Raw genomic sequence first — 54,423 nt, 5'->3', positions numbered from 1 at the left:
CAGCGCAGCGTCTCGCGCTGGCCGTCCAGCGAGGCCTTGTCCGTCGTCCAGAACAGCTCCGGCAGCAGCTGTGCCTCGACGCCCCCCGGCGGATCCTGTTGCACCATCGGTCGAGTCCCCTCCCCCTTCTCCGTCCAGGCAGTATTCCCTCCGCCAACTCGCCTACACGAGTGCCTTTTTGACAACTTCTGACGGCCGGTCGTTGCCCGCCCTCCCGGTAACCGGTAGAAACGGTTACATGCCGCTGCACTGGAAGCTCGTCATCGACTGCGCCGATCCGCACCGCCAGGCCGCCTTCTGGGCCGCCGCCCTGGAGTACAGGCAGGAGGACCACGGCGCGCTGATCACCCGGCTGCTCGCCGCCGGCGCGGTCGGCCCGGATGACCTCACCGAGCTGGACGGCCGCCCGGCCTGGCGCTCCCTGGCCGCCGTCCGCCACCCCGAGGACCCGTTCGATCCGGCCTCGGACACCGGCCTCGGCCGCCGTGTCCTGTTCCAGGCCGTCCCCGAGCCCAAGCGGGGCAAGAACCGCCTGCACCTCGACGTCCACCCCGGCCCGGGCGAGCGCGAGGCCACCGTCGCCCGCCTCGGATCCCTCGGCGCCACCGTCCTGCGGCACGTCGAGGAGCCCGGCGGCGCCTGGACCGTCATGCGGGACCCGGAGGGCAACGAGTTCTGCGTCCACTGACCGGACGGCCGCCCCGGGAACGCCGGAGCCCCGCCCTCCCGGAACCGGGGGGACGGGGCTCGGTCGGCGTACGGCGTCAGAGCAGGCCGAAGGCCGGCATCAGGTAGTAGAAGGCGAACACCGCCGCCACCGCGTACATCGGGACGGGGACCTCCCGGCCGCGGCCGGCGGCCAGGCGCATCACGCAGAAGACGATGAAGCCCATGCCGATGCCGTTGGTGATGCTGTAGGTGAACGGCATCATCACGATGGTCACGAAGGCCGGGATCGCGATCGTGTAGTCGGCCCAGTCGATCGACTTGATCGAGTTGGCCAGGATCAGGAAGCCGACGGTGACCAGGGCCGGGGTGGCGGCCTGGGCCGGGACCATGGTGGCGAGCGGGGTGAGGAAGAGCGCCACCACGAAGAGCAGGCCGGTGACGATCGAGGCGAAGCCGGTCCGGGCGCCCTCGCCGACGCCGGCGGTGGACTCGACGAAGCAGGTGTTGGCGGAGGCGGAGGTGGCGCCGCCGGCCGCGGTGGCGATGCCGTCGACCATCAGGACCTTGTTGATGCCGGGCAGGTCGCCCTTCTCGTCCAGCAGGTGGGCCTCGTCGGCCACGCCGAGGATGGTGCCCATCGCGTCGAAGAAGCAGGACATCAGCACGGTGAAGACGAAGAGCAGGCCGGTCAGCACGCCGACCTTCTCGAAGCCGCCGAACAGGCTGACCTTGCCGACCAGTCCGAAGTCCGGCGCGGAGACCGGGTTGCCCGGCCAGGTCGGGACGGTGAGGCCCCACTTGGCCGCCGGGACGTCGGCCACCTTGTCGATGACCGCGGCGAGCGCCGTGGAGACCGCGATGCTGATCAGGATGGCGCCGGGCACCTTGCGGATCAGCAGGACCAGGGTGAGCAGCAGGCCGACCACGAAGATCAGCACCGGGAAGCCGAGCAGGTGCCCGTTGCCGCCGAGCTGGAGCGGGACGGTGGTGTGGGCGGCGTCCGGGATGCGGCTGACGAAGCCGGAGTCGACCAGGCCGACCAGGCTGATGAACAGACCGATACCGATCGCGATCGCCTTGCGCAGGCCGAGCGGGACGGCGTTCATGACGCGCTCGCGCAGACCGGTGGCGACCAGCAGCATGATCGCGAAACCGGCCAGCACGACCATGCCCATGGCGTCCGGCCAGGTCATCTTCGGAGCGAGCTGGAGCGCCACGATCGTGTTGACGCCGAGGCCGGCGGCCAGGCCGATCGGGACGTTGCCGATGACGCCCATCAGCAGGGTGGTGAGACCCGCGGTGAGGGCGGTGGCGGTGACCAGCTGGCCGCTGTCCAGGTGGGCCCCGGTGACGTCCGTGCCGCTGGCCAGGATGATCGGGTTCAGCACCAGGATGTACGCCATGGTGAAGAAGGTGGCGACACCACCGCGGATCTCGCGCGGCAGGGTGGAGCCGCGCTCGCTGATCCGGAAGAAGCGGTCGACGGCGCTCGTGGGGGGCTTCGGCGCGGCGTCGGCGGGTTCGGGCGACTCGGTGGTCGGCTGGACCACAGGCATGCGTGCGTCCTCTGTGGGGGAGCTGAGGAGAGGGTGGGGGACGCCCGGGGCGACGGTGGCCGGGCGCAGATCTTTAAGTATGGTTTCCCGATCGCACACGCGCTATCTTCGCGCGTAGAGCCTGCGGGGGGCCTGCGGGGCGTCCCGGCACCCGCGCGGCCGCCCCACCGCACCGTACGCTAGACCCCATGCCCAAGACGCCGCTGCACCCCTCGCCCCCTCCGCTGGAGGCCAACGACGTCGCCATCGTCGGCGGCGGCACGGTGCTGTGGTTCATCGCCTTCCTCGCCCTGCTCCCCTTCCAGGGCAGCCTCTCCGCGCACGGCCACGGCACCTGGCCCTGGATCTGCCTCTCCGGCGGCCTGCTCGGCCTGATCGGCCTCTGGTACTGCCGCGCCCGGCGGGACGCGATCGCCCGCAGCCGCGCCGCCGAGGCGGCCGGACCGGCACCGGGGCACACGGCCGAACGGGCGACCGGGGACGACGGCCAGGGTCCGGCCACCCGGTCGGACTGAATGGTCCTTTAGTAGCACGCACCGGACATAAGGCGCCCGTAGAGTCGGTGCCATGACGCAGCCTGCCCAGCCAGCGGAAGAGCGGCCGACCGACGAAGACCGCCCGGACGGAGCGCACCCCCTCGGCCTGCTGCCCGGCCGACGCGGCGGCCTGACGGCCTCCGAGGTGGCCGAGCGGGTCGCGAAGGGTCAGGTCAACGACGTCCCCGTACGGTCCAGCCGGTCCACCCGGGAGATCGTCCGGGCCAACGTCTTCACCCGCTTCAACGCGATCATCGGCGTGATGTTCGGGATCATCCTGATCGTCGGTCCGATCCAGGACGGCCTGTTCGGCCTGGTCATCGTGGCCAACACGGCGATCGGCATCATCCAGGAGCTGCGCGCCAAGAAGACCCTGGACAGCCTGGCCCTGATCGGCGAGGCCCGACCGCAGGTCCGCCGGGACGGCGCCGTCCAGCAGATCGGCGTCTCCGAGATCGTCCTCGACGACACCGTGCTGCTCGGCATCGGCGACAAGGTGATCGTGGACGGCGAGGTCACCGAGGCGGACGGCCTGGAGGTCGACGAGTCGCTGCTCACCGGCGAACCCGATCCGGTCCTCAAGCAGCCCGGCGCCCAGGTGATGTCCGGCAGCTTCGTGGTGGCCGGTGCCGGCGCGTTCACCGCCACCAAGGTCGGCCGCGAGGCCTACGCGGCCCAGCTCGCCGAGGAGGCCAGCAAGTTCACCCTGGTGAAGTCGGAACTGCGCTCCGGCATCGACAGCATCCTGCGGATCATCACCTACCTGCTGATCCCCACCGCCCTCGGCCTGATCATCAGCCAGCTGGCCGTCGAGGGCCGGGACTGGCGGGAGGCCGTGCGGCGCATGGTGGCCGGCATCGTGCCGATGGTCCCCGAGGGGCTGGTGCTGCTGACCTCGGTCGCCTTCGCGATCGGCGTGGTCCGGCTCGGCCGCAAGCAGTGCCTGGTCCAGGAGCTCCCGGCGATCGAGGGCCTGGCCCGGGTGGACACCGTCTGCCTGGACAAGACCGGCACCCTCACCGAGGGCGGCATGGACGTGATCGACCTGCGGGTGCTCTCCGACGGGGAGCCCGGCGCCGTCGCCCCGGAGACCGTCCAGCACGCCCTGGCCGTGATGGCGGGCGCCGACGCCCGCCCCAACCCGTCCATGCAGGCGGTCATCGACGCGTACGGGCGCGGCGACGACGGCGCCCGCTCCGGCCACGACGGCTGGCGGGTGATCGAGGCGATGCCCTTCTCCTCCGCCCGCAAGTGGAGCGGCGTGCAGCTGCTGGAGCCGCAGGGCGGCGAGGCCAGCTGGCTGCTCGGCGCGCCCGACGTGCTGCTGCCCGCCGGACACCCGGCGCTGGCCGAGGTGGACGAGCTCGGCGCCCGGGGCCTGCGGGTGCTGCTGCTGGGCCGCACGCCCGTCCCGCTGGACTCCCCCGACCCGGCGGCCGACCTCACCCCGCTGGCCCTGGTGGTGCTCCAGCAGCGGCTGCGCTCGGACGCCGCCGAGACCCTGCGCTACTTCGAGAGCCAGCGGGTCCGGGCCAAGGTCATCTCCGGCGACGCGGCGGTCTCGGTCGGCGCGGTGGCCGGCCACCTGGGCCTGCCCGGCGCCGACCACCCGCTGGACGCCCGCTCCCTGCCCTCCGACCCGGAGGAACTCGCCGAGACCGCCGACCGGACCAGCGTCTTCGGCCGGGTCACCCCGCAGCAGAAGCGCCAGCTGGTCGGGGCGCTGCAGTCCCGCGGCCACACCGTGGCGATGACCGGCGACGGCGTCAACGACGTGCTCGCCCTCAAGGACGCCGACATCGGCGTGGCGATGGGCACCGGCTCCGACGCCACCAAGGCGGTCGCCCAGATCGTGCTGCTGAACGACTCCTTCGCCTCGCTGCCGTCGGTGGTGGCCGAGGGCCGCCGGGTGATCGGCAACATCGAGCGGGTCGCTTCACTCTTCCTGGTGAAGACCGTCTACTCGGTCCTGCTGGCGCTCCTGGTGATCTTCACCCATTCGCCGTACCCGTTCCTGCCCCGGCACTCCACCGTGCTGTCCTCGCTGACCATCGGCATCCCGGCCTTCTTCCTCGCGCTCGCCCCCAACGACGAACGGGCCCGCACCGGCTTCGTGAAACGCGTGCTGCGGCTGGCGATCCCCGGCGGGGCCATCGCCGGCACCGGCACCTTCGTCGCCTACTCGCTCGCCCGCGCCGACCACGCGACCGACCTCAAGGCCGACACCAGCGTGGCCACCCTGACGCTCTTCCTGATCGCCCTCTGGGTCCTCGCCATCGTCGCCCGCCCGTACAACTGGTGGCGACTGCTGCTGATCGGCAGCATGGGCGGCGCCTTCGCGCTGGTGCTGCTGGTGCCCCCGCTGAAGTCCTTCTTCGACCTCTCCCTGGTCGGCTACCGCGACCCGCTGATCGGCGTCGCCATCGCGGTGGTCTGCGGCATCGCCCTGGAGATCACCTGGCACTTCATGAAGCGCCGCGGCATGGAGTGAGTGACCCGCCCCGCGGGCCCGCCGGTCGGGGCGGGCCCGCGGGGGGGGCGCTCAGCCCTCGAAGTCGCGGGCGGCCGAGAGCTCGTAGGCGCGGTCCGGCTCGCTGAGGGCGGCCAGCACCTCGAAGCGGCGGTGCCACTGCCCGACCGACCAGGCCAGCCCGGCGGCCAGGCCCTCCGGAGTGGCCGCGTGCAGCAGACCGGGCACCGGCGGGACCTCGAACTCGTCGTCCTCGTCGGCGGCCTCGGCCAGCTCCGGGTCGTACGGCGGCTCCGGGGCGTCCGCCCCGGTGTCCCAGCGCCAGTCCACCGCCGCCTCGCCGCCGTCCGGCCCGACGACCAGCAGCTCCTCGTGCTCCTCGTAGGCGACCGGGCAGCCGGGCAGCAGTTCCCGCACCACCGCCGGGACCCGGTGCAGCACGCCCTCGGAGAGCACCCGGCCGCCCGCCACCTCGCTGGCCAGCGACACGTGCAGCCGCTCGGCGAGGTCGGCGGCCAGCGCCGGGGCGACCGGCAGCAGCGGGTACCGGTGCAGCAGCTGGACCAGGTCGGGAGCGTCGGCGACGACCGCCTCGGTGGCGTCCACCACCACCGTGTGGTCCGGCCGGCGCCCGGTGTCCGGGTCCAGCGGCGGCAGCGCCCGCACCACGTCCAGCGGCTCGATCCGCCCACGGTCCACCCGGGCCAGCGCGGTGTGGATGCCGTGCAGCTGACGGTGGCCGACCTCGGCCTCCGGGTCGGTCATCCGGTCCAGCACCTCGTCCGGCCCGTGCGGCTCGGCGAGCAGCGCGGCCAGCGTGGTGCGCACCCCGAGCGCGTGCAGGAACTGGTCGTCCAGGGTGGTGCGGGCCTCGTCGTACAGGCCGCGCAGCAGCGGGTCGGCCCCGGCGGCACGCAGACCGGCCGGCTCCCGGCCCGCCAGCACCGGGTGGTCGCGCAGCCACCACGCGGTGTACGGCGGCAGGTCGGCGTACGAGCCGTCCGGCAGCAGGGTGCGCACCGGGGCGACCACGGCGTCCCGGTACGGCGGGCGGGCCAGCGCCGCGAGCGCCTCCGGCCAGGCGTCGTCGTCCACCAGGTCGAGGTCGCGCACGGCCAGCAGCTCGGCGGCCACCGGCGGGACGCCGACCGCCTCGTCGGCCTGCAGCGCCTCCAGCGCGTCCTCGGCCCACTCGGCGAGCCCGTCCGGCGCCTCGTCCAGCAGACCGGTGGGGTGGCCGCCGGCCGCGCGGTCGGCCGGGACGGTGGGGTCGAGCCGCTCCAGGTCGTCCGGGTCGAGCACCACGTCCTCGGCGCGCACCAGCACGAAGTCGGCCAGCACGCCGACGGCGGTCAGCACCTCCGGCCCCCAGCGCTCCAGCAGCTCGTCGTCCACCCAGCCGGCGTCCTCCTCGCGGGCGAGCGCGGCGAACGGGCTCCCGGGCAGCACGAGTTCGCCGGCCCGGGCGGGCTCGCCCTCGTCGTCGAGCAGCGCGAGCCGGGCCAGCCAGGGGTGGGCGCCCGGCTCCGGGGCGGCGGCCTTCACCAGGGCCAGGACGGCGTCGGCGAGTTCGAGCGCCGCGTCCAGGTCGTCCTCGGCCAGGTCGTAGGAGCGGGCGACGGCGGCCCGCACCTCGGGGGTGTCCAGCACCCCGGCCGGGGTGGCGGTGCCGGCACCGAGCTTGGCCAGCAGCGGGTGGGCGGCCTCGGGGTGGGCCAGGCGCAGGTCGAGCGCGGCGAGCGCGCCCGCCAGCGACTCGGGGTAGCCGGGGAAGGCCGCCCAGTCGGCGTCCTCGGAGGGCAGCAGGACGCGCCGCGGCCCGGTGACCGTCCGCCCGTCGGCGAGCGGGACGGGCAGCGCGCCGAGCGCCTCCGGATCGGCCGCGCCCAGCGCCGCGTACAGGTTGCGCCACCAGGCGGGCCCGCGGTCCAGCCCGCCGAGCTGGTCCACCACCTCGGCCAGCGGCACCCGGCGCACGTTCAGCACCCGCAGCTCGGTGCGCCGCTCCAGGCCGGCCGGCAGCAGCCCCGGGAAGATCGGCGAGAGCGCCTCGACCACCGAGCCGTCCGCGCCCTCCAGCAGCGTCGCGTCCCGCGGCCGCAGCGCGGGCGTGCCCTCCTCGACCGGCGCCGGGTGCGGCAGGAACGGCGTCCCGGGCAGCCGGGAGAGCACCTCGGCGCGCAGCGCGTTGTCCAGCGCGCCCTGGCCGAGCGGGGCCGGTACGAGGCCGAGCGAGCCGAGGTCGGCGCCGCGGGCGCGCAGCAGCTCGGCGTAGCTGTCGGCGGCGCGCTCGGTGAGGAAGTCGGCCAGCGGGCCGGGGGCGACGTGCCGGCGGGTGGAGTCCAGCGGGTACGAGGCGATCAGCAGCGCGGGCAGACCGACCGGCTCGTCGCTGGGGGTGGGCGCGTGCAGCACGGAGGCGATCCCGGGCCGCTGCGGGACGCCGTCCGGGCCGACCGGGACGGCCCAGGTCACCGTCCAGTACGGGCGGGCGCGCTCCTCGGTGGGCCGGTCGCCCAGCAGCTCGGCCGAGAGCGTGCCGGAGGCCCCGACGGTCTGCCAGACCGTCTGCCGCAGCCGGCCGCCCGCGTCGTCGGTGACGGTGACCTCGGTGACCCCGTCCGGGCGGGTCTCCGCGGCGTCCCGGGTGAGCGTCCGGGTGCCGTCCGGGGTCTCCACCACGACCTCGCGCAGGCCGGGCAGGGTGAGCAGCAGCGCGTCGTCGATCCCGGCCAGCAGACGGCGGGTCAGGTCCTCGGCGGCGGCGTCCCGCAGCGGCAGCACCACCACCGTGTCGTAGCCCTCCGGGGCCGGGCCCTCGGCCGCGAACGGCAGCCGCAGCAGCGGCACGTGGCCGTCCCGGCGGCGCAGCTCGTCGGCCAGCTCGGGCTGGGCCGCGGCCAGCGCCCGCGCCTCGCCGAGCGACCAGCGCACCCCGCCGGTCGCGCTCAGCACGGCGGGCTCGTCGGTGACCGCGAGGACGGCGGCGAAGCCGACCCCGAACCGGCCGACGGCGGGCGTCTCACCGCGCTTGGAGGAGGCGCGCAGGGTGGACAGCGACTCGACGGCGGCCTCGTCCAGCGGGGCGCCGGTGTTGGCGGCGGCGAGCACGCCGTCGGCGAGGGTCAGCCGCAGCCGGCCGGGGCCGTGCCCGGCCCGGACCGCCGCGTCGGCCGCGTTCTGCGCCAACTCGACCACCAGGCGGTCCCGGTAGCCGCCGAGCGCCAGCTCCTCCTCCGCGTTGGCGTCCTCCCGGAACCGGGCCGGCGAGGCGGCCCAGGCGGCCAGCACCCGTCGGCGCAGCGCGGCGCTGCCGAAGGGGTCCGCGAGGTGCTCGTCCGTGCCGCTGCCGATGATCCGAGGTTCCACTGGACCTGCCGCCTTCCGCTGCCCTGTTCGTCGTAGGGCATTCTTCCCTGCCCCACTGACTGCTCCCGACCACGGGCCCCGCCACCGGCGGGCCGGGGACGGTGCCGGCGGCGGACCTGACGGCCTTTCCGCCGCCCGCCCGCAGCCCGGAAAGCAGCGCGGCCCGCGCCGGTCGTTGACCGGGCGGGCCGCTGGAGCCTGGGCGCGTGCCCGGCTCAGGAGTGGCCGAGCTCCTCGGCCGGGGCGTCGGGTTCGACCGAGCCGGAGGCACGGTCGGGGTGCAGCGGGAGCGGCTCGACCACCAGCTCGTCCAGGATCAGCTCGGACGGCGCCGGCGGGGCCGGGATGACGGCCGCCTCGGAGTGCCCGCCGCAGCCGTACGCGAAGGAGACGATCTGGCCGTCGGCCGGGCCGAACTCGTTGCCGCACACGCCGAAGGCCTGTCCGAGCGAGCCGCCGATCGGCACCAGGAAGCCGCAGCTCGCGCACGAGGCCGGGGCGGCCTGCGCCATCGGGGTCTGCGAGCCGTGGGACTTCTCCCAGCGCTCGGCGGCCAGGTGCAGGCCGAGCCGGGAGAGCACCCGGCTGCGGCCGAGGCCCAGCTCCTCGGCGACGGCGTCGATCCGGGCGCGGGCCGGGGCCGGCTGGACGTGCGGGTCGGTGACGACCAGGTCCTCGTCCTGCGCCAGGGCGACCGCGGAGTTCGGCGCGGGCTCGTCCTCGCCGGTCCAGCCGGGCTCCAGCCGCAGGTCGTCGGCGCCGGTGGGCAGCAGGTCGCCCGGGCCCATGTCGCCGGGGCGCAGCCGGTCGCTCCACGGCACCCACTGGGGCGCGAGCACCGCGTCGGGGCCGGGCAGCAGCACGACCTCGTCCAGGGTCACGTTCTTGGCACGCGGCGCACGGGCGACGGTGACCGCCCAGTGCCAGCCGCGGTAGGCCGCGTCGAGGCACTCGAAGGTGTGGGTGACGACGCGGTCGGCGTCCGCCTGGACACCCAGGTGCAGCCCGACGGCCTCCGCACCGACGGCCTCCTCGGCGGCCTGACGGGCGAGTTCGACGGCCTCGGCACAGAGCCGGTCGGGGGTACGGCTTCGCATCGCAGCACTCACGGCGTCGATTCTCTCCCAGTTCTTCTGTCGCCCACGGCGTGTTGCCTGTTCCGTCGCGGCTCGGTGTCCCTCGTCCATTCTGCGTGACCGGGAGCCCCCTCGGGTACCGGCCGCGCCGCTCGACCGGCCTGCCGGCGCCCCGGCGGGTCGGCGGGTCGACCTTGGGCAGGCTACCCGTCGGTCGGCGCCCCGGCACAGTCCGGGGCGGACCCGGCCCTTCCGGGACCGCGCCGAGCCGGGCCCGCTCCCGCGTCGGCTCGGCGATTCTGGGGCAGGATGGGCTTGTGGCGGACCACGACCCGTCGCAGCACGCACTGCGCGACCCACGGGCCGGCAGCCCCGACCCCACGGACGCCGTGCCGCGACAGCAGCCCCCGGTCCCCGGCGCGGACGAACCGCAGCCGGCGGGCGGCCCCGGGCCGCCCGCAGACACCGTGGACCCCTCCGGGGCCGAAGCCCCGGAGGGCCCCGACCGGGCCCCGCGGGAGCCGGACGGGGACGAGAACGAGGCCCCCGAGCCCCGCCGGCACTTCCTGATCCGCACCGCCTCCGCCGCCGGCTCCCGCACCGGCAAGGTGGTGCACGGCACCGGCCGCCGGATCCGCCGGGCCACCGCCGCCGAGGGCGCGGGCGAGTCCGGCCTCGCGAAGCTGATCGAGCTGCACGCGCTCAACTCCTTCGGCGACATGCTGATCACCGTCGCGCTGGCGTCCACCATCTTCTTCTCGGTGCCCACCGGCGAGGCCCGCGGCCGGGTCGCGCTCTACCTGCTGATCACGATGGCCCCGTTCGCCCTGCTGGCCCCGGTGATCGGCCCGCTGCTGGACCGGCTGCCGCACGGCCGCCGGGCGGCCATGGCGATGGCGATGCTGGCCCGGGCGGTGCTGGCCTGGACGATGGCCGGGGTGATCGTCGGCGGCGGCATCGCGCTCTACCCGGAGGCGCTCGGCGTGCTGGTCGCGTCCAAGGCTTACGGCGTGGTGCGCAGCGTGGTGGTGCCGCGACTGCTGCCGAGCCGGCTGTCCCTGGTGAAGGCGAACTCCCGGGTCACCCTGGCCGGACTGCTGGCCACCGGCGTGGCGGCCGGGGTGGGCGGGCTGCTGCACCTGGTCGGGCCCGGCTGGCCGCTGCGCGGCGCCTTCCTGGTGTTCGTGGTCGGCACCCTGATGGCCTTCCACCTGCCGCCCGCGGTGGACTCCGCCAAGGGCGAGCAGCGCGCCGTCCTGCACGCCGAGGTGCACGGCGAGGGCTCGCACCTGATCCATCACAGACCGCCGCCGGTCAAGGCCTCGCTGCGCACGGTCGGCCCCTCGGTGATCCTGGCGCTGCGGGCGATGTCGGCGATGAAGTGGCTGGTCGGCTTCCTGGTGATGTTCCTGGCCTTCCTGCTGCGGGAGGAGCCGATCGGCGGGCTGCGGCCGACGGTGGCGCTGGGCCTGGTGGCGCTGGCCGCCGGGACGGGCAACGCGCTGGGCTCGGTGCTCGGCTCCTGGCTGCGCACCCGGGGCCCCGAGAAGACCATCAGCGCGATGCTGCTGCTGGCGACCTGCGCGACGGCCGCGGCCGCGCTCTGGTACGGCGTGGTGACGGTGGTCGTGGTCGCCGCGGTGGCCGGGATGGCTGCCTCGCTGGGCAAGCTGGCCCTGGACGCGCTGATCCAGCGGGACGTCCCGGAGGCGGTGCGGACCTCGGCGTTCGCCCGTTCGGAGACCCTGATGCAGCTGTCCTGGGTGGCGGGCGGCGCGGTCGGCATCCTGCTGCCGCTGAACGGGAAGCTGGGCCTGTCGATCGCCGCCGGGGTGGTCGGCCTGGCGCTGCTGTGGACGCTGCGCTCACTCCTGCGGGTGGGGCCGCGGCGGCACCCGGCGACGCCCCGGGTCGCCTGACCGCGCCGACGCGGCAACACGCGGTGCCGACCCCCGCGTCGCGTGATCGGCCGGGCCCGGTAGATTCTGACGCATGAGCCTCAATTCCCGTGCCATCGCCGCCCTCGGCGCCGTCGTCGTGGTCGGCGCCGCCACGGTGGGCACCTCCGTCGCCATTGCCGCCGGCCAGACCGAGCACATCTCGCACCGTGCCACCCTCACGGTCGGCAACTCCTCGATCGTCGCGGACCCGCTGTGCTGGAACGCCGGCAGCCCGCTCACCGACGACCAGCAGCAGAAGTGCCAGGAGGACGCGACCAAGGCCCTGCACGACGGCACGCTGCCCACCTCCGACGTCGTGGGGAGCGACCGGGTCGGCGTCGGGGTCTCCCCCAACGTGGCCGACACGGGCTGGTGGGCCTTCACCAACGGCGGCTCGTCCAACCAGGGCGGTCGCTACACCCTGTTCTCGGCCGCCAAGGGCCCGACCTGGTCCGGCGCCCAGTCGGCGAACAAGGTGCTCAACTCCAGCGGCAAGACCGTGGTGACCGTGGTCGAGGGCGACCCGAACCAGGAGGCCCCGATCGCCGTCTGGTACTTCCAGCTGAAGACCGAGGGCAACAGCTCCGACAACGGCTGACCGGTCCTGCGATGACCGCGCCCGCCGTCACCGACGGCCGCACCGAGCAGTCGGGCCCCGCACGGGCCCGGCTGCTCGTCGTCGTCGCGGTGGCCGCCGAGGCCGAGGCCGTGCTGCGCGGCCTGCCCGGTGCGACCGCCGCGCTGCCGCTGCCCGGCGGCACGCTGCACCGGGCCCAGGAGGTGCCGGTGGACGTGCTGGCCGCCGGGGTCGGCCCGGCCGCAGCCGCCGCAGGCGCCTGCGCCGCGCTGGCGGCCCACCCGTACGCGCTGGCCGTCTCGGCCGGGATCGCCGGCGGCTTCGCCCCGCTCGCCCCGGTCGGCTCCACGGTGCTGGCCGACGCGATCGTGGCCGCGGACCTCGGCGCCGAGACCCCCGAAGGCTTCGCCGACGTCACCGAGCTGGGCTTCGGCACCGTCCGGCACGCCCCGCCCCCGGCCGCCGTCGCGCTGGTCGCGCGGGCGCTGGGCGGCCCGGGCCTCGCCGTCGGCCCGGTACTGACCGTCTCCACCGTCACCGGCAGCGCCGCGCGGGCCGCCGAACTGGCCGCCCGCCACCCCGGTGCCGTCGCCGAGGCGATGGAGGGCTTCGGGGTGGCCGAGGCCGCCGCCCGGTACGGCGTGCCGGCCCTCGAACTGCGCACGGTGTCCAATCCGGTGGGCCCGCGCGACCGGGCCGCCTGGCGGATCGGCGAGGCGCTGGCCGCCCTGGAGCGGGCCTTCGCCGCGCTGCCCGTGCACGACCTGGCCGCGCGCCACGAACCGGACCCGGCCGCGCGGCACGAACCGATTGAGGAGGCCGGCCGTGGCTGAACGGCTGAGCATCGCGTACTCGCCCTGCCCGAACGACACCTTCGTCTTCCACGCCTGGGCGCACGGCCTGGTGCCCGGGGCGGACGCCCCCGAGGTGACCTTCGCCGACATCGACGTCACCAACGGCCGGGCCGAGCGCGGCGAGCTGGACGTGCTGAAGATCAGCTACGGCGCGCTGCCCTGGGTCCTGGAGGAGTACGCCCTGCTGCCCTGCGGCGGCGCGCTGGGCCGCGGCTGCGGCCCGCTGGTGCTCACCCTGCCGGGCGTGGCCTCCCCCGCCGACCTGGCCGGGAAGACCGTCGCGGTGCCCTCCGAGCGCTCCACCGCCTACCTGCTGTTCCGGCTCTGGGCGGCGAAGGCGGTGCCCGGCGGCTTCGGCGAGATCGTCGTCCTGCCGTTCCACGAGATCATGCCCGCCGTCCGGGACGGCCGGGTGGACGCCGGCCTGGTGATCCACGAGGCCCGCTTCACGTACCAGCAGTACGGCCTGCACAGCCTGGCCGACATGGGCGAGGCCTGGGAGCAGGAGACCGGCCTGCCGATCCCGCTGGGCGCGATCGTCGCCCGGCGCTCGCTCGGCGCCGAGCGGCTGCGGGCGATCGCCGACGCGATCCGCGCCTCCGTGCGGCAGGCCTGGGCGGACCCGGCGGCGAGCCGCGAGTACGTGCTGGCGCACGCCCAGGAGATGGACCTGGACGTCGCCGAGCAGCACATCGGGCTGTACGTCACCGAGTTCAGCGAGGACCTCGGCGAGGAGGGCTACGCCGCCGTCCGCGCGCTGCTCACCCGGGCCGCCGCGGAGGGACTGGTGCCCCCGCTCGACCCGGGTGCGCTCGCGTTCTAGCCGTCGGCCGGCCGACGGTCAGACGTCGAACTGGTCGGCCACCGCGCGCAGCAGGCCGGCCAGCTTCTGGCCGGTCGGCTTGGCGGGGTAGCGCCCGCGCTGGAGACCGGGCAGCACCGCGTCCAGCGTGGTGATCAGGTCCTGGACGATCGGTGCCATGTCGTCGGCGCTCCGGCGCTGGGCGGCGGCCACCGAGGGCAGCGCCTCCAGCAGCTGTACCGCCATCGCCTGGTCCCCGCGGTGCCCGGCGACCACGCCGAACTCGACCCGCTGGCCCGGCTTCAGCGACGTGACACCGGAGGGCAGCGCCTTGGTGTGGACGAAGACGTCGCCGCCGTCGTCGCGCGACAGGAAGCCGAAGCCCTTCGTCTCGTTGAACCACTTGACCTGGCCGGTGGGCATCTCGAACAGTCCTCGAATGGGTGTGGGGGATCCCGGCCCGGGCCGGGGATCACTGGGTGGTGGGAAAAGACGACCGGCCTCGACTCGGCGCCCGTGGGCGCTCATGGCCGGCACGCGGTCAGGAGCAGACTAACCGTCCGTCACTGCCTCATCCGCGTTCCGCGAGGGATCCGCGTTCCGAGGCCCGGTCGGGGCGGCGGGACCGGGATCTCGGGGTCACGGGCAACCCGGCGCCGGCACGGCCGGGGCGCGGCTCCGCGCGGTCCATCGGCTCACACCCCCCGGGTCTGAGGACGCGGGGCGCACCTGTAGCGCCCCTCGGCACCCCGTGCATACCCCCGCTCAACAGGGATCAAAACGTTCAGCTGCCGGGAAACTGCGCAACGTGACCGACCCGCTCCGGTGGCGGCCCCCGGCCGCCGCTCTGCCAGACTGGGGACAGTGCCGACCGGCCCGGAGGAGTGAGCAGACGTGAGCAGCCAGAGCACCGACCCCGGCGACGTGTACGTCAAGGCCGGGGCGATCGTCTTCGGTCTCGGCGCACTCGCCACCCTGGTCACCTTCGTCCCGCTGTTCCTGCACCTGACGCCGCTGCCGACGGCGGCCTACTGGCTGAGCATGCTGATGCCGGCCGGTTTCCTGGCCGCGCTGACCGGGCTGCTGCTGAACGCGCGGTCCCAGCGCCGCCGGAGCACGCCCGTCGAGTCCTGAGGACGGCCGGGACGGCCGCCGGGGACCGGCTGCGGGCCGCGCGGACGGCTACGGGCCCGCCCGGCCGCTACGGGCCGCAGCGGGCCGCAACGGGCCGGCGCTAGCGTTCGGCCAGGTGCGCGGCGAGCCAGTCCGGGAAGTCGGTGAGGTCCGCCAGCACCACGTCCGCACCCGCCTCGCGCAGCTCCTGCGCGCTGTACGGGCCGGTGGGCACGCAGACCGCGAGGGCGTCCGCGTGCCGGGCGCCCCGGATGTCGCCCAGGTGGTCGCCGACGTAGACGCTCGCGCCGTGCTCGCGCAGCGCCTCGCCCTTGGTCTCCGCCCACAGGTCGCCGATCACGGTGTCCGCGGCCAGCCCGGCGTGCTCCAGGTGGAGGCGGGCGTTCGGCTCGTACTTGCCAGTGATCACCGCGACCCGGCCGCCGTGGGCGCGGACCGCCTCGACGGCGGCGTGCGCGCCGGGCAGGGCCACGGTCGGGGCGAAGGCGTGGTCGCGGTAGAGCTCGCGGTAGCGGTCGGCGACCCGCTCCACGTCGGCCTCCGGGAACCAGTTGCGGATCTCGTCCAGCAGCGGCGGGCCCAGCCGGGTGACCACCAGGTCGGCGTCGACGTAGGTGCCGGTCTCGGCGGAGAGCGCCAGGTAGGTGGCGCGGATACCCGGCCGGGTGTCCAGCAGCGTCATGTCGAGGTCGAAGCCGACGGTGAGCGGAGCGGGTGGGGTCGCGGACATGCCGTCAGGCTACCCAACCGGCGCCGCGGACCACGAGGCGATTTGCCCGGGCTTCTCAGCTGAACTTAGGTTTACCTGAGTTGTCTGCGGAGAGGGCCCATGACCGACACCAGCGCACCGCCCGGCGCACCGCCCGGCTCGCCGTACCGCGCGCCTCGGCGCCGAGCACTGTGGCTCGCCGCCGCCCTCGCCGTCCTGGCCGCCGCGGTGCTGCTGAGCCTGGCGGTCGGCAGCCGGACCATCCCGTTCGGCGACACGCTCGACGCCCTGCTGCACGGCGGCGACACCGCCAACGCCGTGGTGATCCGCGAGCTGCGGGTGCCGCGCACCGTCGTCGGCCTGGCCGTCGGCGCGGCGCTCGGCCTGGCCGGGGCCGTCATGCAGGGCCTGACCCGCAACCCGATCGCCGACCCCGGCATCCTCGGCGTCTCCCAGGGCGCGGCGGCCGGCGTGGTGGTCGCCATCTCCGGCTTCGGCGTCTCCACCCTCACCGGGTACGTCTGGTTCGGCTTCGTCGGCGCCGTGATCGCCACCGCGCTGGTGTACGGGCTCGCCGGGCGCGGCCGGGGCGGGGCCACGCCGATCAAGCTGGCGCTGGCCGGCTCGGCGACGTCCGCCTTCATCGCCTCGCTCAACACCCTGGTGCTGACCACCGACGCCGCCACCATGGACCAGTTCCGCTTCTGGCACGTCGGCTCACTCTCCGGGCGGACCTCGGACGTGGCCTGGCAGCTGCTGCCGTTCCTGGCCGTCGGCACGGTGCTGGTGGTCGCGGTCGCGCGCGGACTGGACGCGCTGGCGCTCGGCGACGACACCGCGAAGGGGCTGGGCGCCAGGACCGGCCTGGTCCGGGCGGTCGGCGCGCTCGGCGCGACCGTCCTGACCGGTTCCGCGGTCGCGGCGGCCGGTCCGATCGCCTTCGTCGGCCTCGCCGTCCCGCACGCGGCCCGCGCGGTGGCCGGCGCCGACCACCGCTGGATCCTCGCCTTCTCCGCCGTCCTCGGCCCGGCGCTGCTGCTGCTCGCCGACACCCTCGGCCGGGTCCTGTTCCCGCCGTCCGAGGTCCCGGCGGGCGTGATGACGGCCCTGGTCGGGGTCCCGGTGCTGGTGGCCCTGGTCCGCCGCCGGAAGGTGGTGGCGGCATGAGTTCCGTCCCCGGCACGGGTTCCGTCCCCGGCACGGCTCCCGGCCGCCGCAACGGTTCCGTCCCCCTGCGCGGGTACTCCGTCGTCCGGGCCGGACGGGCGTCGTTCCTGCTGCACCGGCGCTCGGTGGCCGTCGCCGTCGGGCTGCTGGTGGCGCTGGCCGCGACCGTGGTGGCCGCGCTCTGCCTGGGCGAGTCCACCGTCCCGCCGGGCGAGGTGGTCAAGGTGGTGCTCGGACGGCCCAGCCCGCACGAGCTGGTGGTCGGCGAGTTCCGGCTGCCCCGGGTGGTGGTCGGGCTGCTGGTCGGGCTGGCGCTCGGGCTGGCCGGGGCGCTGATCCAGACCGTCGCCCGCAATCCGCTGGCCAGCCCCGACGTGGTGGGCGTGACCTGGGGCGCGACCGCGACCGTGGTCGGCCTGATGGCGTACGGCGTGGTCGGCTCGACCGGCCAGGCCCCGTACGCGGCGGTGGCCGGCGGGCTGGTGGCCGGGCTGCTGGTGTACGCGCTGGCCTGGCGGCGCGGCCTGCACGCGCAGCGCTTCGTGCTGATCGGCATCGGCATCAGCGTCGCGCTGTCCTCCCTCACCTCCGTCTTCCTGACCAAGGGCGACGGCTTCCAGGCCCAGGCCGCCAAGGTCTGGATGACCGGCAGCCTGAACGGCGCCGGCTACGACCAGGCCGGATGGCTCGCCCGGGTGCTGCTCGCCGCCCTGCCGGTCGCGCTGTGGGCCGCCCGCGCCCAGCGGTCGATCTCCTTCGACGACGCCACCGCCGTCGGCCTCGGCCTGCGCCTGGACCGGATCCGCCTCGGCATGGCGCTGCTGGGCATCGTGCTGGCCTCGTGCGCGGCCGGGGCCGCCGGGCCGGTGGACTTCGTCGCGCTGATGGCCCCGCAGATCGCGCTGCGGCTGGCCCGCTCGGCGCAGATCCCGCTGTTCTGCTCGGCGCTGACCGGCGCGCTGGTGGTGGTCCTCGCCGACCTGATCGCCCGGCGGCTGCTCGCTCCGACGGAGCTGCCGGTGGGCGTGGTGACCGGCATGGTCGGCGCCCCGTACCTGATGTGGCTGCTGATCCGATCCCGCCGTGGAGGTTCCTGATGTCCGCTCACCGCCTGGAGGCCCGGGGCCTCACCCTGGCCTACGAGGCGCGCACGGTCGTCGAGGGCCTGGACGTGGCCGTTCCGGACGGGCGGGTGACGGTGATCGTCGGCCCGAACGCGTGCGGCAAGTCGACCCTGCTGCGGGCCCTCGGCCGGCTGCTGAAGCCGGTCCGGGGCGCGGTGCTGCTGGACGGCGAGGAGCTGGCGCGGATCCCGACCAAGCGGATCGCCCAGCGGCTCGGCCTGCTGCCGCAGTCGCCGACCGCCCCCGAGGGCATCTCGGTGGCGGACCTGGTCGCGCGCGGCCGCCAGCCGCACCAGAGCTGGTGGCAGCAGTGGTCGCCGGAGGACGAGGCGGCGGTCGCCGAGGCGCTGGAGCGCACCTCCACCGCCGAACTGGCCGAGCGGAGCATGGACGAGCTGTCCGGCGGCCAGCGCCAGCGCGCCTGGATCGCGATGGCGCTCGCCCAGGGCACCGACATCCTGCTGCTGGACGAGCCGACCACCTACCTGGACATCGCGCACCAGGTGGAGGTGCTGGACCTGGTCCGCCGGCTGAACGTCGAGCGCGGCCGGACGGTCGTCGCGGTGCTGCACGACCTCAACCAGGCCGCCCGGTACGCCGACCACCTGGTGGCGATGCGGGACGGCCGGGTGGTGGCGCAGGGCCCGCCCGCGGACGTGGTGACGGCCGAGCTGGTGCGGGAGGTGTTCGGACTGGACTCGGTGGTGGTGCCGGACCCGGTGACCGGCACCCCGCTGGTCGTGCCGGGCGCCCCGTGGGTGGCGCTCACCCCGGACGGCGCCCCCGCTTAACGGCACTTTATCTGCCATTTCGGACATAATCGACGGCGCCCCGCCCCGCCCGCGCCGCCAGAGGACCGCCGATGCCCCGGATCTCCCGCCGCACCCTCCTGACCGGCCTCGGCGCGGGCGCGCTCGCGGCGGCCGCCGGCTGCACCACCCGGCACCCGGCCCCGGGGGCCGCGGACGGCCCCGCCACCGGCGCCTGGCCGTCCCCGGCCCCGGTGCCGCCGGTGACGGTGAACGCCGCCACCGGCCCGGTCGTGGTGCCGGGCGCGCCGATGCGGGTGGTCGTGCTGGACACCGACGTGCTCGACTCCGCGCTGACCCTCGGCATCACCCCGGTCGGCGCCGCGCTGCCGGGCCGCGACACCAGCTACCCCGAGTACTGGCCGGCCTCCCGGACGGCCGGGATCCGGCTGGTCGGCCCGGTCGGCGCACCCGACCTGCCGACCGTACGGGCCCTGCGGCCGGACCTGATCCTCTCCAACCAGACCCGCGACGGCGACCGCTACGAGCAGCTGCGGGAGATCGCCCCCACCGTGCTCACCCAGACCTCCGGGGCGCCGTGGAAGGCCGACTTCCAGCTGCACGCCCAGGCGCTGAGCCGGGAAGCGGCCGGGGCGGCCTTCGCCGGCGCGTACCAGAAGCACGCCGGACAGGTCGCGCAGGCGCTGGCGGCGGCGAAGCTGTCGGGGCGCAAGGTGAGCCTGGTGCGGTTCGTGGAGGGCGGCGGCATCCGGCTGTTCGGACGGCAGAGCTTCCCCGGGACGGTGCTCTCCGACGCCCAGATCGGCCGGCCCGACGCGCAGAACGTCGACCAGTCGGACTTCGAGATCCCGCCGGACCAGCTCGCCCGGGCCGACGGCGACCTGCTGCTGTACGCCACGTACGGCGATCCGGAACTGTCGGGCGCCACCGCGGCACTCGCGAGCCCGGGGTGGCAGGCGCTGGGAGCCGTCAAGGGGCACCGGGCGTTCCCGGTGGACGACCAGCTGTGGTTCCAGGGGATCGGGTACACCGGGGCCAACTACGTGCTGGACGAGCTGCAGCGCTTCCTGGGGGCGTAGCCGGGGTCCGGCGCGACCCCGCGTAACGGGCCGGGGAGACGCCGACGGCCGCGGTGAAGTCCCGGGTGAGGTGCGCCTGGTCGGCGTAGCCCAGCTCGGCGGCGAGCGCGGCCAGGTCCAACCCGCCGTCCGTACCGGCGCGTTCGGCGGCCTCGTGGAGACGGGCACGGCGCAGCACCCACTTCGGGGAGGCGCCGACGTACTCGGCGAACAGCCGCTGGAGACGGCGGACGGTCAGGCCCAGCTCGGCGGCCAGCTCGTCCACCCGGCGAAGGTCCGGCGTGCGGGTGATCCGGTCCACCACGGCGGCGACCTCGGCGGCGACCGGGTCGGGCGCGGGCAGCCGGGGGCGGAGGAAGGCGTCGGCGAGCGCGGCCGGATCGCCGGGCGCCCCGAGGACCTCCGCGTTGAACCGGTCGGCCCCGGGCCCGAAGTACTCGGCGGCGGGCACGGAACGGTCGGCGAGCCCGCTCACCGGGTGCCCGGCGAGGGCGCGGAAGGCGCCGGGACGGAACCGCGCGCCCAGCACGTGCCCGGCGCCCTCCAGCCGGCGGACGAAGAGCGAGCGGTCCACCCCGTACACCCGCGCCACCGGCGCCTCGAAGACCAGGTGGACGTTGGGGTGGGCGAGCACCTTCTGCTCGTACGGCGGCAGGCCGTGCAGGTCCCAGCGGACCAGCCAGTAGTACTCGACGAACACCGCCACAACCGGGTCGGGCGCGAGCCGGTCCACGGTGATCAGCTCGGCCGCCCGGGCGGGGTGGAGCACGCCCCGGCCGAGGTCGGGGGCGTCCGGGGAGGCCCGGGGGTCCGGTGCGGCCGGGGAGGCCCGGGGGTCCGGTGCGGCCAGGGAGGCCCGGGGGTCCGGTGCGGCCGGGGAGGCCGGAGTGTCCGGGGAGGCCGGGGAGTCCATGCCCATGCCGCCAGGCTAGTCGTCGCGTTTCTTCAAGACCCGCCGGTACGGCCCGGCCCAGAATCGGGGCCATGAACGCCCACCCGATGCACCCGTTCCTCACCCGCGCCGCCTCCGCCGCGGCCGGTGTCGCCGCCGCCGTCCCGGCCGACCAGCCGCTGGACGCGCCGACGCCCTGCCCGGAGTTCGACACCCGCGCGCTGATCAACCACTGGGTGCTCTACACCTCGCACGGCCTGGAGCACCGGGCCCGGCGGATCGAGCTGCCCGAGGAGCTGAACGCGCGGGACTTCGCCGCCGACGCCGACTGGCGCTCCGCCTACGCCGCCCAGTTGGAGCGCGCGGTCGCGGCCTGGGCGGACCCGGCCGCCTGGGAGGGGGACGTCGACCTCGGCGGCACCCCGATGCCGGCCGTCGGCATCGCCCGGATGCTGATCCTGGAGCTGCTGCTGCACGGCTGGGACGTGGCCCGGGCGACCGGCGGGCGGATCGAGGTCGACGAGGAACTCGCCCTGCTGACCGGGGAGATCGTGGCGGAGAACGCCGAGCTGTACCGGCAGTACGCGGGCTTCGCCGAGGCGGTGGCCCTGCCGGAGGACGCCCCCGCGTGGGACCGCGCGCTGGCCGCCTCGGGCCGCGACCCGCACGGGAAGGCCTGAGCCGAGGACACCGGGCCCGGCCGGGTCGCACGGGCGGTACGGGATCAGCCCTGACGCAGCGCCGCCCTCAGCCGGGCCATCAACAGCCGTACGGCCGGGGAGGGTTGGTCGCGGCGGGCGACCAGCCCGAGCCGGGCCCGGATGGCGGCGTCGGCCAGCGGAACAGCCCGCAGTCCGTCGCCCGCGGCGGAGGAGGGGCTGAGGACGGCCACGCCCGCGCCGCGCTCGGCGAGCCGGAGCAGGGCGACCGGGGAGCTGGCCTCGATGTCCACCCGCGGGTCGAGGCCGAGCCGGCGGCAGGAGCCCCGGTAGGCGGCACGGATGCCGGTGCCCGGGGAGAGGCAGAGGATCTTCTCGCCCCGCAGGTCCGCGAGCCGCAGCCGCGCCCGGTCCAGGGCGTGCCCGACCGGGACGACGGCGGCGATCGGCTCGTCGATGGCGACGGTGGCCTCCAGGCCCGGGAAGACCTCGCCCGCGTAGCCGATCAGGGCCAGGTCGAGCGAGCCGGCCAGGACCTGTGCCTGGAGGTCCTCGGAGTGCCCCTCGTGCAGGCTGAGTTCGATGCCGGGGTGACTGCGGCCGAGGTCGGCGACGGCGTCCAGGAAGGGCGGGATCGAACAGCCCGTGATCATGCCCAACCGGACCCGGCCGCGGACGGCGTCCGCGAACTCGGCGGCGGTGTGCTGGATGGCGTCGAGGGTGGCCAGGGCGTTCTTCGCCAGCGGGAGGACCGCTTCGCCGGCCGGGGTGAGGCGCACCTGCCGGCCCGCCCGGTCGAGCAGCAGCTGGCCCAGTTCGCGCTCCAGCTTGGCCACTTGGGTGCTGATGCCGGACTGACTCACGTGCAGCCGGGCCGCGGCGGCGGTGAAGGTCCCCTCGTCGACCACGGCGGCGAAGTAGCGCAGCTGGTGCATCTCCATGACCGGTGACGATATTCGACCGGCGCTCCATCCGCTCGGCCGATCGGTCCGCCGGCCGAGCGACCCGGCGGGACGACCCGCGGGGACGGAGCGCGGCCGCGCGGGGCGGTCACGGCCCGGCCGACGTCACCGGCGGCGGTCCTTGCTCTGGATCTCCTTGCCCTGGACCGCCCTGCTCTGGATCTCCTTGCCCTGCGTCCGTGCCGTCCCGCCGTCGGGCAGGTCGGCCTCGATGCGCTCCTTGCGCACCCGGCCGGTGACGGTCTGCTCCTCGACGCGTTCCTCGGTCACCAGCCGCACGCGCTCGACCGGGACGGCCTCGGTGCGCACGACCGGCCGCTCCGCGTGCAGGGTGACCTCGTACTCGGCCTCCGAGATGAGCTCGCCGGACATCGCGGCACCCCGGTCGGCCTCGGCGATGGGTTCGTGCTCGACGTGGACCTCCTCGTGCCGCACCGGCACGGTCTGCCGCTCCTCCTCGGTGACGACGTACTTGCGCAGCTTCGCGTGGCCGGCTTCGTACCGCTCGACGCCGACGCGCATCCGCTCCTCGGAACGGGTCATCGCGCCGTCCTCGCCCGGGTGGACACCGGTCCCCCCGGCGGCGGAGGCGGCGCCCGGAGCCGCGGCGGCACGCGTGGTGGCGGTCGGGGTCGCGGCGGCGGTCGGGGTCGCGCCGGCCCGGCCGGTCGCGGCGGCGGCGCCGGTCATGCCCGCGGGACCGGCCGTGCCGACCGCACCGGTGTGTCCGGTCGTGCCGGTGTGCCCGCTCGCGGCGGCGGTTCCGGCAGCGGCGGCCGCGGCGGTGGTGCCGATGCCCGCGGCGGGCCGGTCGGCCGCCTTCCGGGCCCCGTCCCCGATGCCGTAGTACTGGTGGAGCCGATGTTCCTCGCGCTCGGAGAGGTGTCCGCCACGGTCCACGTCCACCAGCGGCGCGTTGTTGACCTTCTCCTTGGGGTACGGCACCTCCAGGTGTTCGCCGACGACCCGGGCGTCGCGGATCGGCACGAACAACTCGCCCGCCCCGAACCATCCGGTCTTGACGCTGACCCACTCCGGCTTGCCGGTGACGTCGTCGAGGAACACGTGGTCCGCCTTGCCGATCCGGCTGCCCCGTACGTCGTGGACGGGCCGGTGCAGCATGGAGCGGGCCTGCTGTTCGGTGATCACGATTCACGCCTCCTTCGCATTCCAGCGATGAGCGCCTTACCGACCCGAACGGTCCGAAACCACTTCAGCTGGCCCTCACTCAGCGTGACGGTCGTGGCCCGCCGATCACGCAGCACACCCTTCTTCCATCATCAGCAGAGATAGGTGCCATCTGATTCATCTGTTGGACCGATGGTCGTGGTGGCCGGGAGGATGGAGGCATGACGACGACGAAGACCGCGCGTGAGCTTGCCGAGACCTACTTCACCGCCTGGGAGGCGGGCGACTTCGAGACCGTCCGGGGGCTGCTGGCCGAGGACGTCGACTTCGTCGGCGCGCTGGGGACGGCCTCCGGGGTGGAGGAGGCGCTGGCCGGGCTGAAGGGGCTCGGGCAGGTGCTGGAGAAGATCGACGTGAAGGTCCGGGTGGCCGAGGGCGACGAGGTGATCACCTGGTTCGAGCTGTGCACGAGCGTCGCCCCGCCGGCGCCCACGGCGAACTGGATGCACGTCGAGGACGGGAGGATCACCCGGATCCGGGTCACCTTCGACCCGCGCGGCCTGCTGGCCGGCTTCGAGCGGAAGGCCTGAGGCCGACGGGCCTGAGGGCGACGAGCCCTACCCGGCCTCGTGCTGCGCGTACCTGGTCGTGAAGCCCAGGACCGCCACGTACCGGCCCTCGGCCGCCTTCGTGACCTCGCTCGGCCGCACGGGCTGCCAGGTCAGGTACGCGGACCGCTGCCCCTCGTCGTTCCGGTAGCGCCGGCTCCCGTACTTCTCGTACCAGTAGTCCTCACCGGAGGTCAGGAGTTCGGGGCCGGGCGGCCGGGTGACGTTCACGGCCAGTTCCGTCCGCACCGCCTCGCCCGTCGCCAGCGCGAACTCCACGGACGGGGCGATCGGCCTGGCCGCCGCCTCCGCCGCCTCCTCCGGGGTCGGGTCGGCGGGCGGCTGGTGGTCGTACTCGTCGGCCGCGACCAGGCTGTTCCACCTCTGTGAGCTGCGCCAGCCCTGGCCGTCCAGGTACCGGTCCAGATCGGCCAGCCGGGAGCGGACGTCACCCCCGTCGAAGGCCAGGTAGACGTTGACGGTCCGCTCGCAGGACACCGGCAGCCACGTACCCCGGCTGAACAGATCACCGCGGTAGTCGGTGCGGCACACGTCGACCGTCGACCTCCCCAACCCCTGCGCCCACGGCAGCAGTTCGGGCAGGTGGTCGATCCGGTCGGCCATCCGCTCCTCGGCCGCCCGGCGGGCCTCCCCGGTCACCGGGGCCTGTGCGATCCCCGGGACGTCCGGAGGGGCCGGGATGGCCGTGGCGCGGTAGAGCCGCCACCCCGCCCAGCCGCCGAACACGACCGCCGTCCCCAGGACCGCGATCATCACCCACCGCAGCCAGAACCGAACCACATCCACCTCCGGCCTCCGCCCACCCCGCTCGGGCATCGTACGGGCGCGAACGCGCGACCGTACGGTCGGTGCCGCAGGACGGCCGGTCCGCACGGGACGCCGGCCGGTCCGATCTCCCCTGCGGGGCAGCGGCGTTCACGCCCTCCCGCGCCTCCCGCCGCGGCGGAGGTGACCGCCGGCCGCCGCGGCGGAGGGGACGGTCACCCGTCGGAGCGGAGCGGCTCGCCGGCCCGGTGCAGGTGGGCGAAGATCTCCCGGTAGGAACGGAACAGGCCGGTCTCGCAGTACGGGACGCCCTTCTCGGCGCAGAACTCCCGGGTGATCCGGGCGGCCCGCCCCAGCGCCGGGGTCGGCATGCTGGGGAACAGGTGGTGCTCCACCTGGTAGTTGAGGCCGCCCATCAGCGAGTCGATGAGCACCCCGCCGCGGACGTTGCGCGAGGTGAGCACCTGGCGGCGCAGGAAGTCGAGCTTCATCCCGGGCGTCACCATCAGCATGCCCTTGTGGTTCGGGGCGAAGACGCACCCCAGGTAGACCCCGAGCAGCGCCTGGTGGACGGCCAGGAAGGCGACCGCCTTGCCGGCCGGGAGCGCGGCGAACACCAGGCCGAGGTAGCCGGCGAAGTGGACCACCAGCAGCACGCCCTCCAGCACCGGGCGCTTCATGACGGGGCTGCGCAGCGCGCGGAAGCTGTTGAAGCTGAGGTTGAGGCCCTCCAGCAGGAGCAGCGGGACGAACAGGTACGCCTGCCGGCGGCCGATGAACCGGGCGAGGCCGCTCGCCTGCCGGGCCTGCCGCTTGGACCACACCAGGAGTTCGGGTGCGACGTCCGGATCCCGCTCCTCGTGGTTCGGGTTGGCGTGGTGGCGGGTGTGCTTGTTCATCCACCAGCCGTAGCTCATGCCCATCAGCAGGTTGGCGGCGATCCGGCCGCCGATCTCGCTCGGCAGCCGCCGGTCGAAGACCTGGCGGTGCGCCAGGTCGTGGGAGAGCAGGCCGATCTGGGCGAAGACGACGGACATCGCCGCCGCCAGGCCGAGCTGCCACCAGGTGTCGCCCAGCGCGAACAGGGCGTACCAGCCGCCGAGGAAGGCGGCGAGCACCAGGCCCACGCGGACGGCGTAGTAGCCGGGGCGCCGGTCGAGCAGGCCCTCGGCGGCTATCCGGCGGGTCAACTGGGCGAAGTCGCTGCCGCCGCTCCCCGGCCGGGGGGAGGGGGCTTCGGGCGCTTCGGTCGTCATCACGGGCTGCGCGGGCATGCCCCGAGTCTGGCGGTGGCCGGCCCGCCCGCAGAACGGGGAAAGCACCCGTCCCGTACGGGTGTTAACCCCCGTGCCGCGAGGGGTGCCGGCCCGCCGCCGGGATCGGCGGGGAGGCGATTCGGCGGGGAGCCGATTCGGCGGGGCGGGGATCGGCGGGCGGGCCCCCTCAGCCGGCTGCCGGCCGCCCGAACAGCTCGTCCAGGTGGTACGCGAGGACCGCGAGCGCCTGCTCACCGGTGCGCTGGCCGCCCAGGACGCTGGAGCCGAGTCCGTTGACCATCGCCAGCAGCCCGGCCGCGACCGTGTCGACGTCCCGCTCCGGCCCGATCTCCCCGGCCCGCTGCGCGGCGCGCAGCTGCTTGGCGAGGAAGCCCTCCAGCACGGCCGGCGGCTGCGCGGCCTGCTTCTCCAGCACCTCGGGGTCGCCGAGCACCAGCGTGTAGTACGCCGCGTACGTCCTGGTGATCCGGCGGCTCTCGGCGTCCGTCGGCAGGATGCAGGACAGGACCGCCGTCACCACCTCCCGGGGGGCGCGCGCCGGGCCGATCCACTGCTCCATCCGGGCCTGGAGCTGGGTGCCGAGCCTGGCCAGGGCGTCCAGGAGCAGGCCCTCCTTGGTCGTGAAGTAGTACTGCACGAGTCGCAGGGAGACGCCGGCCTCGGTCGCGACCGCCCGCATGCTGGCGGCCTGCAGGCCCTGGGTGTCGGCGATGCGCAGCAGGGCCTCGGCGATCTGCCGGCGGCGTTCCTCGTGGTCGACCTTCGCGGTCATGTTCCGGCCTCCGTACGTCCGACCCGTTCTCCTGGTACACCCGTATCATGCATGTGATACACATGTACCATGCGAATCAGCGAGTTCAGGAACGGCAAGGCCGAAGCCCGCTTCCGCACCGCCTACGAGCGCGCGCTGACCGAACTGCGGCCCCGGCCGTGGACGCCGCTCGACGTCCCCACCGGCTACGGCACCACCCGCGTCTACCGCACGGGCCCCGCCGAAGGACGGCCGATCGTGCTGCTGCCCGGCTCCGGCGGCAACGCGCTGATGTGGCACGGCTACCTCGACACCCTCGCCGCACAGCACCCCGTGATCGCCGTGGACACCGTCGGCGAACCGGGCGCCAGCGTGCAGAGCACCCCCATCGCGGACGGCCGCGACGCCGCCGCCTGGCTGGAGGACCTGCTCACCGCCCTCGACGTGCCCACCGCCCACCTGGTCGGCTGCTCCTACGGCGGCTGGATCGCCCTCAACCACCAGATCCACCACCCCGGCCGGACCGCCGGCCTCACCCTGGTCGACACGGCGGGCCTGGCCGACCTGGACCGCCGCTTCTACACCTGGATGATCCTCGGCGGCCTCGCCGCCATGGCGCCGCGACCGCTGCGCCCCAGGCTGGCCCGAATGGTCGGCAACAGCGCCGTCCTGGAGACCGAACTGATGGCCCTGGTCCGCGCCTCGATGGGCTTCCGCCGCCGGCTGCCCCCGGCCGCCACCCTCACCGACGAGGAACTCGGCCGACTCACCGCCCCCGCCCTCTTCCTCCTCGGCGAACGCAGCGCCCTGCACGACTCCCGGGCCGTCGCCGACCGCCTGCACCGGCTGGTGCCCGCCGCCCGGGTCGAGATCGTCCCCGGCGCGGGACACTCGCTGCCCACCGACGACCCGGCGACGGTCACCGCCGGGATCCTCGGCATGGCCGCGCGGCAGGCCGGCTGACCGGGGCGGCCGCCGGCCCCGGAGCCGCTACGGCCGCTCCACCGGCCCACCGAGCGCGGCGCGGACCAGACGGATGACGGCCGGGGTGGCCGCGGTCGGACCACCACCACGACCGCCGCCGTCCGGCGTGCCCGCCGCCTCCGTCTCCATCTCCGTCCCCGTCGCCGTCGCCGTCGCCGCCTCCGCCTCCGCCTCCGCCTCCGCCTCCAACGCGTCGTAGGTCTCGAAGGCGGTGAGGACGAAGAGCAGGCTCGCCGCGTCCGGCGGGGCCGCGGGCAGCCGGCCGGCCAGGACGGCGGCACCCTCGCGGCGGCGGGCGTCGCGGTCGGCGATGACCCGGCCCACCTCCTCGTCGAGCGCGGCGAGGGCCCGCAGCCGCCGGGTGCAGACCCGGTCGACCGCCCAGAAGCCGCCCATCACCTCGACGAAGCGGTCCACCGCCGCCCAGGGGTCGGCCAGGGTGAAGGCCTCGGCGAGCCCGGCCATGCCGCCCTGCGCGGCGAGGGCGTCGCAGACCGCCTCCAGCAGGCCCGCCTTGGAGCCGAACTGGTAGTAGACGGTCGCCCGGGCGACGTCCGCGCGGCGGGCGACGGCGTCCAGCGAGACCCCGCCGGTCTCGGCCAGGTGCGCGCGGGCGGCCGCGACGATCCGGGCGCGGGTCTCGTCGACCTCCGCCTGCCGCTGTCCCATCCGGTAGGACCGGGGGCTCATCCCGCTCGCCTCCACTCGTTCCGCTCGTCCGCGTGAACTGGCAGTATCGCCGATCGGTTCACCCGGGCGGGGCCGCCCCGGCGCCCGCCGGGACGGCCCGGCCGCTCAGAGCATGACCCGCCCGCCGCTGACGTCCAGGGTCTGCCCGGTGATCCAGGAGGACGCGTCCGAGCCCAGGAAGAGCACGGCCGAGGCGATGTCCACCGGCTCGCCGAGGCGGCCCAGCGGGTGCGCGGCGGCGACCGCGGCCTGCACCTCGGGCGGCATCTGCGCCGCCGTCCGCTCGGTACGGACGGCACCCGGCGCGACGGCGTTGACCCGCACGCCCTCACCGGCGACCTCCAGGGCGAGGTGCCGGGTGAACATCAGCACGCCCGCCTTGGCCGTGGCGTAGGCGGCGGAGGCGCCGCTGGGCAGCCGGCCCGCCGTGGAGGCCATGGTGACGATCGAACCGCTGCCGCGGGCCAGCAGGCCGGGCAGGAAGGCCTGGACGGTGAGGAAGGTGGCGGTGAGGTTGCCGTCCAGCACGGCCCGCCAGTGCTCCTCGGTCTCGCGGACGGTCGGCACCGGGTAGCCGTCGCCGCCGGCGAAGGCGGCCAGGACGTCGACCGGGCCGAGGTCCTGCTCGATCCGGGCGGCGGCGGAGCCGAGCGCCGTCGCGTCCGTGCAGTCGGCGACCAGCCCGAGCGCCCGGGCGCCCTCCGCCCGCAGCTCCCCGGCCACCTCCTTCAGCGCTGCCTCGTCGCGGCCGAGGACGGCGACGGCCGCACCCTGCCGGGCGAAGGCGCGGGCGGTCTCCGCACCGATGCCGCGGCTGCCGCCGGCGATCACGACCACCCGGTCGGCCAGATCGGGGTACCGCACCTGCAGAACTCCCATGTCCCATCGCTCCTTTGGACTTGCACTCGCGGTGTGCTGTGGTTCACTTGGTTTCATTCATACAGTCCGTCTGAATGAATGACAAGCACCGACCCCGGACCGTCCGAGTCCCGGAATCCTGAGGAGGAACCGATGAGGATCGCAGTCGTGGGCGCCACCGGACGCACCGGCCGCCTGGTGGTCGACCTCGCACTGGCGGCCGGACACACCGTCACCGCCGTCGCCCGCGACCCCGCCCGGCTACCGGCGCACACGCACGGCAGCGCGCTCACCGCGCGGGCCGACGTCGGCGAACCCGGCTCCCTGCACGGCCCGTTGAACGGCCAGGACGCCGTCGTCGCCACCCTCGGCAGCACCGGCCGCGGGGCCACCACCGTCTTCTCCGACGGCGCCCGGGAGCTGACCGCGGCGGTCCGGGACGGCGGCGTCCGGCACCTGGTGACGATGAGCTCGGCGGGCCTGGACACCAGCCGGCTCCCGTTCGCCCAGCGGGTCGTGAGCAGGCTGGTGGTCGACCGGCTGTACCGGGAGATCCATCACGACCTCGCCCGGATGGAGGCGGTGCTCGCCGGCTCCGACACCGCCTGGACGGTCGTCCGGGTGCCGATGCTCAAGGACGGACCGCCGTCCGTGGGCCCGCAGATCTCCTACGACCGGCCGCTTCCCCGCGCCGGCACCGCCACCCGCGCCACCGTCGCGCACTGGATCGTCGGCCACCTCGGCGACCCGGCGACCTTCCACCGCCTCGTCCACCTCGCCGACGACTGACGCCCGGCCCGCCGCGGCGGCCGCGTCACCCGGGCCGTGAGCGCACGGGCCATGAGCGCACGAGCCGTGAGCGCACGAACCACGGAGCCGCCGAGCCGCGAACGGCCGTCACCCGGCGGCCGCCCCCGCCCGCCCCCGGCTCAGCCCTGCTGCTGCGGCGGGCGGCGGCGCACGGCGAGCAGCAGCAGGACCACCGCCGACAGCACCGCGGCCAGCCGCAGCACGTTCGGGGCCGACGACCAGCTGATCTGGCCCAGCGGCGAGCCCGACTGGAGGCCGCCGCCCTGCCCCCCGGCCTGTTTGGCCTGCCGCATGGAGTAGAGGGTGGTCGCGCTCATCGTGACCAGCGGAATGCCGAGGATCACGAACTTGCGCATCAGGTCGGAGATCTGGCGGGACAGGTAGCCGAGGCCCCAGCCGGCCAGCATGGCCGGGAAGAAGCCGGAGACCGCGCCGCCGACCAGCAGGCCGCAGGAGAGCAGGATCAGCGGGGAGGGCTTGCGGGCGGGCGCGTCCTTCTGCGCCTCCTGGCCCTGTCCCTGACCCTTGCCCTTCGCCTTCGCCTTCCCCTTCGCTTTGCCCGCGGTCTTCCCGGCAGGGGCGGCGGCCGCCGCCGGGGCCTGCTCGATCCGGCCCCTGCGCCGCTTCTTCTTCAGGTCCGCGGCGGGCACCGCCGGTTCCGGCGCGGGCTCGGCCTCCTCCCCGGTGCGCTGCTCGGGGATGGGCTTCGGCGCTGGCCGCGGCCCGTCCGAGAAGTCGAAGAGGGTCATCGTCCACGGGCCGGTGCTCGACACCGTGGGCGGCGGGATCGCGTGCGCCCGCGCCTCGGCGGTGGCCAGGTCCGGCGGGTCCAGCGGTACGGACGGGATGCCGGCCGCGCTCGGCGCCGGCGGGTCGTACACGCTGTCGGGGTCGAAGTCCGGCACGGGCCCCGGGGCGGGGACGGGAGCGGAGGAGGAGGCGGACGGAGCCTCCGCGGCGCCGCCGGAACCGGAGCCCGCGTCGGCCTCCGGGCCGCCGCCCGAACGCTCGCTCCACGGCCCGCTCTTGCGCCACCACTCGCCGTCCGTCATCACCGACCACCCCGCCTCGCCCGTACCGGCCGCCCACCGAACCGCCCTCGGCGTGACGCTACCCACCCCGCCCCCGCCCGCGCGAGTCCGTCCGCGGGTCCTGCGGTGCGCCGCGGGTGCGGCGGGCCGAGGGACACCCCGTCGTCCCCGCGCCCGACTAACCTAGGTCGAATGACCACACAGCAGGGCCCTCAACGCCGGAGCAGGTCCGCCACCGGCCCGCGCACCCTCGCCGAGGAACTGCGCGCCCGTCCGGACGACGCGCTCGCCGCCCTGCTCCGCTCCCGCCCCGACCTGCTGAACCCCGTCCCCGGCGACCTCACCCAGCTGTCCGCCCGGCTCTCCTCGCGCGCCTCCGCGCTGCGCGCCCTGGAGCGGCTCGACCGCTTCACCCTCCAGGTCGCCGAGGCGCTGGCCACCGCCCCGGACGGCACCTCGCTGAGCACCGTCCGCACGCTGCTGACCGGCCCGGCGAAGGTCAAGCCGCACCCCGGCGCGACCCCGCTCACCCCCGCCGACCGGTCCGCCGTCGCCACCGCCCTGCCGCGCGCGATCGCCGCCCTGCGCGACCGGGCGCTGCTCTGGGGCCCGGACAACGGGCTGCGGCTGGTCCTCGCCGTCCGCGAGGCGCTCGCCCCGACCACCGGCAACCCGGGCCGCACCGGCCTCGGCCCCACCCTCGCCGACGCCACCATCGGCATGTCCCCGGCCCGGCTGCAACAGCTGCTCGCCTCCGCCGGGCAGCCCGCCACCCCGGACCCGGTCAGCGCCGTCGCCGCGCTCACCGCACTGCTCACCGACCGCACCCGCTGCGCGGCACTGCTCGACACCGCGCCCGAGGCCGCGCGACGGCTGCTGGAACGGCTGGTCTGGGGCCCGCCCACCGGCACCGTCCCGGACGCCGCCCGCCCGGTCACCGCCGAGGACGCCCAGAGCCCGGTCGAGTGGCTGCTCGCCCGCGGTCTGCTGCTGCCCAACAGTCCCGGCAGCGTCGTGCTGCCCCGCGAACTCGCCCTGCACCTGCGCGGCGGCCGCACCCACCGCACCGTCGAGCCGGTCCAGCCCGAGCCCGCGCCCGCCGCCGCCCCGCGCGACCCCCGGGCCGTGGACGGCGCCGCGGCCGGCCAGGCGCACACCGCGGTCAAGACCGTCGAGGAACTGCTGGACGGCTGGGGCCTCACCCCGCCGCTGACCCTGCGCGCCGGCGGCCTCGGCGTGCGCGACCTCAAGCGCACCGCCCAGGCCCTGGAGAGCACCGAGCGGCAGACCGCCTTCTGGCTCGAACTCGCCTACACCGCGGGGCTGCTGGCCCCCGACGGCGAGGTGGACGAACGCTGGGCCCCCACCCCGGGGTACGACACCTGGCTGCACCTGGACACCGCCGAGCGCTGGTCCGTGCTGGCCTCCGCCTGGCTCGCCGCCACCCGCGTCCCCGCCCTCACCGGCACCGCGGACGGCCGGGGCAAGCCGCGCGCCGCCCTCGGCCCCGAACTCGACCGCACCCTCGCCCCCTCCGTCCGCCGCGCCGCCCTCGCCCTGCTCGCGGAACTCCCGCCGGGCACCCCGGCCACCGCCGAGGAACTGCTGCCCACCCTGCGCTGGCAGCGCCCGCTGCGCGGCGGCCCCACCGGCCCGGACGGCCGCGAACTGCGCGACGAGCTCACCGCCTGGACCCTCGACGAGGCCGAACTCCTCGGCATCACCGGCCGCGGCGCCCTGGCCGCCCCCGCCCGCGCCCTGCTCACCGCCGAGTCCGACCCGGCCGAGGTGCTCGCCCCGCTGCTCCCCCAGCCGCTGGACCACGTGATCCTCCAGCCGGACCTCACCGCGATCGCCCCCGGCCCGCTGCTCACCCCGCTCGCCCAGGCCCTCGCCCTGTGCGCCGACATCGAGTCCAAGGGCGGCGCCACCGTCTACCGCTTCACCCCGGCCTCGGTGCGCCGCGCCCTCGACGCCGGCCGCACCGCCACCGACCTGCGGTCCTTCCTGGAGCAGCACAGCCGCACGCCCGTCCCGCAGCCGCTCGCCTACCTGATCGACGACGTCGCCCGCCGGCACGGCGTCCTGCGGGTCGGCGCCGCCTCCTCCTACCTGCGCTGCGACGACCCGTCCCTGCTCGGCGAGGTGCTCGCCGACCGCCGCTCCGCCGACCTGCGGCTGCGGCTGCTCGCCCCCACCGTCCTCGCCTCCCAGGCCGCCCCGGACGTGCTGCTCGCGGCCCTGCGCACCATGGGCTACGCACCGGCCGCCGAATCCGCCGAGGGCGACGTGCTGATCACCCGCCCGGACAGCCACCGCACCCCGCCCCGGACGGCCCCCGTGCCCGTCCCCGACGGCCCGCCCGCGCCCGACGACACCCTGCTCGCGGCCGCCATCAAGGCCATCCGGGCCGGCGACCGCGCGGCCACCGCCACCCGCCGCGATCCCGCCTCCGACCCGCGCCGGCTCCCCCGCACCGCCGCCGCCGAGACGCTGGCCGCCCTGCAGACGGCCGTCCTGCTCGGCGAGCGCATGTGGATCGGCTACCTCAACGCCGAGGGCATCGCCAGCCAGCGCATCATCGACCCGGTCAAGGTCGAAGGCGGCTTCGTCACCGCCTTCGACCACCACGCCGACGAACTCCGCACCTTCGCCCTGCACCGCATCACCGGCGTCGCGGAACTCGACGAGTGAGTCCGGGGCCTCAGTGCCCCTGCTGCGCCTCCTTCATCTTGTCCTGGACGGCCTTGTCCGCCAGGCTGCCGATCTGCCCCTGCCCGACCGGCATCGAGCCCCCGGTGACGGTGTCCGCCAGCAGGAACCCGGGCGCCGCGAGCAGGCCGCCGGGCCCCTCGCCGATGCCCGCGAGGGCGTGGGCCGAACCGGCCGAGGAGGCGGTGGCCGCGAAGGCCGAGCCCATCAGGGCGAGGGCGGTGAGAACACGCTTCGACTTCTTCATGGCCAGCTCAACGAGCGAGTACGCACCGTGGTCACTCGAAGTAATTGACGGGCCGGTCCCATCGGCGTAGTCCGGAAGCAGGGGATTCCGACAAGGAGGCACCCACCATGCTCGGCGAATTGATCGGTGAGATCCAGGCCGAGGAGACCGGCCGACGCGTCCTCTCCGCCGGAGACGGGCACCCGGTCGTCGAGGTGTCCATCAAGGGCACCGGCAGCTACTACGGCACCGCCGTCAGCACCATCGCCACCTACGAATCCGAACTGCGCTCCGACGGCTCCCTGTTCGGCGAGGGCCAGGGCGTCGACATGACCGCCGACGGCCAGGGCGTCGGCTGGCACGGCAGCGGCATCGGCCACTTCACCGACGGCGGAGGCACCAGCTTCCGCGGCGCGATCTTCTTCTCCACCGCCTCGCCCGCCCTGGAGCGCCTCAACGGCGTCGTCGGCGTCTTCGAGTTCGAGACGGACGCCGGAGGCAAGATCACCGGCAAGTTCTACGAGTGGAAGTAGCCGCCCGGAACCGGGCCCGCCCACGCTCCCGGCGGAATGCGCGACACTGGAGGGTCTGCGTCAATCCACCCTGTCAGCCAGTGGAGGGCTTCCCCGCGTGAACGACGGACCGCTCATCGTCCAGAGCGACAAAACTCTTCTCCTGGAGATCGATCACCCCAAGGCCGGCGACTGCCGTCGCGCCATCGCGCCGTTCGCCGAGCTGGAGCGGGCGCCCGAGCACGTGCACACGTACCGGGTGACGCCGCTCGGCCTGTGGAACGCGCGGGCGGCCGGGCACGACGCCGAGCAGGTGGTGGACGCCCTGGTGACGTACTCGCGCTACCCGGTGCCGCACGCGCTGCTGGTGGACGTGGCGGACACCATGGGCCGGTACGGCCGCCTCCAGCTGCTCAAGCACCCGACCCACGGGCTGGTGCTCACCACCACCGACCGGCCGGTGCTGGAGGAGGTGCTGCGCTCGAAGAAGATCGTCCCGCTGGTCGGCGCCCGGGTCGACCCCGACACCGTGGTGGTGCACCCCTCCGAGCGCGGGCAGATCAAGCAGGTGCTGCTCAAACTCGGCTGGCCCGCCGAGGACTTCGCCGGCTACGTGGACGGCGAGGCGCACCCGATCGACCTGGACGAGGACGGCTGGCAGCTGCGCCCGTACCAGGCGCAGGCCGTCGAGGGCTTCTGGCACGGCGGCTCGGGCGTGGTCGTGCTGCCCTGCGGCGCCGGCAAGACGCTGGTCGGCGCGGCCGCGATGGCGCACGCCAAGTCGACCACGCTGATCCTGGTCACCAACACCGTCTCGGCCCGCCAGTGGAAGCACGAGCTGGTCAAGCGCACCTCGCTCACCGAGGACGAGATCGGCGAGTACAGCGGGACGAAGAAGGAGATCCGCCCGGTCACCATCGCCACCTACCAGGTGATGACGACCAAGCGGAAGGGCGTCTACGCCCACCTGGAGCTGTTCGACGCCCGCAACTGGGGCCTGGTCGTCTACGACGAGGTGCACCTGCTGCCCGCGCCGGTGTTCAAGTTCACCGCCGACCTCCAGGCCCGCCGCCGGCTCGGCCTGACCGCCACGCTGGTGCGCGAGGACGGCCGCGAGGGCGACGTGTTCAGCCTGATCGGCCCCAAGCGCTTCGACGCGCCGTGGAAGGAGATCGAGGCCCAGGGCTACATCGCGCCCGCCAACTGCTGCGAGGTGCGGGTCACCCTGACCGACTCCGAGCGGCTCGCCTACGCGACCGCCGAGCCGGAGGAGCGCTACCGCTTCTGCGCCACCACGGCGACCAAGCGGCGGGTGGTGGAGGCGCTGGTCAGGAAGCACGAGAAGGACCAGACGCTGATCATCGGCCAGTACATCGACCAGCTGGACGAGCTCGGCGAGGCCCTGGACGCCCCGGTGATCAAGGGCGAGACCAGCAACGCCCAGCGCGAGAAGCTCTTCGACGCCTTCCGGAACAAGGAGATCGGCGTCCTGGTGGTCTCCAAGGTCGCGAACTTCTCGATCGACCTGCCCGAGGCCACCGTGGCCATCCAGGTCTCCGGGACCTTCGGCTCCCGCCAGGAGGAGGCCCAGCGCCTCGGCCGGGTGCTGCGCCCGAAGGCGGACGGCCACGCGGCGCACTTCTACTCGGTGGTCGCCCGCGACACCGTGGACCAGGACTTCGCCGCCCACCGGCAGCGCTTCCTGGCCGAGCAGGGCTACGCGTACCGGATCATCGACGCGGACGACGTGCTGTAGGACGGCTGTCCGGCACCGGTTCCGTACCGGTCACCGTCGCGTTCAGTACCGGACACCGTCGCGCCCGAGGAAGATCACGCGCGCGGCGGTGTCCAGGGCGATGCCGACGTTGCGCACGACGGTGCTCAGCGGATTGCGGTGACGCCCGGAGACGGCGGTGGCGCCGGCCGGGCCGGATCGGGGGATGCGGTTCGTGGTGCTCATGTCTTCAACGGTAGGCACCCGGACGGCCGACGGCATCACTCCAAAGGCCGTATCCGCAGGTGCACGGGTCGTCCTGCCGGTGTACGGCGGCCCCCGACGCCCCGCAGGGAGGAACCCCGAGACACCGTGGGGAGGAACCCCCAGACGCCGCAGGGGCCCGCCCCGGGAGCCGCCGGGCTGGAACCGCCGGGCGGACGGGTCTAGGATCGTCCGTCTGCCCCCTCCCGAACCGTGGTACCTGCTGAAGTCCCGCAGGCAGCCGGGGGAGGTGCCGACCGCACGGCAACCGGTCGGCGTGCCCACCGTGAGCTCCTACGATCCGCTGCGCCCGCCACCGGGGCAGCCGGGAAGGTTCGCTGTGCCCGCCACCCCCATCACCGACCCCCTCCAGCGCGAACGCGACCACCTGGCCGCGTCCCGGGCCGCGCTGCGCGCCATGCGCGAGGACGTCGAGTCGCTCGACATCCGCGACGTGACCGGCACCTGGGTCACCGCCCTCGTGCTCCAGAACCAGATCGAGGCCAGGATCGCCGCACTGGCCGACCTCTCGCACACCCCGCTGTTCTTCGGCCGCCTCGACTACCTCCACGCGATCAGCGAGGAACTGAGCGAGGGCGGAGGCGGAGAGAACTTCTACATCGGCCGCCGGCACGTCCACGACGCCGACGGCGACCCGATGGTGATCGACTGGCGCGCGCCGGTCTCCCAGCCGTTCTACCGGGCCAGCCGCACCGCGCCGATGGACGTCGAGCGCCGCCGCCGCTTCGGCTACACCGGCGGCGAGCTCACCGCCTACGAGGACGAGCACCTCAGCGATCCGGCCGAGGACGACACCGCCTCCGCCCTGCTGGCCGCCGAGATCGAGAAGCCCCGCGTCGGCCCGATGCGCGACATCGTCGCCACCATCCAGCCGGAGCAGGACGAGATCGTCCGCTCCGACATCACGGGCACCATCTGCGTCCAGGGGGCGCCCGGCACCGGGAAGACCGCCGTCGGCCTGCACCGCGTCGCCTACCTGCTGTACGCGCACCGCGAGCGCCTCGCCCGCACCGGCACCCTGGTGATCGGGCCGAACAACGCCTTCCTGTCCTACATCGAGCAGGTGCTCCCGGCCCTCGGCGAGCTGGACGTCGCCCAGGCCACCGTGCAGCAGCTGGTCGGGCACGTCGAGGTGAGGGGCGAGGACGACCCGCGGGCGGCCCGGCTGAAGGGCGACGCCCGGATGGCCGAGGTGCTGCGCCGGGCGGTGCGCTCGGGCATCACCCTGCCCACCGAGCCCTGCGTGGTGGTCCGCGGTTCCCGCCGCTGGCGCGTGCCGGTGTACGAACTGGCCGAGATCATCGAGGAGTTGAAGGGCCGTGAGGTCCGTTACGGCGCGGCGCGGGACGCCCTCCCGCAGCGCATCGCGCACGCCGTGCTGCTGAAGATGGAGCAGGGCGGCGAGGCCCCGGACGACCGGGTGCAGGACGCGGTGGCCCGCAACAGCGCCGTCAAGGCGGTGGTCAAGGAGTGCTGGCCGGCCGTGGATCCGGCGAAGGTCGTCCTGCGGCTGCTCTGCGAGCCGGAGTTCCTGGCCGCGTGCGCCGAGGGCGTGCTGACGCCGGAGGAGCAGCAGGCGGTGCTCCGGCCCAAGCCCGACCGCTCGGTGCGGACCGCCCGCTGGACGGCGGCCGACGCCGTCCTGGTGGACGAGGCGACCGACCTGGTGCAGCGCACCCCCTCGCTGGGGCACGTGGTGCTGGACGAGGCCCAGGACCTCTCCCCGATGCAGTACCGCGCGGTGGGCCGGCGCTGCACCACCGGCTCGGCGACCGTCCTCGGCGACCTCGCCCAGGGCACCACCCCGTGGGCGACGGCGAGCTGGCCGGAGGCGCTGCGCCACCTGGGCAAGCCGGAGGCGCACATCGAGGAGCTGACCAAGGGCTTCCGGGTGCCGGAGGAGGTCATCGCGTACGCCTCCCGGCTGCTCCCGGCGATCGCCCCCGGCCTGGCCCCGGCCTCCTCGGTCCGCGAGGCCCCGGGCTCGCTGACGATCCGCCGGGTCGCCGACGAGGACACCACGGAGGCGGTCCTGGCGGCCTGCCGGGAGGCGCTGGGGCACGAGGGCTCGACCGGCCTGATCGCGGCCGACGCCCGCATCCCGCGGCTCGCCGAGGCGCTGACCGCCGCGGGCCTGCCGCACCTCTCCCCCGGCGCCGAGACCAGCGCGGACGCCCGGCTCACCCTCGTCCCGGCCTCGCTGGCCAAGGGCCTGGAGTACGACTACGTGGTGCTGGACGAGCCGGCCGCGGTGATCGCCGGGGAGCCGGACGAGCGGACCGGCCTGCGGCGGCTGTACGTGGCGCTGACCCGCGCCGTCTCCGGGCTGACGGTGCTGCACGGCGAGCCGCTGCCGGAGCAGCTGCGGTAGCGCGCGAGAGGGCCGGTCCGGGGACCGGCCCTCTCGCCCGGTGGCCGCCCGCGGCCGGCCACCGCGGGCGCTCGGCACGGGCTCCCGACGCGGCACTCGGCACGGGCTCTCAGCGCGGCGCTCGGCACGGGCTCCCGACGCGGCACTCGGCACGGGCTCTCAGCGCGGCGCTCGGCACGGGCGCGCGGTACGGCGCCCGCCGCGGGCGCTCAGGCGTCGATCAGCGCCCGCCACTCGGCGACCTTGGCCGCGTCCACCGGTGTCCGCCAGCCGTCGACCCGCACCGCGCCGCCGACGTGGAAGGCGTCGAAGCCCTCCGCCCGCAGCTCCTTCAGGTGTTCGGCCCGCAGGCCGCCGCCGATCAGGATCCGCTGCCGGTAGCCGGGCTCGCCGGCCCGGGCCAGCTCGGCCGACAGCACCTCGCGCCCGGCGTCCACCCCGGCGGCCGCGCCGGAGGTGAGGAAGGTGTCCAGGCCGGGCAGCCCGCCGACGGCGGCCCGCAGGGCGGCCCGGTCGGCGCTGTGGTCGATGGCCCGGTGGAAGGTCCAGCGGCAGTCGGCGATCGCCCCGGCGACGGCCGTGGTGGCGGCCAGGTCGACGGCGCCGTCGGCGTCGAGGAAGCCGAGGACGAACTCCTCGGCCCCCTCGGCCCGCAGCGCGGCGGCCCGGGCGCACAGCCCGTCCACGTCGCCGGGGGCGAAGCCGTCCCGGATCCGCAGCATGACCCGCAGCGGGATGCGGACGGCGGCCCGGATCCGGCCGAAGTCCTCGACGGACGGGGTGAGCCCGTCGGCGGCCATGTCGGTGACCAGTTCGAGCCGGTCGGCGCCGCCCGACTCGGCGGCCTGGGCGTCCTGGGGCGTCAGCGCGATGACTTCGAAAATTGGTCTAGACATATTCGACAGCCTGCCACATCCGTCCGCCCCCGGAAACTCCGAGGAGGCCGTTCCGGTCACCCGGAAACGGCCTCCCCGCTCCTCCCGGTCAGGCCGGCCGCTGGACCGCCCCGACCGCCTCCCGCCGCCCGAACCGGTGCACCGCGACCGCCACCAGCAGCAGCACGGCCACCGTCGGCGCCGCCACCGGGAGCAGGTGCGACACCCCGCGGGACTCGCGCCAGATGTTGAACAGGCAGCCGGGGCCGGTCAGCACCAGCACCGCCGCCCCCGCCGCCGCCGGCGCCATCCGCCCGCGCAGCCCGGCGAGGGTCAGCAGCAGCGGCACGATCAGCATCACCACGACCCACCCCAGGTCCAGCGGGAAGTTGGTGTCGTCCCAGTTCTGGGCCGCCTCCAGCAGTGCGCCCACCGCCACCGAGGCCAGCACCAGGCCGCCCGTGCGCCAGGTCGCCCGGGGCAGCAGGTCGGTCGGCGCCGCGACCAGCAGCAGCGCGGCCCCGACGAACGGCAGCGTGGCCATCCCGATGTAGCCGCTCCACCACAGGTCGAATCCGGGGTACAGCGCGGCGTCCGCCAGGTCGTGCCACACGGCACCCCCCAGCTCGTACAGCGCCGACGCGCCCAGGATCAGCGCGCTGCCCCGCACCGCCGCCCACCGTCCCAGGAGGGCCGCCACCACCAGCAGCGCGGCGGCCACCGGCGGGCAGAACATCGCGAACCGGGTCCCGAACGAGTCGTCCCAGGCGAACCGGTTGGCGACCCGGTCCGCCGTGGTCAGCCAGGCCGCCAGCGCCGCCCCGGCCACCGCCCCGGCGAGCATCGGCGCGAGCAGCGCCAGCAGCCGCCCGGCCGGCGAGGCCCCGGTCAGTCCGAGCCGCACCCGCAGCCCGTACACCGCCAGGCCGAGGACCTCCCGGGCGACCGCCAGCCGGCCGCCGGCCGCGGTCGTGTCGGCGAACACCTCGGCCAGTTCCTCGCCGCGCTCGCGGCGGTACCGCTCCGGGTAGAGCTGGAGCGCGGCCCGCAGCACCGCCGAGGGCGCCGCGCCGATCGCCGGCGTGCTCATGAGAGGCCTCCCCCCGCCGCGGGCCGCCCCTGCGACCCGGCCTTGCCCGGCAGCATCGACCGGATCCTGCTGAGCCGGCGCTCGGCCTCGGTGGCCACCGCCCGCAGCCGCTCCGCCTCGGCGGCCAGCGCGTCCCGGCCGGCCCGGGTCAGCGCGTAGCTGCGCCGGGCGCGGCCGTCCACCACCTCCTCGGCGGCGACCTCGATCAGGCCCTGGCCCAGCAGCCGGTCGAGCGCCCCGTAGAGCGTGCCGGTGCGCATCCTGACCCGGCCGTCGGAGATCGCGGCGATCTCCTGGATGAGCGCGTAGCCGTGCCGCGGGGCATCGGCCAGCGCGGTGAGCAGCAGCAGCGTGGGCTCCTGCATGGAGCGTTCAGTCATACGACTACATATATCGTCAACCTACCTATAGGTCCAGCGCCCGGCCGGGCCGCCACAATGGTCGCCATGCCGACCACCGAGCACGACCCGTCCGCCGCCGCGCACCGGCAGTCCGCCGGGCACCGACCGTCCACCCCCGGGCACCGGCCGCTCGGCGAAGGCCCGCTCACCGAAGGCCTGCTCGCCGCCTGGACCGCGCTGCTGACCCGCTGCGGGGCCGCCGTCGAGCCCGAACCGTACGGCCGGGAGCTGCTGCGCCGCTGGTCGGAGCCGCAGCGCCGCTACCACACCGTCACCCACCTGCACGCCGTGCTGGAACACGTCGACGAGCTGGCCGGGCACGCCGACGACCCGGAGGCCGTCCGGCTCGCGGCCTGGTTCCACGACGCCGTCTACCGCCCCGACCGCACCGAGAACGAGGAGCGCAGCGCCGCCCTGGCCGTCCGCGCGCTGACCGCCGCCGGACTGCCCGCCGAGCGGGTCGCCGAGGTCGAGCGCCTCGTGCTGCTCACCGTCGGCCACGACCCGGCGCCCGGCGACCGCAACGGCGAGGTGCTCTGCGACGCGGACCTCGCCGTCCTCGGCGGCAGCCCCGAGGCGTACGCGGCGTACGCGGCCGCCGTCCGCGAGGAGTACGGCTTCGTCCCCGCGCCGGACTTCTCGGCCGGCCGGGCCGCCGTCCTGCGCCATCTGCTCGCCCTGCCCGCGCTCTACCGCACCCCCGCCGCCCGCGAGCGCTTCACGGCCGCCGCGCGGACCAATCTGACGGCCGAACTCGGCGCCCTCTGACGCCCGTCAGCCCCGCCGCGCGAGCACCCGGTCCGCGGCGGCCATCCCCGCCGGCACCGCGGGCAGGCGACCCACCACGGCCCACCACGCGTCCTGGCCGGCCCCCGACAGCTCCACCGCGGCCCACCGGAGCCCGAGCCCGCAGCACCCGCCCACCGCACCCCACACCCAGCGCCTCATGCCGCCACCGTACGCACGGGTCTACGCGAGCTTCCCCACGGGTGCCACCACCGCGCCCTGCTTGCCGCACACCCAGTGCGGGTCCGGCCCCAGCTCGGGCTCCACGCCGAGGGCGTGCGGGTCCCCGTCGGCCGCGCAGTCGGCGCACAGCGGCCAGCGCCCGTACGCCTCCAGCAGCGCGTCCTGGACGTCCTGGGCGACCAGCCCGAGCACGTACTCGGTGCCGTCCGGCCACTGCTCCAGCCACCAGCGGCGGTGCGTCACGGCCTGTTCCACCAGCGAGACGACGGCGGCGTCCGCCACGTCCCGCGCGGTGAGGTCGGCCAGGATCAGTGCCCGCGCGTTGTGCAGGGCGGTCTCGATGTCGTCAGCAGCCATCCGTCCATTCTCCGTCGACACGTCCGGAACGCCGAAACGCCCGGAACACCCGGAACACCCGGAACACCCGGACCGCCGAAACGCCGTGTGGGCGGCCCCCCGAAGGGAACCGCCCACACGGACGAGGTCCAACCGATCCGATCGAAGCGATCAGGATCAGAAGTCCATGTCACCGCCCGGCATGCCGCCGCCGGCGGCCGCGGCGGCCTTCTCCGGCTTGTCGGCGATGACGGCCTCGGTGGTGAGGAACAGCGCCGCGATGGAGGCGGCGTTCTGCAGCGCGGAGCGGGTGACCTTGGCCGGGTCGATGATGCCCTCGGCGATCAGGTCGACGTAGGTGTTGGTGGCCGCGTTCAGGCCGTGACCGGCGGGGAGGTTGCGCACCTTCTCCACCACGACGCCACCCTCCAGGCCGGCGTTGGTCGCGATCTGCTTGATCGGGGCCTCCAGCGCGACCTTGACGATGTTGGCACCGGTGGCCTCGTCGCCGTCCAGCTCCAGCTTGTCGAAGGCGACACCGGCCTGCAGCAGGGCGACGCCACCACCGGCGACGATGCCCTCCTCGACGGCGGCCTTGGCGTTGCGGACGGCGTCCTCGATGCGGTGCTTGCGCTCCTTGAGCTCCACCTCGGTGGCCGCGCCGGCCTTGATGACGGCCACGCCGCCGGCCAGCTTGGCGAGGCGCTCCTGGAGCTTCTCGCGGTCGTAGTCCGAGTCGCTGTTCTCGATCTCGGCGCGGATCTGGTTGACGCGGCCCGCGACCTGCTCGCTGTCGCCGCCACCGTCGACGATGGTGGTCTCGTCCTTGGTGATGACCACCTTGCGGGCGGTGCCCAGCAGGTCGATGCCGGCGTTCTCCAGCTTGAGGCCGACCTCCTCGGAGATGACGGTGCCACCGGTGAGGATGGCGATGTCGCCGAGCATGGCCTTGCGGCGGTCACCGAAGCCCGGGGCCTTGACGGCGACGGACTTGAAGGTGCCACGGATCTTGTTCACGACCAGGGTCGACAGGGCCTCGCCCTCGACGTCCTCGGCGATGATGACCAGCGGCTTGCCGCTCTGCATGACCTTCTCCAGCAGCGGGAGCAGGTCCTTGACCGAGCCGATCTTGGAGTTGGCGATGAGGATGTACGGGTCCTCGAACGTCGCCTCCATGCGCTCCAGGTCGGTGGCGAAGTAGGCGGAGATGTAGCCCTTGTCGAAGCGCATGCCCTCGGTGAGCTCGAGCTCCAGACCGAAGGTGTTGCTCTCCTCGACGGTGATGACGCCTTCCTTGCCGACCTTGTCCATGGCCTCGGCGATCAGCTCGCCGATCTGGGTGTCGGCGGCCGAGATGGAGGCGGTGGAGGCGATCTGCTCCTTGGTCTCCACGTCCTTGGCCTGGGCCAGCAGCTGGTCCGAGACGGCGGCGACGGCCTTCTCGATGCCGCGCTTCAGGGCCATCGGGTTGGCGCCGGCGGCGACGTTGCGCAGACCCTCGCGAACCAGGGCCTGGGCGAGCACGGTGGCGGTGGTGGTGCCGTCACCCGCGACGTCGTCCGTCTTCTTGGCGACCTCCTTGACGAGCTCCGCACCGATCTTCTCGTACGGGTCCTCGAGCTCGATCTCCTTGGCGATGGAGACACCGTCGTTGGTGATCGTGGGGGCGCCCCACTTCTTCTCCAGCACGACGTTGCGGCCCTTGGGGCCGAGCGTGACCTTCACCGCGTCGGCGAGCTGGTTCATGCCACGCTCAAGGCCGCGGCGAGCTTCCTCATCAAAGGCGATGATCTTGGCCATCAGAAGTGGTCCTCCGGGACACGGTCGACTGCTCGGACCAAGGGGTGCCCGCGACGGACGGCCCTGGTGCGCGGAGGTCCATTCCCTCCGCTCCCGGGGGCCTCACCGACCCGGTCCGCTGTCACTCTCACACTGTGAGTGCTAACGCCAATGATTAGCACTCCGGGTGGGCGAGTGCAAGCCCAATCGGCAATCCGCGAGCCGCCGCCGGGGCCGCCCGGGAACGCCGACGGGCCCGTGCGACACGAGTCGCACGGGCCCGTCGAGAAGCGAGAGGTCACCAGCCGCAGGGCCGCGCCGAGCTCCTGGGGTCGGAAGGGGTCAGACCGCGGCGCGGACCATGTCCGCCTGCGGGCCCTTCTGTCCCTGAGAGATCTCGAACTCGACCCGCTGGCCCTCCTCGAGGGTGCGGTAGCCGTCCATCTGGATCGCGCTGTAGTGGACGAAGACGTCCGCACCACCGTCGACCGCGATGAAGCCGTAGCCCTTCTCCGCGTTGAACCACTTGACGGTGCCCTGAGCCATTCCGAACTCCCCTAGTGCTGTGCTGGCCCTTCACGCGCCCGCAGGTCGCGGGCCCGGGTTGGTTGAAGGCCGGCCCGGGGAACCCCCCCTGGGCGCAGCCGTGCACGCCGCAACCCTCCGTGCAGGACGCCAGGCGGCTTCCGGCGAGCGGGTGATTGCGTCGACCGCCGCTGAATGTATCCGGATCGACGCCCTCTGCAACAGGGCCAGCCACCGGTAATTCCGCCTCGATGTCAAGGGACAGGACGGGCCGAATCGGAATAATCTCGGCATTTCACGCCGGACATAGCGGACGAATTACTCAAATGTCCGCGGGAATTCTGACATCCGCCTGACATGTTTCACGGGCCGGTCCCGCCGGCCGGACGCCCCCGGGCCGAGCACTGCGGGGGCCGAAAGGGAAACCCTGTTCCCAACCGAGCCACACTCTACTCCGACTCGACCGGGAAATATTCCGGCCGGAATGCCAGCGGTCGCCCGCGCATACGGGAAACGGAATTCCGTACGCGCGGGCGACCGCGGGTTGGTCGCGAAGGCTCAGCAGCCGCCGGCCACCGCCGGGATGATCGAGATGCCGGCGCCGTCCTCGATCTCGGTCGCCAGGCCCTCGGCGAAACGCACGTCGTCGTCGTTCACGTAGACGTTCACGAAGCGGCGCAGCTTGCCGGTGTCGTCCAGGATGCGGGCCGAGATGCCCGGGTGGTTCTTCTCCAGGTCGGCGACGACCTCGGCCAGGGTGGCACCCTCGGCGGTCACCACGGCGGCACCGTCGGTGTAGGTGCGGAGGATGGTGGGAATGCGGACGTTGGCGCTCATGACTCTCCTTGCGGGGGCGGGGCCGATCGGGTGGTTCAGGCGGACGCGAGGCCGGCGGCGCGGAACGAGTCCAGCGTCGGGCGGATGACGGCGGTCATCCCGGCGTCGGAGACGGCGTCCAGGGTCTTCAGGCCGTCGCCGGTGTTGATCGCGACGGTCTCCTTGGCCGGATCCAGCTGCCCGGTCTCGACCAGCTTCTTCAGCACGCCGACGGTCACCCCGCCCGCGGTCTCGGCGAAGATGCCCTCGGTCCGCGCCAGCAGCCGGATCGCCGCCACGACCTCGGCGTCCGTGACGTCCTCCACCGCGCCACCGGTGCGGCGGGCGATGTCCAGCACGTACGGGCCGTCGGCCGGGTTGCCGATCGCCAGCGACTTGGCGATGGTGTCCGGCTTGACCGGCTTGATCACGTCCCGGCCGGCCTTGAACGCGGCCGACACCGGCGAGCAGCCCTCGGCCTGGGCACCGAAGATCCGGTACGGCCGGTCCTCGACCAGGCCGAGCCTGATCAGCTCCTGGAGGCCCTTGTCGATCTTCGTCAGCTGCGAGCCCGAGGCGATCGGGATCACGATCTGCTCCGGCAGCCGCCAACCGAGCTGCTCGCAGATCTCGTACGCCAGCGTCTTGGAACCCTCGCCGTAGTACGGCCGCAGGTTCACGTTGACGAAGCCCCAGCCCTCGCCGGCCGAATCGCCGATCAGCTCCGAGCAGAAGCGGTTCACGTCGTCGTAGTTGCCCTCGATGCCGACCAGCTCGCCGCCGTACACCCCGGCCATGACGACCTTGCCCTGCTCCAGGTCGTGCGGGATGAACACGCAGGACCGGAACCCGGCCCGGGCCGCCGCCGCCCCCACCGCGCCGGCCAGGTTGCCGGTGGAGGAGCAGGACAGCGTGGTGTACCCGAACGCCCGGGCCGCCTCGATCGCGCAGGCGACCACCCGGTCCTTGAACGAGTGCGTCGGGTTCCCGGAGTCGTCCTTGACGTGCAGCTGGGCGGTGAAACCGAGCTCCCGGCCCAGGTTGTCCGCCTTCACCAGCGGGGTCCACCCCGGGTTCAGATTGGGCTTCGACGCCACGTCGGCCGGAACCGGCAGCAGCGGCGCGTACCGCCAGATGGACGCCGGACCGGCCTCGATCCGCTTGCGCAGCTCCTCGGCGCCCTCGCTGCCGAACTCGTAGGCGATCTCCAGCGGGCCGAAGCACTCCAGGCAGGCGAAGCTGGGGCCGAGCGGGAAGCGGGTGCCGCACTCGCGACAGGACAGCGCGGCGGCGGGGCCGAGGTCGACGGGCGGGGGTCCCCCCGGCCGAAGGCTGGGGGAGGGTGCGGCGGTGTCGATAGCCATGATGGCGAGGCCTCTCTCCTCATCTTCCCCGTGGCACGGTCGCGCCACAGGCCGGAATTGGCACCTGTCCCGCCGGGGCCTGTCGACAGACAGCCGCGCGGGAAGGTTGCCGGGACGTCAACGGGCCGTTCCCTCAGTCCCTCTGGATGAGCTTGTGAAATTGTGGTGATGCTCAACGGCGACCCCGGCGTGCAAAGGTCCGACCGCTGTACGAAGACTGTATCCGAAGGCGTCAATCCTGAACGGGTCCGTCCGCCACGCGAGATGACCCGTCCCACCGACCCCGCCGAGGAGACCTCCGTGCCCGCCGAACCGATTCCCGAGCTCCTCCCGCAGGCGGCGTCCTGGCTGCGCCGCCGCTCCTGGAGCGCGGCCGACCGGCCGGTCCGCACCCTCCTCGCCGCCAAGGAACGCACCGGCCGCACCGTCAGCGTGGTCCTCCCCGCCCTGGACGAGGAGGCCACCGTCGGCGACATCGTCCGCACCATCCGCCGCGAGCTGATGGAACGCCTCCCGCTCGTCGACGAACTCGTCGTCGTCGACTCGGGCTCCACCGACGCCACCGCCGCCGTCGCCGCCGAGGCCGGCGCCCGGGTCGAGCACCGCGACGCCGTCCTGCCCCGGCTGCCCGCCGTCCCCGGCAAGGGCGAGGTGCTCTGGCGCTCGCTGCTGGTCACCCGCGGCGACATCGTCTGCTTCGTCGACGCCGACCTGCGCGAATTCGACCCGTCCCTCGTCTCCGGCATCCTCGGCCCGCTGCTGACCGACGAGTCCATCCAGCTGGTCAAGGCCATGTACGACCGCCCGCTGGAATCCGAGGGCGCCGTCCTGCCCGCCGGCGGCGGCCGGGTCACCGAACTCGTCGCCCGGCCCCTGCTCAACCTCCACTGGCCGGAACTCGCCGGTTTCGTCCAGCCCCTCGGCGGCGAGTACGCGGCCCGCCGCTCACTGCTCGAACGGCTGCCCTTCCCCACCGGCTACGGCGTCGAACTCGGCCTGCTGGTCGACGCCCTGGAACTGGCCGGCCTGGACGCCCTGGCCCAGGTGGACGTCGGCGTCCGGCACCACCGCCACCAGGACGGCCAGGCCCTCGGCCGGATGGCCGCCACCATCTACCGGACCGCCCTGGAACGCCTCGACCGCACCCACCGCCTCAAGGCCTCCGCCGACCTCGTCCACCCCCAGCTCACCCAGTTCACCCGCGACCCGGAAACCCGCGCCTTCACCGCCCACACCCACCCGGTGACCGCCCTGGAACGCCCCCCGATGCACACCGTCCCCGAATACGCGACCCGTCATTGAGGGGTTTGCCGCCCCGAACCCCCGGCAACATCCCAACCATGGGCGATCTCACGACCAACCGTTCGAGCGCGACCGGCACCGCCCCCGTCCTGGTTGCCTCCAACCGGGGACCGGTGTCCTTCAGCACCGCCGACGACGGCACGCTGACCCTGCGCCGCGGCGGCGGCGGACTGGTCTCCGGCCTCTCCGCCATCGCGGACCCGAACGCCGTCTGGGTCTGCGCCGCCCTCAACGACGCCGACCGCAGAGCCGCCGCCGAGGCGCCGCGGGGCCGCCTCGACCTGGCCGGCCACGAGGTCGGCGGCCAGGCCGTACGGATGCTGGACATCGACCCGCAGACCTTCGCCCGCGCCTACAACGGCGTCGCCAACTCCACCCTGTGGTTCGTCCACCACCTGCTCTACGCGACCCCCACGGCACCCGCCTTCGACGCCGGCTTCCGCACCGAGTGGGCCGCCTACCGGGCGTACAACGAGGCCTTCGCCGAGGCCCTGGCCGCCGAGGCCGCCCCGAACGCCGCGGTCCTCGTCCAGGACTACCACCTCTCCCTGGTCCCGGCCCTGCTCCGGGCGGCCCGCCCCGACCTGCGGATCGGCCACTTCTCGCACACCCCCTGGGCCCCGCCCGAGTACTACCGGATGCTGCCCGACGACGTCGCCCGGGCCGTCCTCACCGGCATCCTGGGCGCCGACCGGGCCGGCTTCCTGACCGAGCGCTGGGCCCGCGCCTTCGCCGCCTGCTGCGAGGACCTCCTGGACGCGACCGTCGACCACGACGCGCTCACCGTCACCCTCGACGGCCGCACCACGGGCCTCGGCGTCCACGCCCTCGGCGCCGACGCCGGCTTCCTGCGCGAGCGCGCCCACCGCCCCGACGTCGACGAACGCCTCGCCGCCCTCCGCCGGACCGTCGGCGACCGCCGCACCATCGTCCGGGTCGACCGCACCGAGCTGAGCAAGAACATCGTCCGCGGCCTCCAGGCCTACCGGCACCTGCTCCGCACCCGCCCCGAGTGGCACGACCGGGTGGTGCACATCGCCTTCGCCTACCCCTCCCGCACCGACCTGGCCGAGTACCGCGACTACACGGCCACCGTGCAGCGCCTCGCCGACGAGATCAACGCCGAATTCGCCACCCCCGCCTGGCAGCCGCTGCTCCTCCACGTCGACGACGACTTCCCGCGCTCGCTCGCCGCCTACCGCCTGGCCGACGTCGCCCTGGTCAACCCCATCCGCGACGGCATGAACCTGGTCGCCAAGGAGGTCCCGGTGGTCTCCGACAACGGCTGCGCCCTCGTCCTCTCCCGCGAGGCCGGCGCCCACGCCGAACTCAAGGACGACGCCCTCACCGTCAACCCCTACGACGTCATCGCCACCGCCGACGCCCTCCACGCCGCTCTCACCATGGACCCGAAGGAGCGCGCCGACCGCACCGGGCGCCTGGCCGCGGCGGCCACCGCGCTCCCCCCGCAGCAGTGGTTCCTGGACCAGCTCAACGCCCTGTGAGCGCCTCCCCGAGAGCCCCCAGCAGCTCCACCACCCCCTCCGGCCCGGCGACCACCAGATCCGCCCGGTCGGCCAGCTCCCGCACCGGCGCGTCCCCCACCGCACCGGCGCACACCAGCACCCCGGCCACGCCCTCGCCCCGCAGCTTCTCCACCGCGGCGAAGGCCGCCACGTCCCCCAGGTCGTCCCCCGCGTAGAGCACCGCACGGGCCCCCCGCTCCCGCAGGAACCCGGTCAGCGCCGCCCCCTTGTCCACCCCCGGCGGCCGCAGCTCCAGCACCAGCCGCCCGGGCTCCACCACCAGCCCGTGCTCGGCCGCCAGGTCCCCCACCGGCGCCCGCAGCAGCTGCAGCGCCTCCTCGGGCGCCGCCGTCCGCCGGGTGTGCACGGCCACCGACCGCCCCTTGTCCTCCACCCACGTCCCCTCGGGCGCCCCGACCCGCTCCAGCACCACCGGCAGCACGTCCCGCACCCGCGCCACCCCCGGATGCGCCTCCGGCGCCGAGAGCTTCCCGTCCTCCCACCGCTCGGCCCCGTAGTGCCCCAGCACCACCACCCCCGGCAGCCCCGCGAACCCCCCGTACTCCACCGCCACCGCGGCCGGCCGGCCCGTCACCACCACCACGGCCCCCACCACCGAGCCCAGCCGCCGCAGAGCTCCCACCACCCCCGGATGCGCCCGCGCCCGCCCCGGATCCGCCACGATCGGCGCCAAGGTCCCGTCGAAGTCCAACCCGATCACGGCGTCCCCGGGCGCCGCCAGGACGGCCCGCACCCCGTCCCGGCCGGCCTCGGTCCCCGGCACGAACATCTCTTCAAAACCCATACCGAAGCCCCTACCCCGGACCGCCCCCTCCGCACCCACCCGGCGCCCGGCCGTCCTCCCTGGAGCCGTCCCGTCACCGGGCCCCCCGCCGGGCCTCCCGAATCCGCCGCAACCGATTCACCAGCACCGGCGCGTGCGCCAACGCCGCCTCCCGGTCCAGCAGAGCGTTCAGCACCTGGTAGTACCGCGTCGAGGAGAGCCCCAGCTCCTCCCGGATCGCCCGCTCCTTGGCCCCCGCCGTACGCCACTGCCGCCCTTCCAGCGCCAGCACCGCCCGCTCCCGCTCACTCAGCCCACCCGGTTCGCCCACCGGAACCACCTCCGTCCACCGCTACGGAGTGTCATTCTCGCGCGCAACCCCGACACACCCTGCTCGCCCCACCGCTCCCCGCGCCCGGCTACCGTCACCCCCATGACCACGCCCAGCTTCGCCCTGCACGTCCCCACCGCCGACCTCGACCCCGACCCGCTGGACCCGTCCCAGGTCGTCTCCGGTTCCCCCGAGGTCACCGGCAAGGTGCTGTCCGAGTCGGCCGACGGCCGCCACCTGCGCGGTCTCTGGCAGATCACCCCCGGTGTGGTCACCGACGTGGAGGCGGACGAGATGTTCGTGGTGCTCAGCGGCCGGGCCACCATCGAGATCGAGGGCGGCCCGACCCTGGAGGTCGGCCCCGGCGACTGCGCGGTCCTGCGCGAGGGCGACCGCACCACCTGGACGGTCCACGAGACCCTCCGCAAGGCCTACGCCATCACGCTCCCCTGAAGCAGCACCCCCAGCGGGGCCGGGGCGGGTCCCGGCCCCGCCCCTGCCCCCGGTCCTACTTGCGGACCTTGGCCGCTTCCTTCACCGCCGCGTCCTGCAGGCCCCCGAGCACCTGCTTGGGGTCCCCGGTGACGGCCTGCCCGATCCCCGCCTTGATCCCGTTGCTGACCTCGCCCCAGGCCGGGTCGCCGAACGGGTAGAAGCTCGCGTTGGCCAGCCCGACCGCGAACTGCTTGAGGTCCTCGTGCTTGGGGTCCGACGACATCTGGGCGAAGGCGTCCTGGGTGACCGGCAGGAGGTTGTACTGCTCGTCGAACTTCAGCTGGTTGTCCTTGCCGTAGACGAAGGACAGGAACTTCTTGATCTCGTTCTTGTGCCCGTTCGCCTTGAACGCCATCATCCAGTCGGCGACCCCGAGGCTCCCGGTCCGCCCGACGCCGTCCTTCTTGGGGATCGGCGCCGTCCCGAAGTCGATCTTCCCGGCGGTCGCCATCCGCAGCAGCGTCGGGTGCCCGTTCAGCATCGCGACCTTCCCGGCGGCGAAGTCCTGGAACACCGGGGTGCGGTTCATCCTGCCCGGGTCCGGGTACGTCAGCCCGGTGCTCACCAGGTTGCTCTTCAGCCAGCCGAAGGTCGCCTGGTTCTGGGCGCTGTCGATGGTGTAGTTGCCGACGTCGTCGGAGATGCTGCCGCCGCCGCTCAGCGTCCACAGCATCGATTCGGCCGGCGCCTCCTCCGGCCCCAGCGGCAGCCCGTACGGGGTCACCCCCGGCACCTTGGCCTTGATCTTCTCCGCGTCCTGCCGCAGTTCGTTCCAGGTGGCGGGCGGCTGGGTGATCCCGGCCTGCCGGAACATCGCCTTGTTGTAGAAGAGCACCCGCGACGAGGAGACGAACGGGATGCCGTACTGCGTCCCGAGCACCTGCCCGGCGTGGGCGAAGGTGTCCAGGAACCTGGCCTGGGTGTCCACCGAGAGCACGTCGGAGGCCGGGTAGAGCCGGTCCGCCGCGACCTGGTCCGCGAAGCCGCCGGTCTGGAGCAGGTCCGGCGACTTGCCGGCCGCGATCATGTCCTCGACCTTCTTGCCGATCTCGGTCCAGCTGTCCACCTCGACGCTGACCTTGATCCCGGGGTTCGCGGCCTCGAAGTCCCTGGCGACGGTGTCCCAGTAGTGCTGGGAGCTCGTCTCGGGGCTCTCCCCGTAGTCGGCGGCGACCAGCCTGAGGGTGACCGGTCCGTCGTCCTGCCCGCCGCAGGCACTGACCGCGGTGAGGACCAGTGCTCCGGCCAGCGCACCGCCGAGCACACGGGTGGGAACGTGGACGCGCCTGTTCAACGCGGGTACCGCCTTCGGGGGGATGAACGTGGATGTACGTCGACCGGATCGGGGGAAATCCGGCGGGGGGAGGCGCAACACTGCCAAACCCGCCGACCACCGGTCCACACCACCGACCGGGGTCGCCCCGGTAGTTATCGAAGTGCGCGGAGTCATTGCACAATGCGCAACAAAACCCCCGCCCCCACCCCGCACATCCCGTTCGGCACCCGGCCCCGCCCCCGGGCGCAAAGCCCCGCACACCCCCGCAGCTGCGACAAAGCTCACCCAGTATGGACCAGACCAATCCGACAACTGGACTAGACCTCTTCTACCCGCCCAAGGGAAACTGTCCTCCGTGAAGCACGTCATCGCACTCGATGTAGGCGGCACCGGCATGAAGGCCGCGCTGCTCGCCCAGGACGGCTCCGTGCTGTTCGAAGCACGCCGACCGACCGGGCGGGAGCACGGCACGGACGCCGTCGTCGCCGCCATCCTCGACTTCGCCGCCGACCTGGCGGACGAGGGCCGCAGCCGCTTCGGCGTCGCCCCGCTCGCGGCCGGCGTCGCCGTCCCGGGCACGATCGACGAGAAGAACGGCATCGCGGTCTTCTCCGCCAACCTCGGCTGGCGCGACCTCCCGCTGCGCAAGCTCCTCGGCGAGCGCCTGGCCGGACCGGACGGCGGCCCGATGCCGGTGGCCCTCGGCCACGACGTGCGCTCCGGCGGCCTGGCCGAGGGCCGACTCGGAGCCGGCCGCGGCGTCGACCGCTTCCTGTTCATCGCCCTCGGCACCGGCATCGCCGGCGCGATCGGCATCGGCGACCGGATCGAGGCGGGCGCGCACGGCTACGGCGGCGAGATCGGCCACGTCGTGGTCCGCCCGGGCGGACCGCCGTGCGGCTGCGGCGCCCGCGGCTGCCTGGAGACACTGGCCTCCGCCTCCGCCGTCTCCCGCGCCTGGGCCGAGGCCAGCGGCGACCCCGACGCCGACGCGGCATCCTGCGCCGCCGCGGTGGACGCCGGGGACGACCGCGCCCTCGCGGTCTGGCAGCAGGCCGTCGACGCCCTCGCGGACGGCATCGTGCTGGCCCAGAGCCTGCTCGACCCGTCCACGGTGATCGTCGGCGGCGGGCTGGCCGAGGCCGGCGACACGCTCTTCACTCCGCTGCGCGCGGCCGTCACCGAGCGACTGACCTTCCAGATGCCCCCGAAGGTCGTACCCGCCATGCTCAAAGACACCGCCGCGTCCCTGGGCGCGGGCCTGCTCGCCTGGGATCTGCTCACCATGGAGGTGACCGCGTGACCACCGCGGACCGTGACCGCATCACCCTGGCCGGCGCCCGCCTGGTCCTGCCCGGCGGCGTCGTCGACGGCGACCGCCTCGCCGTCGGGGGCGAGCGCATCGCCGGCCTCGGCGGCGACACCGAACCCGGCGACCTCGACCTGACCGGGTACACCGTCGTCCC

At 74.4% G+C, this 54,423-nt stretch carries 54 protein-coding genes and 1 riboswitch (1 of these 55 only partly in view); of the genes, 25 read left to right on the top strand and 29 right to left on the bottom strand.

Annotated elements, in window-relative coordinates; translation table 11 throughout:
• Positions 1–107, bottom strand: partial view of a DUF4231 domain-containing protein gene (locus ACGFSC_RS37605; protein WP_359905728.1) — the start only. The gene continues 817 nt to the left of window position 1, outside the view; 107 of the gene's 924 nt are visible here — the first part of the coding sequence; the start codon lies at positions 105–107; its stop codon lies off the left edge, out of view.
• Positions 108–238: 131 nt separating this feature from the next.
• Between ACGFSC_RS37605 and ACGFSC_RS37600 the strand changes: the two genes are divergently transcribed.
• On the top strand, positions 239–688 hold the full coding sequence (locus tag ACGFSC_RS37600; protein WP_359905731.1) for a VOC family protein: 450 nt from the start codon (positions 239–241) through the stop codon (positions 686–688).
• A gap of 76 nt (positions 689–764) precedes the next feature.
• On the opposite strand, the gene ACGFSC_RS37595 is transcribed toward ACGFSC_RS37600, so the two are convergent.
• Positions 765–2,225, bottom strand: a complete 1,461-nt coding sequence (locus ACGFSC_RS37595; RefSeq protein WP_359905734.1) for an NCS2 family permease — start codon at positions 2,223–2,225, stop codon at positions 765–767.
• Between the two features lie 188 nt (positions 2,226–2,413).
• Here ACGFSC_RS37595 and ACGFSC_RS37590 point away from each other — a divergent pair, with 188 nt between their 5' ends.
• Positions 2,414–2,740: a DUF2530 domain-containing protein gene (locus ACGFSC_RS37590; protein ID WP_359905737.1), complete on the top strand. Its 327-nt coding sequence runs from the start codon at positions 2,414–2,416 to the stop codon at positions 2,738–2,740.
• A 52-nt stretch (positions 2,741–2,792) separates the two neighbouring features.
• Positions 2,793–5,252: an HAD-IC family P-type ATPase gene (locus ACGFSC_RS37585; RefSeq protein WP_359905740.1), complete on the top strand. Its 2,460-nt coding sequence runs from the start codon at positions 2,793–2,795 to the stop codon at positions 5,250–5,252.
• Positions 5,253–5,303: 51 nt separating this feature from the next.
• Here ACGFSC_RS37585 and ACGFSC_RS37580 read toward each other — a convergent pair whose 3' ends face one another.
• Both ACGFSC_RS37580 and ACGFSC_RS37575 read right to left on the bottom strand, forming a co-directional pair.
• Positions 5,304–8,600, bottom strand: coding sequence for a sacsin N-terminal ATP-binding-like domain-containing protein (locus tag ACGFSC_RS37580; RefSeq protein ID WP_359905743.1), 3,297 nt, complete (start codon positions 8,598–8,600; stop codon positions 5,304–5,306).
• A 215-nt stretch (positions 8,601–8,815) separates the two neighbouring features.
• The gene (locus ACGFSC_RS37575; RefSeq protein ID WP_359905871.1) at positions 8,816–9,697 is read right to left on the bottom strand and encodes a DUF3027 domain-containing protein; all 882 of its coding nucleotides are present in this window, start codon (positions 9,695–9,697) and stop codon (positions 8,816–8,818) included.
• Between the two features lie 548 nt (positions 9,698–10,245).
• On the opposite strand from ACGFSC_RS37575, the gene ACGFSC_RS37570 reads away from it, so the two are divergent.
• The 4 genes from ACGFSC_RS37570 (at position 10,246) to ACGFSC_RS37555 (ending at position 13,870) form a co-directional block, all read left to right on the top strand.
• A complete protein-coding gene (locus tag ACGFSC_RS37570; protein ID WP_380349138.1) occupies positions 10,246–11,595 on the top strand; it encodes an MFS transporter in 1,350 nt (449 codons plus the stop codon).
• Positions 11,596–11,668: 73 nt separating this feature from the next.
• Complete coding sequence (locus tag ACGFSC_RS37565; RefSeq protein WP_359905746.1) at positions 11,669–12,214, top strand: hypothetical protein; 546 nt, start codon at positions 11,669–11,671, stop codon at positions 12,212–12,214.
• An 11-nt stretch (positions 12,215–12,225) separates the two neighbouring features.
• Positions 12,226–13,026 carry a futalosine hydrolase gene (locus ACGFSC_RS37560; protein WP_359905749.1) on the top strand — a complete coding sequence of 267 codons (801 nt, stop codon included), beginning with the start codon at positions 12,226–12,228 and terminating at the stop codon, positions 13,024–13,026.
• Positions 13,019–13,870: a 1,4-dihydroxy-6-naphthoate synthase gene (locus ACGFSC_RS37555; protein WP_359905752.1), complete on the top strand. Its 852-nt coding sequence runs from the start codon at positions 13,019–13,021 to the stop codon at positions 13,868–13,870. Before ACGFSC_RS37560 ends, ACGFSC_RS37555 begins: the two co-directional genes overlap by 8 nt.
• Before the next feature lie 18 nt (positions 13,871–13,888).
• Here ACGFSC_RS37555 and ACGFSC_RS37550 read toward each other — a convergent pair whose 3' ends face one another.
• The gene (locus tag ACGFSC_RS37550; protein WP_359905755.1) at positions 13,889–14,272 is read right to left on the bottom strand and encodes a cold-shock protein; all 384 of its coding nucleotides are present in this window, start codon (positions 14,270–14,272) and stop codon (positions 13,889–13,891) included.
• 471 nt (positions 14,273–14,743) lie between these two features.
• Between ACGFSC_RS37550 and ACGFSC_RS37545 the strand changes: the two genes are divergently transcribed.
• Positions 14,744–14,983: a hypothetical protein gene (locus tag ACGFSC_RS37545; protein WP_359905758.1), complete on the top strand. Its 240-nt coding sequence runs from the start codon at positions 14,744–14,746 to the stop codon at positions 14,981–14,983.
• A gap of 100 nt (positions 14,984–15,083) precedes the next feature.
• Here ACGFSC_RS37545 and ACGFSC_RS37540 read toward each other — a convergent pair whose 3' ends face one another.
• A complete protein-coding gene (locus tag ACGFSC_RS37540) occupies positions 15,084–15,713 on the bottom strand; it encodes an HAD family hydrolase (RefSeq protein WP_359905761.1) in 630 nt (209 codons plus the stop codon).
• Between the two features lie 99 nt (positions 15,714–15,812).
• On the opposite strand from ACGFSC_RS37540, the gene ACGFSC_RS37535 reads away from it, so the two are divergent.
• From ACGFSC_RS37535 to ACGFSC_RS37520, 4 genes are all read left to right on the top strand, one after another.
• On the top strand, positions 15,813–16,859 hold the full coding sequence (locus ACGFSC_RS37535; protein WP_359905764.1) for an iron ABC transporter permease: 1,047 nt from the start codon (positions 15,813–15,815) through the stop codon (positions 16,857–16,859).
• The gene (locus ACGFSC_RS37530) at positions 16,856–17,956 is read left to right on the top strand and encodes an iron chelate uptake ABC transporter family permease subunit (RefSeq protein ID WP_359905767.1); all 1,101 of its coding nucleotides are present in this window, start codon (positions 16,856–16,858) and stop codon (positions 17,954–17,956) included. The genes ACGFSC_RS37535 and ACGFSC_RS37530 overlap by 4 nt, the downstream gene beginning before the upstream one ends.
• Complete coding sequence (locus ACGFSC_RS37525; protein ID WP_359905770.1) at positions 17,956–18,774, top strand: ABC transporter ATP-binding protein; 819 nt, start codon at positions 17,956–17,958, stop codon at positions 18,772–18,774. The genes ACGFSC_RS37530 and ACGFSC_RS37525 overlap by 1 nt, the downstream gene beginning before the upstream one ends.
• A 71-nt stretch (positions 18,775–18,845) precedes the next feature.
• Positions 18,846–19,832, top strand: coding sequence for an iron-siderophore ABC transporter substrate-binding protein (locus ACGFSC_RS37520; RefSeq protein ID WP_359905773.1), 987 nt, complete (start codon positions 18,846–18,848; stop codon positions 19,830–19,832).
• Here the strand turns inward: ACGFSC_RS37520 and ACGFSC_RS37515 are convergent.
• A complete protein-coding gene (locus ACGFSC_RS37515) occupies positions 19,723–20,751 on the bottom strand; it encodes a DUF6597 domain-containing transcriptional factor (RefSeq protein WP_359905776.1) in 1,029 nt (342 codons plus the stop codon). The two genes, ACGFSC_RS37520 and ACGFSC_RS37515, sit on opposite strands and share 110 nt — an antisense overlap.
• A 65-nt stretch (positions 20,752–20,816) precedes the next feature.
• Between ACGFSC_RS37515 and ACGFSC_RS37510 the strand changes: the two genes are divergently transcribed.
• Positions 20,817–21,404, top strand: a complete 588-nt coding sequence (locus ACGFSC_RS37510; protein WP_359905779.1) for a TIGR03086 family metal-binding protein — start codon at positions 20,817–20,819, stop codon at positions 21,402–21,404.
• Positions 21,405–21,448: 44 nt separating this feature from the next.
• Here the strand turns inward: ACGFSC_RS37510 and ACGFSC_RS37505 are convergent, their stop codons facing one another.
• Together ACGFSC_RS37505 and ACGFSC_RS37500 are read right to left on the bottom strand one after the other, a co-directional pair.
• Entirely contained in the window at positions 21,449–22,324 is an 876-nt protein-coding gene (locus tag ACGFSC_RS37505; protein ID WP_359905782.1) for a LysR family transcriptional regulator, read from the bottom strand.
• Between the two features lie 126 nt (positions 22,325–22,450).
• Positions 22,451–23,494, bottom strand: a complete 1,044-nt coding sequence (locus ACGFSC_RS37500) for a PRC and DUF2382 domain-containing protein (protein ID WP_359905785.1) — start codon at positions 23,492–23,494, stop codon at positions 22,451–22,453.
• Between the two features lie 200 nt (positions 23,495–23,694).
• Here ACGFSC_RS37500 and ACGFSC_RS37495 point away from each other — a divergent pair, with 200 nt between their 5' ends.
• Complete coding sequence (locus ACGFSC_RS37495; RefSeq protein WP_359905788.1) at positions 23,695–24,063, top strand: nuclear transport factor 2 family protein; 369 nt, start codon at positions 23,695–23,697, stop codon at positions 24,061–24,063.
• 27 nt (positions 24,064–24,090) lie between these two features.
• Here ACGFSC_RS37495 and ACGFSC_RS37490 read toward each other — a convergent pair whose 3' ends face one another.
• The 3 genes from ACGFSC_RS37490 to ACGFSC_RS37480 all read right to left on the bottom strand — a co-directional run bounded on the left by ACGFSC_RS37490 (position 24,091) and on the right by ACGFSC_RS37480 (position 26,916).
• Positions 24,091–24,888, bottom strand: a complete 798-nt coding sequence (locus tag ACGFSC_RS37490; protein ID WP_359905790.1) for a hypothetical protein — start codon at positions 24,886–24,888, stop codon at positions 24,091–24,093.
• A gap of 194 nt (positions 24,889–25,082) precedes the next feature.
• Positions 25,083–26,123, bottom strand: a complete 1,041-nt coding sequence (locus tag ACGFSC_RS37485; protein ID WP_359905877.1) for an acyl-CoA desaturase — start codon at positions 26,121–26,123, stop codon at positions 25,083–25,085.
• 187 nt (positions 26,124–26,310) lie between these two features.
• The gene (locus ACGFSC_RS37480) at positions 26,311–26,916 is read right to left on the bottom strand and encodes a TetR family transcriptional regulator C-terminal domain-containing protein (RefSeq protein WP_359905793.1); all 606 of its coding nucleotides are present in this window, start codon (positions 26,914–26,916) and stop codon (positions 26,311–26,313) included.
• Between the two features lie 69 nt (positions 26,917–26,985).
• Between ACGFSC_RS37480 and ACGFSC_RS37475 the strand changes: the two genes are divergently transcribed.
• On the top strand, positions 26,986–27,858 hold the full coding sequence (locus tag ACGFSC_RS37475) for an alpha/beta fold hydrolase (protein WP_359905796.1): 873 nt from the start codon (positions 26,986–26,988) through the stop codon (positions 27,856–27,858).
• Positions 27,859–27,885: 27 nt separating this feature from the next.
• Here ACGFSC_RS37475 and ACGFSC_RS37470 read toward each other — a convergent pair whose 3' ends face one another.
• The gene (locus ACGFSC_RS37470; protein ID WP_359905799.1) at positions 27,886–28,569 is read right to left on the bottom strand and encodes a helix-turn-helix domain-containing protein; all 684 of its coding nucleotides are present in this window, start codon (positions 28,567–28,569) and stop codon (positions 27,886–27,888) included.
• A gap of 105 nt (positions 28,570–28,674) precedes the next feature.
• Positions 28,675–29,448 (bottom strand): SDR family NAD(P)-dependent oxidoreductase, encoded by a 774-nt coding sequence (locus ACGFSC_RS37465; protein ID WP_359905802.1) that lies wholly within the window; start codon positions 29,446–29,448, stop codon positions 28,675–28,677.
• A gap of 132 nt (positions 29,449–29,580) precedes the next feature.
• Between ACGFSC_RS37465 and ACGFSC_RS37460 the strand changes: the two genes are divergently transcribed.
• A complete protein-coding gene (locus ACGFSC_RS37460; RefSeq protein WP_359905805.1) occupies positions 29,581–30,216 on the top strand; it encodes an NAD(P)-binding oxidoreductase in 636 nt (211 codons plus the stop codon).
• Between the two features lie 140 nt (positions 30,217–30,356).
• Here the strand turns inward: ACGFSC_RS37460 and ACGFSC_RS37455 are convergent, their stop codons facing one another.
• Positions 30,357–31,289: a hypothetical protein gene (locus ACGFSC_RS37455; protein ID WP_359905808.1), complete on the bottom strand. Its 933-nt coding sequence runs from the start codon at positions 31,287–31,289 to the stop codon at positions 30,357–30,359.
• Positions 31,290–31,460: 171 nt separating this feature from the next.
• Between ACGFSC_RS37455 and ACGFSC_RS37450 the strand changes: the two genes are divergently transcribed.
• Complete coding sequence (locus ACGFSC_RS37450; RefSeq protein WP_359905811.1) at positions 31,461–33,962, top strand: helicase C-terminal domain-containing protein; 2,502 nt, start codon at positions 31,461–31,463, stop codon at positions 33,960–33,962.
• A gap of 10 nt (positions 33,963–33,972) precedes the next feature.
• On the opposite strand, the gene ACGFSC_RS37445 is transcribed toward ACGFSC_RS37450, so the two are convergent.
• Positions 33,973–34,227, bottom strand: coding sequence for a hypothetical protein (locus ACGFSC_RS37445; protein WP_049652328.1), 255 nt, complete (start codon positions 34,225–34,227; stop codon positions 33,973–33,975).
• A gap of 107 nt (positions 34,228–34,334) precedes the next feature.
• Between ACGFSC_RS37445 and ACGFSC_RS37440 the strand changes: the two genes are divergently transcribed.
• Positions 34,335–34,739, top strand: coding sequence for a hypothetical protein (locus tag ACGFSC_RS37440; protein WP_359905814.1), 405 nt, complete (start codon positions 34,335–34,337; stop codon positions 34,737–34,739).
• A gap of 97 nt (positions 34,740–34,836) precedes the next feature.
• The gene (locus tag ACGFSC_RS37435; RefSeq protein WP_359905817.1) at positions 34,837–36,474 is read left to right on the top strand and encodes a DNA repair helicase XPB; all 1,638 of its coding nucleotides are present in this window, start codon (positions 34,837–34,839) and stop codon (positions 36,472–36,474) included.
• A 42-nt stretch (positions 36,475–36,516) separates the two neighbouring features.
• Here ACGFSC_RS37435 and ACGFSC_RS37430 read toward each other — a convergent pair whose 3' ends face one another.
• The gene (locus ACGFSC_RS37430) at positions 36,517–36,678 is read right to left on the bottom strand and encodes a hypothetical protein (protein WP_359905820.1); all 162 of its coding nucleotides are present in this window, start codon (positions 36,676–36,678) and stop codon (positions 36,517–36,519) included.
• Between the two features lie 358 nt (positions 36,679–37,036).
• On the opposite strand from ACGFSC_RS37430, the gene ACGFSC_RS37425 reads away from it, so the two are divergent.
• Positions 37,037–39,088: an AAA family ATPase gene (locus ACGFSC_RS37425; RefSeq protein ID WP_359905823.1), complete on the top strand. Its 2,052-nt coding sequence runs from the start codon at positions 37,037–37,039 to the stop codon at positions 39,086–39,088.
• 209 nt (positions 39,089–39,297) lie between these two features.
• Here the strand turns inward: ACGFSC_RS37425 and ACGFSC_RS37420 are convergent, their stop codons facing one another.
• The 3 genes from ACGFSC_RS37420 to ACGFSC_RS37410 all read right to left on the bottom strand — a co-directional run bounded on the left by ACGFSC_RS37420 (position 39,298) and on the right by ACGFSC_RS37410 (position 41,433).
• Positions 39,298–39,984, bottom strand: a complete 687-nt coding sequence (locus ACGFSC_RS37420) for a copper homeostasis protein CutC (RefSeq protein WP_359905826.1) — start codon at positions 39,982–39,984, stop codon at positions 39,298–39,300.
• Between the two features lie 88 nt (positions 39,985–40,072).
• Entirely contained in the window at positions 40,073–41,053 is a 981-nt protein-coding gene (locus tag ACGFSC_RS37415) for a hypothetical protein (RefSeq protein WP_359905829.1), read from the bottom strand.
• Complete coding sequence (locus ACGFSC_RS37410; RefSeq protein ID WP_359905832.1) at positions 41,050–41,433, bottom strand: PadR family transcriptional regulator; 384 nt, start codon at positions 41,431–41,433, stop codon at positions 41,050–41,052. The genes ACGFSC_RS37415 and ACGFSC_RS37410 overlap by 4 nt, the downstream gene beginning before the upstream one ends.
• A gap of 66 nt (positions 41,434–41,499) precedes the next feature.
• On the opposite strand from ACGFSC_RS37410, the gene ACGFSC_RS37405 reads away from it, so the two are divergent.
• Entirely contained in the window at positions 41,500–42,222 is a 723-nt protein-coding gene (locus tag ACGFSC_RS37405; protein WP_359905834.1) for a hypothetical protein, read from the top strand.
• Between the two features lie 6 nt (positions 42,223–42,228).
• Here the strand turns inward: ACGFSC_RS37405 and ACGFSC_RS37400 are convergent, their stop codons facing one another.
• The 6 genes from ACGFSC_RS37400 to thrC form a co-directional block, all read right to left on the bottom strand.
• The gene (locus ACGFSC_RS37400) at positions 42,229–42,402 is read right to left on the bottom strand and encodes a hypothetical protein (protein ID WP_359905837.1); all 174 of its coding nucleotides are present in this window, start codon (positions 42,400–42,402) and stop codon (positions 42,229–42,231) included.
• A 21-nt stretch (positions 42,403–42,423) separates the two neighbouring features.
• Entirely contained in the window at positions 42,424–42,780 is a 357-nt protein-coding gene (locus ACGFSC_RS37395; RefSeq protein ID WP_359905840.1) for a hypothetical protein, read from the bottom strand.
• 156 nt (positions 42,781–42,936) lie between these two features.
• Positions 42,937–44,559, bottom strand: coding sequence for a chaperonin GroEL (gene groL, locus ACGFSC_RS37390; protein ID WP_359905842.1), 1,623 nt, complete (start codon positions 44,557–44,559; stop codon positions 42,937–42,939).
• A 321-nt stretch (positions 44,560–44,880) separates the two neighbouring features.
• Positions 44,881–45,084, bottom strand: coding sequence for a cold-shock protein (locus tag ACGFSC_RS37385; protein ID WP_030289665.1), 204 nt, complete (start codon positions 45,082–45,084; stop codon positions 44,881–44,883).
• Positions 45,085–45,621: 537 nt separating this feature from the next.
• A complete protein-coding gene (locus ACGFSC_RS37380; protein WP_359905845.1) occupies positions 45,622–45,900 on the bottom strand; it encodes a ubiquitin-like small modifier protein 1 in 279 nt (92 codons plus the stop codon).
• Positions 45,901–45,935: 35 nt separating this feature from the next.
• On the bottom strand, positions 45,936–47,243 hold the full coding sequence (thrC, locus tag ACGFSC_RS37375; RefSeq protein WP_359905848.1) for a threonine synthase: 1,308 nt from the start codon (positions 47,241–47,243) through the stop codon (positions 45,936–45,938).
• A 16-nt stretch (positions 47,244–47,259) separates the two neighbouring features.
• A riboswitch (SAM riboswitch) is annotated at positions 47,260–47,396 on the bottom strand.
• Positions 47,397–47,507: 111 nt separating this feature from the next.
• On the opposite strand from thrC, the gene ACGFSC_RS37370 reads away from it, so the two are divergent.
• Complete coding sequence (locus tag ACGFSC_RS37370; RefSeq protein WP_359905851.1) at positions 47,508–48,545, top strand: glucosyl-3-phosphoglycerate synthase; 1,038 nt, start codon at positions 47,508–47,510, stop codon at positions 48,543–48,545.
• A 38-nt stretch (positions 48,546–48,583) separates the two neighbouring features.
• Positions 48,584–50,050 (top strand): trehalose-6-phosphate synthase, encoded by a 1,467-nt coding sequence (locus tag ACGFSC_RS37365; protein ID WP_359905854.1) that lies wholly within the window; start codon positions 48,584–48,586, stop codon positions 50,048–50,050.
• On the opposite strand, the gene otsB is transcribed toward ACGFSC_RS37365, so the two are convergent.
• Positions 50,037–50,876 (bottom strand): trehalose-phosphatase, encoded by an 840-nt coding sequence (otsB, locus tag ACGFSC_RS37360; protein ID WP_359905857.1) that lies wholly within the window; start codon positions 50,874–50,876, stop codon positions 50,037–50,039. The two genes, ACGFSC_RS37365 and otsB, sit on opposite strands and share 14 nt — an antisense overlap.
• Positions 50,877–50,949: 73 nt before the next feature.
• Positions 50,950–51,195, bottom strand: coding sequence for a DUF3263 domain-containing protein (locus tag ACGFSC_RS37355; protein WP_380349064.1), 246 nt, complete (start codon positions 51,193–51,195; stop codon positions 50,950–50,952).
• Between the two features lie 93 nt (positions 51,196–51,288).
• Between ACGFSC_RS37355 and ACGFSC_RS37350 the strand changes: the two genes are divergently transcribed.
• Positions 51,289–51,639, top strand: a complete 351-nt coding sequence (locus ACGFSC_RS37350; RefSeq protein ID WP_359905862.1) for a cupin domain-containing protein — start codon at positions 51,289–51,291, stop codon at positions 51,637–51,639.
• A 55-nt stretch (positions 51,640–51,694) separates the two neighbouring features.
• Here ACGFSC_RS37350 and ACGFSC_RS37345 read toward each other — a convergent pair whose 3' ends face one another.
• Positions 51,695–52,975, bottom strand: coding sequence for an extracellular solute-binding protein (locus tag ACGFSC_RS37345; RefSeq protein ID WP_359905865.1), 1,281 nt, complete (start codon positions 52,973–52,975; stop codon positions 51,695–51,697).
• Between the two features lie 337 nt (positions 52,976–53,312).
• Between ACGFSC_RS37345 and ACGFSC_RS37340 the strand changes: the two genes are divergently transcribed.
• Positions 53,313–54,260, top strand: a complete 948-nt coding sequence (locus ACGFSC_RS37340) for an ROK family protein (protein ID WP_359905868.1) — start codon at positions 53,313–53,315, stop codon at positions 54,258–54,260.
• The last annotated feature ends 163 nt before the right edge of the window (positions 54,261–54,423 follow it).

This window comes from Kitasatospora sp. NPDC048715, from assembly GCF_043198905.1.
Taxonomy (GTDB): domain Bacteria; phylum Actinomycetota; class Actinomycetes; order Streptomycetales; family Streptomycetaceae; genus Kitasatospora; species Kitasatospora lactacystinica.
This window is presented reverse-complemented; position numbering and strand designations above follow the sequence as displayed.

Bases quoted from the DNA above. Each gene is read 5' to 3' on its own strand.
- ACGFSC_RS37410 (WP_359905832.1), bottom strand. From the start codon at position 41,433: ATGACTGAACGCTCCATGCAGGAGCCCACGCTGCTGCTGCTCACCGCG.
- ACGFSC_RS37470 (WP_359905799.1), bottom strand. From the start codon at position 28,569: ATGAGCCCCCGGTCCTACCGGATGGGACAGCGGCAGGCGGAGGTCGAC.
- ACGFSC_RS37525 (WP_359905770.1), top strand. From the start codon at position 17,956: ATGTCCGCTCACCGCCTGGAGGCCCGGGGCCTCACCCTGGCCTACGAG.
- ACGFSC_RS37505 (WP_359905782.1), bottom strand. From the start codon at position 22,324: ATGGAGATGCACCAGCTGCGCTACTTCGCCGCCGTGGTCGACGAGGGG.
- ACGFSC_RS37560 (WP_359905749.1), top strand. From the start codon at position 12,226: ATGACCGCGCCCGCCGTCACCGACGGCCGCACCGAGCAGTCGGGCCCC.
- ACGFSC_RS37430 (WP_359905820.1), bottom strand. From the start codon at position 36,678: ATGAGCACCACGAACCGCATCCCCCGATCCGGCCCGGCCGGCGCCACC.
- ACGFSC_RS37350 (WP_359905862.1), top strand. From the start codon at position 51,289: ATGACCACGCCCAGCTTCGCCCTGCACGTCCCCACCGCCGACCTCGAC.
- ACGFSC_RS37510 (WP_359905779.1), top strand. From the start codon at position 20,817: ATGAACGCCCACCCGATGCACCCGTTCCTCACCCGCGCCGCCTCCGCC.
- ACGFSC_RS37405 (WP_359905834.1), top strand. From the start codon at position 41,500: ATGCCGACCACCGAGCACGACCCGTCCGCCGCCGCGCACCGGCAGTCC.
- ACGFSC_RS37530 (WP_359905767.1), top strand. From the start codon at position 16,856: ATGAGTTCCGTCCCCGGCACGGGTTCCGTCCCCGGCACGGCTCCCGGC.
- ACGFSC_RS37395 (WP_359905840.1), bottom strand. From the start codon at position 42,780: ATGGCTGCTGACGACATCGAGACCGCCCTGCACAACGCGCGGGCACTG.
- ACGFSC_RS37575 (WP_359905871.1), bottom strand. From the start codon at position 9,697: ATGCGAAGCCGTACCCCCGACCGGCTCTGTGCCGAGGCCGTCGAACTC.
- ACGFSC_RS37455 (WP_359905808.1), bottom strand. From the start codon at position 31,289: ATGACGGACGGCGAGTGGTGGCGCAAGAGCGGGCCGTGGAGCGAGCGT.
- ACGFSC_RS37465 (WP_359905802.1), bottom strand. From the start codon at position 29,448: ATGGGAGTTCTGCAGGTGCGGTACCCCGATCTGGCCGACCGGGTGGTC.
- ACGFSC_RS37370 (WP_359905851.1), top strand. From the start codon at position 47,508: ATGACCCGTCCCACCGACCCCGCCGAGGAGACCTCCGTGCCCGCCGAA.
- ACGFSC_RS37440 (WP_359905814.1), top strand. From the start codon at position 34,335: ATGCTCGGCGAATTGATCGGTGAGATCCAGGCCGAGGAGACCGGCCGA.
- ACGFSC_RS37485 (WP_359905877.1), bottom strand. From the start codon at position 26,123: ATGACGACCGAAGCGCCCGAAGCCCCCTCCCCCCGGCCGGGGAGCGGC.
- ACGFSC_RS37585 (WP_359905740.1), top strand. From the start codon at position 2,793: ATGACGCAGCCTGCCCAGCCAGCGGAAGAGCGGCCGACCGACGAAGAC.
- ACGFSC_RS37590 (WP_359905737.1), top strand. From the start codon at position 2,414: ATGCCCAAGACGCCGCTGCACCCCTCGCCCCCTCCGCTGGAGGCCAAC.
- thrC (WP_359905848.1), bottom strand. From the start codon at position 47,243: ATGGCTATCGACACCGCCGCACCCTCCCCCAGCCTTCGGCCGGGGGGA.
- ACGFSC_RS37520 (WP_359905773.1), top strand. From the start codon at position 18,846: ATGCCCCGGATCTCCCGCCGCACCCTCCTGACCGGCCTCGGCGCGGGC.
- ACGFSC_RS37600 (WP_359905731.1), top strand. From the start codon at position 239: ATGCCGCTGCACTGGAAGCTCGTCATCGACTGCGCCGATCCGCACCGC.
- ACGFSC_RS37365 (WP_359905854.1), top strand. From the start codon at position 48,584: ATGGGCGATCTCACGACCAACCGTTCGAGCGCGACCGGCACCGCCCCC.
- ACGFSC_RS37420 (WP_359905826.1), bottom strand. From the start codon at position 39,984: ATGTCTAGACCAATTTTCGAAGTCATCGCGCTGACGCCCCAGGACGCC.
- ACGFSC_RS37515 (WP_359905776.1), bottom strand. From the start codon at position 20,751: ATGGGCATGGACTCCCCGGCCTCCCCGGACACTCCGGCCTCCCCGGCC.
- ACGFSC_RS37415 (WP_359905829.1), bottom strand. From the start codon at position 41,053: ATGAGCACGCCGGCGATCGGCGCGGCGCCCTCGGCGGTGCTGCGGGCC.
- ACGFSC_RS37450 (WP_359905811.1), top strand. From the start codon at position 31,461: ATGACCACACAGCAGGGCCCTCAACGCCGGAGCAGGTCCGCCACCGGC.
- ACGFSC_RS37595 (WP_359905734.1), bottom strand. From the start codon at position 2,225: ATGCCTGTGGTCCAGCCGACCACCGAGTCGCCCGAACCCGCCGACGCC.
- ACGFSC_RS37480 (WP_359905793.1), bottom strand. From the start codon at position 26,916: ATGACCGCGAAGGTCGACCACGAGGAACGCCGCCGGCAGATCGCCGAG.
- ACGFSC_RS37380 (WP_359905845.1), bottom strand. From the start codon at position 45,900: ATGAGCGCCAACGTCCGCATTCCCACCATCCTCCGCACCTACACCGAC.
- ACGFSC_RS37400 (WP_359905837.1), bottom strand. From the start codon at position 42,402: ATGAGGCGCTGGGTGTGGGGTGCGGTGGGCGGGTGCTGCGGGCTCGGG.
- ACGFSC_RS37495 (WP_359905788.1), top strand. From the start codon at position 23,695: ATGACGACGACGAAGACCGCGCGTGAGCTTGCCGAGACCTACTTCACC.
- ACGFSC_RS37540 (WP_359905761.1), bottom strand. From the start codon at position 15,713: ATGTCCGCGACCCCACCCGCTCCGCTCACCGTCGGCTTCGACCTCGAC.
- ACGFSC_RS37445 (WP_049652328.1), bottom strand. From the start codon at position 34,227: ATGAAGAAGTCGAAGCGTGTTCTCACCGCCCTCGCCCTGATGGGCTCG.
- ACGFSC_RS37565 (WP_359905746.1), top strand. From the start codon at position 11,669: ATGAGCCTCAATTCCCGTGCCATCGCCGCCCTCGGCGCCGTCGTCGTG.
- ACGFSC_RS37385 (WP_030289665.1), bottom strand. From the start codon at position 45,084: ATGGCTCAGGGCACCGTCAAGTGGTTCAACGCGGAGAAGGGCTACGGC.
- ACGFSC_RS37550 (WP_359905755.1), bottom strand. From the start codon at position 14,272: ATGCCCACCGGCCAGGTCAAGTGGTTCAACGAGACGAAGGGCTTCGGC.
- ACGFSC_RS37535 (WP_359905764.1), top strand. From the start codon at position 15,813: ATGACCGACACCAGCGCACCGCCCGGCGCACCGCCCGGCTCGCCGTAC.
- ACGFSC_RS37460 (WP_359905805.1), top strand. From the start codon at position 29,581: ATGAGGATCGCAGTCGTGGGCGCCACCGGACGCACCGGCCGCCTGGTG.
- groL (WP_359905842.1), bottom strand. From the start codon at position 44,559: ATGGCCAAGATCATCGCCTTTGATGAGGAAGCTCGCCGCGGCCTTGAG.
- otsB (WP_359905857.1), bottom strand. From the start codon at position 50,876: ATGGGTTTTGAAGAGATGTTCGTGCCGGGGACCGAGGCCGGCCGGGAC.
- ACGFSC_RS37475 (WP_359905796.1), top strand. From the start codon at position 26,986: ATGCGAATCAGCGAGTTCAGGAACGGCAAGGCCGAAGCCCGCTTCCGC.